This is a genomic window from Pseudomonas sp. S3_B08 (assembly GCF_054667725.1).
Window position 1 is genome coordinate 1189431 of the sequence record NZ_CP162750.1, and the last position, 56166, is coordinate 1245596.

Consider the following 56166-nt stretch of genomic DNA (forward strand, 5'->3'; position numbering starts at 1 on the left):
ACCGTGTTCCCTCAGGAGAAATGCAATTTCCTGTGGGAGCGAGCCTGCTCGCGAAGACGGCGGCACAGTCACCCGAGCAATTCACTGATCCACTGCATCTCTTGCTTCAGCGCAAGAATTTTGTCCTCCGGCAGCGCTTGTTGCGCTCGCGTAAACTGCCCCAACGTCTTCTGCCGCTGCTTCAGCCTGCGTTGCCATTTGTGCAGAAATGCCGGGCAGCGCGCCTGCATATGCAGCGGTCCGAAAAACAGTTCCCTGGCATCGTAAGTCACCGGATCAGAACCGCGCTCGGCAACGATAATTTCGTAGTCGAAGCGATTCTCGTGCAGCACCTCTTCACAGACGATGCGGTAGCCGTTATCCATCAACCACTGGCGCAGCGCTTGCTCGCCGCCGTTGGGTTGCAGGATCAGCCGTTCGTCGCCATTGAGGTGAGCTTTGCCGTTCTGGAAAATATCGCGAATAGTTTCGCCGCCCATGCCGCACAGGGTGATGGCGCTGATGCCGTCGTCAGGCCTGATCGCCGCCAGACCATCGGCCAGACGCACGCTGATCTGGCCGTGCAGGTCGTTGTCATTGACGGTGCGTTGCGCCGCGTGGAACGGCGTGCGCGCGACCTCGCCAGCCACCGCCGCTGTAATCAGGCCTCGGCGCATCAGGGCAACCGGCAAATAGGCGTGATCCGAGCCGATATCCGCCAGCCGCGCGCCGACCGGCACGTGGGCAGCGACGCGCTCCAGGCGCATGGACAATGTCTGTTGGTTCAATGGCGACCCCGTTCACCCAGCGGTGGAAAAAGGGGTGCGACTCTGGCGAGCAACGCTGACGCTGTCAATTGTGCAGGTGAAATCCCCGAACCATCGGCAGCATTGCGCTGCCGATGGGCGCTTGCGCTTAGCCGGCGAGCGTTGCGTTGTCGATGACGAAGCGGTATTTCACGTCGCCCTTGAGCATGCGCTCGTAGGACTCGTTGATCTGGTCGGCGCGGATCAACTCGATGTCGGAAACGATGCCGTGCTCGGCGCAGAAATCAAGCATTTCCTGAGTCTCGGGAATGCCGCCGATCATTGAACCGGCAATGGTGCGGCGCTTGGTGATCAGGTTGAACACGTTCGGCGACGGATGCGGCGATGCGGGCGCTCCGACCAGGGTCAACGCGCCATCGCGCTTGAGCAGGACGAGGAAGGCGTCGAGATCGTGCGGCGCTGCGACGGTATTGAGGATGAAGTCGAAACTCTTGGTGTGTGCCGCCATTTCTTCGGCATTGCGCGACACCACCACTTCGTCCGCACCCAGCGCCTTGGCCGCTTCGCGCTTGGATTCGGAGGTGGTGAAGGCGACGACATGGGCGCCCATGGCGTGGGCCAGTTTGATGCCCATGTGGCCCAGGCCACCGATGCCGACCACACCGACTTTCTTGCCGGGGCCAGCGTTCCAGTGGCGCAGCGGCGAGTAGGTGGTAATGCCGGCGCAGAGCAGCGGCGCGACGGCGGCCAATTGCGCCTCGGGATGACGGATGCGCAACACATAGCGCTCGTGTACGACGATGTTTTGCGAATAGCCGCCGAGGGTCCAGCCCGGTGCGTCCGGGGTCGGGAAATTGTAGGTGCCGATCATGCCGTCGCAGTAATTTTCCAGACCGGATTCGCAGTCATCGCAGTGCTGGCAGCTGTCGACGATGCAGCCGACACCGACCAGATCGCCGACCTTGTAGTTTTTGACGTGATCGCCAACCGCCGAGACGCGGCCGACGATTTCATGGCCGGGCACGCAGGGGAATTGCGTGCCAGCCCATTCGGCGCGCACCTGATGCAGGTCGGAATGGCAGATGCCACAGAAGGCGATATCGATCTGTACGTCGTGCGCCGCCGGGGCACGGCGGTTGATCTGCATCGGCTCAAGAGGTTTGTCGCCAGCGTGGGCGCCGTAGGCTTGTACGAGCATGTGAGCATCCTCCATGGGGTTGTCGGACGCCCATTGTTGCGCCTGGGTCGGAGCGCGAGGTAGTGCATTTCTGTGAAATGCTTGCCTGATTCTGCTGTTGATTGCGCAACCGAAAGGCAGCCGTATGGCTGCCGTTTCAGGCTCAACGCGGATTGGGCTGGTCGTCCATCTCGGCGTTATCGGTTTCCTGACGTACCCGCTCCGGATCCAGACCGGTGTCGTCATCATCCAGCGGGATTTCGCCTTCGTTGTCGGGTAGCTCATCGATGCCGCGTTCCTTCATCGGATCGACCTCGGTACGCCCCGGACTCAGCGGGTCGGGCGTGGTTGGGAGCGGATCGTCACCTTGCTTGCCTTGATCGTTATTCATCTCACACCTCGTCATGGCCGTTTTCTACGGCTTGTGCAGGTTGGAGGTGCGGGTGATTTTCGCCGTTCGATTTTTTTGCCTGCCTTCGGTCGCCTCGCAAAAAAGCGGAATTTCTCCGACGCGCGCGGCTCCATAAACCAACAGCCAGAGGCGAGGACGCAATGATGAGCAGTTCATTCAAAGTCGGCGAAGCGGTGCGCTGGAATTCCGAGGCCGGCGAGATCCACGGCAAAGTGGTCAAGGTGCACACTCGCGATACCGAGTTCATGGGCCGCCACCGGCCGGCTTCGAAAGACGCGCCGCAATACGAGGTCAAGAGCGACAAGACCGGCCACCTGGCCATGCATCACGGCGACGCGCTGAAGCACGCTTAGAAACGTGCCAGTCGGTAGGCATCGACATTTGGCAACGCGAGAGCGGCGCCTGAGACCATCTGCCCGATCAATTCCGCCGTCACCACCGCCTGCGTCAGGCCCAGATGCTGATGACCGAAGGCAAGCAAGACCTTGCCGGCGCAAACCTGATCAATCACTGGCAGCGAATCCGGCAGCGACGGGCGAAAGCCCATCCACGGTGTGGCGCCATCAGCGTTCAGGTCCTTGCGAAACAGGCCTTGGCTCAGGCGCTGCAACTGCCAGGCGCGCGCCATGTTCGCTGGCCGCTCCAATCCGGCGAATTCGACCGTGCCGGCCAGGCGCAGCCCATCGCGCATCGGCGTCATGATGAATTTGCGTTCCAGCGAGGTGACGGGGAAGGGCAGGCGATCATGATCGTTGGGCAGCATCAGGTGATAGCCACGTTCGGTGTCCAACGGTACTTGCTTGCCAGTCAGAGCGGCGGTGAGTTTCGCCGAATGCGCACCGCAGGCCAGTAACACGCGGCCGGCCGTTACGCCGCCATTACCGGTGACTAATAGCACACCGTTTTCCTGCACGTAGCCGCCCTGAACCTGCTGTTTGAGAAAACTCACGCCGCTGCTGCGCGCCGCCTCGACCAGTGCACGAACCACCCGATAGGGGTCAAGGAAATGCCCGGTTCGCGGGAAAAACAGTCCGCCCTGAATCTGTTCGCTGAGCTGCGGCGCCGTTTCGCGAATCGGCCCCGCCTGCCAATAGTCCACCGGCACCTGCTGCTGATGCAGTCGCGCCTGCAAGGCTTCGATGGCCTGCCGGGATTCAGGTTTTTCGAAGACCAGTAACGAGCCGTCAACCTTGAGCAGATCCGGGCGCTGGATATCGCTGAGCAAGCGCTGCCACGCATCCAGGCTGCTTTCATTGAGTGCGCGCAAGCCGGCGACGGTTTTCTGAAAAGGCTCAGGCCGCAGATTCAGCAGCAATCGGGTAAACCACGGCAGCGCGCGCGGCAGGTATTTCCAGTCCAGGCGTAGCGGCCCCATCGGGTCCATCAGCATGGCTGGCAAGCGCTTGAGGATCGACACGTCTGCAATCGGAAATACCTGCTCGGTGGCCAGATGCCCGGCATTACCGAACGAAGCGCCATGCCCCGGTTCCTGCTGATCGATGACCACCACGCGCAAACCCTGGCGGGCCAGGCGCAGTGCGCAAGCCACGCCAATGATCCCGGCGCCGACCACGGCGATGTCGTGCGAAGGATTATTCGCCATGGCGTGTCGCTTCCCGTTGGCCATCGAGCAAGCGCCGAAGGTTGAGCGGATTGGTCTGTTGCAGCGCCGTCGGCAGCAAGCTGTCGGGGAAATCCTGATAGCACACCGGCCGCAGGAAACGCAGGATCGCCGCAGTGCCGACCGAGGTGCTGCGCGCATCCGAGGTTGCCGGGTAAGGCCCGCCATGCACCATCGCATCGCAGACTTCCACGCCGGTCGGCCAGCCATTGACCAGCAGGCGACCGGCCTTGCGCTCCAGGGTAGGCAACAACGCGCGCGCCAGTGCAAGGTCGGCGTCGTCCATGTGCAAGGTCGCGGTCAGTTGACCTTCCAGATGTTCGCAGACCTGACGAATTTCCTCGTCACTGCTGCATTGCACGATCAGCGCTGTCGCGCCGAAGACCTCGGCTTGCAAGCTTTGATCGGCAAGAAAATCCGTTGCATCGGTGCTGAAGACATGCGTCTGACACTGATTCGGGCCGCCGCCGACTTGGCCAACCGCTACCGCGCGTGCACGGGGATTGTCTTGCAAAGCCGTCGCGCCTGCTTGATAGGCGCCGAAGATGCCGGGCGTGAGCATGGTTTGCGCCGCGCTGCGCGGGATCAGTTCCGCTACCGCGCCGAGAAACCCGTCGAGCGCCGGGCCTTTGCAGGCAATCAGCAATCCCGGGTTGGTGCAGAACTGCCCGGCGCCCAGTGTCAGCGACGCGACAAATCCTTCGGCCAACGCCTGCGCCCGATTTTCCAGCGCGGCAGGAAACAGCACTACCGGGTTGATCGAGCTCATTTCCGCATACACCGGAATCGGCTCCGGCCGCACTTGCGCGGCTTTCATCAAGGCCAGACCGCCAGCGCGCGAGCCGGTGAAACCAGCGGCTTTGATGCGCCAGTCGCTGACCAATGCGATGCCGACTTCGTACCCCGAATCGAACAACAAGGAAAACACGCCTTCGGGCAGAGCGCAGGCCCTGACCGCTTGCGCGACTGCGCGGCCGACCAGTTCGCTGGTGCCGGGATGCGCGCTGTGCGCCTTGACGATCACCGGGCAACCAGCCGCCAATGCCGCAGCGGTGTCGCCACCGGCCACGGAAAATGCCAGGGGAAAGTTGCTCGCACCGAACACCGCGACCGGCCCCAAGGCAATCTGTCGTTGCCGCAGGTCGGAGCGCGGCAGCGGTTGGCGTTGCGGTTGCGCACTGTCGACGCGCACGTCCAGCCACTCACCCGCGCGCACCGTACGGGCGAACAGGCGCAATTGCTGGCACGTGCGCCCGCGTTCACCCTCGAGGCGGGCGCGCGGCAAACCGGTTTCGGCGTGGGCGCGTTCGATCAGTTCATCGCCAAGGTTTTCGATGTGCTCGGCAATGCTTTCGAGAAATGCCGCACGGCTGCTCAGGCTGGTTTCGCGATACGCGTCTTGCGCCGCCCAGGCCAGGGCGCAGGCTTGTTCCACCTGTTCGGCTGATGCCCCGGCGTACTGCGGTTCAAGTGCCTGGTTGGTCGCCGGATCAATCGCGCGAAAGGCTGGACGATTACCGGTCACGGCTTGCTGGCCGATCAGCATGTTGCCCGTCAGAGTCATGGTGTCTTCCTGTGAAATGAGCGAGGCCTGCCGCGAATCGTGATGACTCGCAGCAGGTGGTGGTCAGGCGAAGTTCTGTTCGGCAGACCAGTTCTCGTACCAGTGACGGAACAGCGAATACTGCTTCTCGGCATAGCGCCGTTGCGAGTCGCTCAGCACGTCTGTTTCGTTGAAGTGCAGGGTGTATTCCTTGTCGCCGTTGAGCACCATCAGGTGCTTGTAATACAGCACCAGATCACAGCCTTCGTCGAACGATGACAGCACTGCCAATGCCGATTCCAGCTCCCGTGCCTGACGCCGGGCCTTGGCATCGCCTTGCGCGGCCTGCTTGCTCAGCGCGACCAGTTGCAGCACTTCGCGAGGAAGGGCGTTGCCGATACCGGTGATGGCGCCGGTAGCGTTGCAGTTGACGAAACCGTGCACCACTTGCGTGTCGACACCGACCATCAGCGTCACGTCGTCATCCTTGGAGGTGATGTTCTCGGCCGCGTAGCGCAGGTCCGCGCCCCCACCAAATTCCTTGAAGCCGATCAGGTTCGGGTATTCACGGCGCAGTTCGAAAAACAGATCGGCGCGGGTGGCGAAGCCGTAGTAAGGGCTGTTGTAAATCACCGCCGGCAAGTTCGGTGCGGCTTGCAGGATCGCGGCGAAGTGGGCCTTTTGCGCGGTGGCTGAAGCGCCACGTGACAGCACGCGCGGAATGACCATCAAGCCTTGCGCGCCGACTTTCGCCGCATGCGCTGCGTGGGAAACCGCTTCACGGGTATTCACCGCACCAGTGCCGACGATGGTCGGCACCCCGGCGGCGACCAGGCGCGCCACGCCTTCCTGACGCTCGGCTTCAGTCAGCAGCGGCCAGTCGCCCATCGAGCCGCAATAGACCACGGCGCTCATGCCGATATCAATCAGCTCGCGTCCCTTGCTCACCAGCGCATCGAAGTCCGGTTTGCGCTGGGCGGTGCACGGGGTCATCAGGGCCGGCATGCAACCGGTGAAGATGTTGTCGCTCATGGTTCAACTCCTTGGCATTTCGTTTTATTCGAGGGAAAAAATCGGCGTGGCGGCTCAGATGCCCCACGCGAACGGGTCGCTGTCGTCGATCAGCAAGGTGCTGTCGGCGGTCATGTAGGCGCGGCCGGTGATGAACGGGCGAATGCGTTCACCTTCCCATTCGAAGCGGCCTTCGAACTGGCTGCCGGTGATGCTCGCCTGGATCCACGGTGCGCCCGGTTGCAGCTTGTCGTCGGCTGCCAGGCAGGCAAGTTTGGCGCTGGTGCCGGTGCCGCACGGTGAGCGGTCGTAGGCTTTGCCGGGACACATGACGAAGTTGCGGCTGTCGGCCTGATCGTCATCGGCGAACAATTCGATGTGGTCGATGACCGCACTGTCTTCGCCGAAGATGCCCTGATCTTCCAGCGCCTTGAGCATGGCCCAGGTGTACGCGGTCAGGTGTTCGACGTTGTCCATGGTCAGGGTCTGGCCATGCTCGGAAACCAGAAAAAACCAGTTGCCGCCATAGGCGATATCGCCGACCACGCGGCCAAAACCGGGTACGTCCACCGACACCTGTTTGCGATAACGGTAAGCGGGCACGTTGCCCAGAGTGACCGAGCCATCGTCGTGCAGCGTCGCGCTGACTTGCCCCACCGGTGTGTCGATCTTGTGCACGCCCGGCTGGATTTTCCCCAGATGCTGCAACGAATTGATCAGGCCAATAGTGCCGTGGCCGCACATGCCCAGGTAGCCGGCGTTGTTGAAGAAGATCACCCCGCAAGTGGCGTCCGCCGATACCGGTGGGCAATAGAGCGCGCCGACCAGCACATCGTTGCCGCGTGGCTCGAGCAGACAGGCGCGCCGCCACTGGTCATGCTGGTTGCGCAAGGCATCGCGTTTCTCGGCCATGCTGTTGCCGGACAACTCGGGGAAGCCGCTCATCACCAGCCGTGTCGGTTCGCCGCCGGTGTGGGAATCAATGACGTGTACTCGTTTCATGGAGAGATCCCGTTGGATGATTTCAGTAGGCGCCGGCAGGGCGGGCGGTGACGGTGGACGAGGGCGCAGGGCTTTCGCTTTCTTCGTCCTCGTCGTCCAGGCGCAGCAGATGGGCAGGCACGCCGGTTGCTGCACCCCAGTAGTAAATGCCGGTGGCGCAAGCGGCGACGACGATCGTGTCGAACGGATGGGCGAGGATGCCCAGGCCACCGAAGGTGCCGAGTTTCGACAGCACGATGGTCACCGCGTAGAAGGCGATCAGCCACGCCGATGAACGCACCTGACGCGCCAGACTCAGATGGGCGGTGGGCACAAAGCGGCCACAGAACAGGTAGATGACAAACATCAGGATCTGCAGGCCGAGCAGCCACGACACGGTGTTCCAGCCCGACCAGTAGACGATCAGCGCGGCGATGATGAACGACACCGGCCCAAGCAGGCCCATGCTCCTGACCCGAAACGGGCGCGGCATGTCCGGCGCATTGCGCCGCAACGCCGCAACCGACACCGGCGCCACCGCATAGCTCAACACCAGCGCGGCGGAGACCACGTTGATCAGCGCTTCCCACGATGGAAACGGCAAGGTCCAGAACACCGACAGGGCGAAAGTCAGCCACAGCGCCGGACGCGGGATGCCGGACTTTTCATCGATGTGGGTGAAGACCTTGAAGAAGGTGCCGGTCTGCGCCCAGCCGTAGATCACTCGCGGCGTGGCGTTCATGTAGATATTGCCGCAGCCGCTCGGCGAGATCACCGCATCGGCGACCACCAGATACGCCAGCCAGCCCACACCGAGCGCCAGGGCGATGTCGCGATAGGGCAGGGCGAATTCCTTGCTGATACCGGCCCAGCCGTTGGCGAGCATCTCCGTCGGGATGCTGCCGAGAAAAGCCATTTGCAGCAGCACGTAGATCAAGGTCGACAGCAGCACCGAGAGAATCAGCGCGATGGGAATGGTGCGCTGTGGATTTTTCACTTCGCTGGCCACGGAAATGATTGGCGTCAGGCCCAGGTAGGCAAAGATGATCCCCCCGGCAGAGACCGCCATCTCCACACCGGACAGGCCGAATGGAGCGAATCCCTGAACCTGGAAGTTCTCCGGTTTGAAGAAGGTGAACAGCACGCCGATGACCAGCAGCGGCACGATGAATTTGAACACGCTGACCAGATTGTTGGCCTTGGCGAAGGTCTTCACGCTGCGGTAGTTGAGCAGGAAAAACACGCAGAGCAGGCCGAACTGGACCAGCCAGCCGAGGATCGTCGGATCGCCACTGCCAGCCTTGGTCAGGCCGGGAAACCACGCCGCCGCGTATTGGCGCGAGGCGACCACTTCGATCGCCACCAGACTGGAAAACGCAATCAGCGTAATGAAGCCCATCAGGTAGCCGAGCAGCGGGCCGTGGGAATAAACCGGGTAGCGCACCACGCCGCCGGCACGGGGCAATGCCGCGCCCAGTTCGCAGTAGACGATGCCCAGCAGCAACACGGCAAAACCGCCCAGCAACCAGGAGAAAATCCCCGCCGGACCGGCAATCGCCGAGACATGGCTGGCGGCGAACAACCAGCCGGAGCCGAAGATCGCGCCGAGTCCGATAAAGGTGAGGTCGATCAATGAAAGCTGTTTTTTGAACTTGCCTTGGCCTGACATGGCATCGCCTTCTTGTGAGTTATTGGATAGGCAGTTGTGTCACGGGGACGAGCAGACTTTGCACCGCCCGGCAGTGGCGGCGATTGATGTTTTATGCCGGGATCGATGACGAATTCAGCACAATGGCACCGATGAATGCGCGGCCTCGACAGGGTCGCGACGTTGCTGCAATCTGCTGGCGAGTGACATTTGCGGTGGTTCAATTCGAGGGGAAGTCTTTGATGCAGTCAGCGTTTTCGATCCTGTGCCAAGGCACTGACGGCTTGCGTGCGCAGACCCTCGAAGAGATGGTCGCCGGTGCCGCGCAGCTGTTGCCGATACTCGATGTGATCCCCAATGCGGCGATCTTCATCAAGGATCTGCAAGCGCGCTATGTGCTGGCCAACCGTACGCTGGTGCAGCGCTGTGGCTTGAAGGACCTGCGCCCGTTGCTCGGCAAAACCAGTGCGCAGGTGTTCCCGGCGCAGTTGGGGCCGGGTTATACCGAGCAGGATCGCAAGGTGCTGGAGGAAGGTTTCGTGTTGGAGGATCAGCTCGAACTGCATCTGTATGGCAGTCGCGAGCCGGGCTGGTGCCTGACCCACAAGAGGCCGATCTACAACCGTGACGGGACGATCATCGGTCTGGTTGGGATCTCGGTGGATCTGCAGTCAGCCAGCGAAACCCATCCGGCTTTCGAGCGCCTGGCGGCTGTCGATGAATACATTCGCGGCAACTTCAATCGGCGGGTGACGCTGGGTGAACTGACGCGGATCGCCGGGATTTCCGTGGCGCAACTGGAGCGCTATTGCAAACGCGTTTTCCACCTGACACCACGGCAGATGATTCAGAAAGTCCGCCTGGAACACGCGCATCGATTGCTGCACAGCGACTTGCCGATTACCGAGGTTGCGCTGCAATGCGGCTACACCGATCACAGCGCTTTCACCCGTCAGTTCAAGGCCTCGACCGGGTTTACACCACGCGAATACCGGCAAGCCACCGGGCATTAGACCAACACGGCCAGCCAGGCCGAGAGCAGCAGAAGAAGGGCCAGTGCCGCGTTCATGCGCTTGAACGCCTGCGGTGAGCTGAGCAAGCGCGCGCTGCCAACGCCGAGCAGTGCCCAGAGCGTCATGCACGGCAACGACACCAGCAGAAACGCCAGCGACAACATCAACAGGCGCAACGTCTTGTTGCCGCCGCCGACGAATACGCTGACCACCGCCACGGCCATCATCCATACCTTGGGGTTGACCAGTTGCAGCAGCGCCGCGCCGAATACGCTCAAGCTTTGTTCCTGCGATTTCGGGTCCAGGGATGGCGGCGGGCTGCGAAAGATCTGCCACGCCAGCCAGCTCAACCAGAGCACGCCAGCCCAGGCCATCGCTTGCTGCACGCGCGGAAAGCGCAACAGGGTTTCGCCAGCACCGAGACCGACCACCAGCACGATCAACGCGGCCGCCGCACAGGCGCCAAAAATGATCGGCAGCGTGGCGATCAATCCGCGCCGCGAACTGTGGCTCAACACCAGAATATTGGTCGGCCCCGGCGTGATCGAGGCAACGAAAGCAAACAGCAGAAAGGGCAGTAAAGAAGCCATGGTGAAAATCCTGAAAGTCGAAACAGGGCACCATGATCGTCAGCGGGCGGGTCTCAGTCTGGAAGATTTGAGCAGCGTTTGCGGTAGTCCGCAGGGGTCAATTGATAGGCGCGGCGGAACCAGCGATCGAGATGACTTTGATCGGCAAAACCGAGCACGCTGGCGACCTGCGCTGGCGTCTCGCCGCGTGCGAGCAATTGCCGCGCCTTGGCCAGGCGCAACTGGATCAGGTAAGCGTGCGGTGCCAGACCGAACGCCGCCTTGAACGCGCGTGTCAGGCGAAAGCGATCAACGCCACAGGCTTGCGCTAGGTCGTCGAGGCCGATGTCTTCATAGGTGTGGGCATGCAGATAGTCCCGCGCAACCTGGGCAACCAGTGGCAGGCGCGGATCGAAGTCCTGACGCTTGCGCCAGTCGAGGTGGCGGGTGAGGGACGCCAGCAGGCCATCCAGCGCAGTCTGCCGGACGATGCGCAGATCGCCGTCATGTAACGCGTGGAAGGCTTGCACGATCGCAGTCGACAGGCGCGGATCGTGGCTCAGGGTGTCGGCAAAGCCTGGCTGACTGTCGGCGGGCGCCTCTTCGAACAGCGCGTGCAGTTCGCGCTCCAGCCAGTGCGGATCCAGATACAGCATCGAATAGGTAAAGCCGTCCTCGGTCGGCGCATGGCCATCGTGGATTTCTCCCGGCTCGAGCAGAAACACATGCCCCGGCGTACTGCGATGACGCACCCGGCGACAGTTGAATTGCTGGACGCCTTGCTCGGTAACGCCGACGAGAAAGCTGTCATGCCAGTGCGGATCGTAGGCATGCCCACGGAAATGCGCACGAATCGACTCGATCCCGGTATCGACATCCTGGGAGAGAGAGATCCAGTTGCGTTTGTCCATGGGACGATTCCATAGGGCGGTTGAGCAGGGGCGTTTCTAAAATACCGCGTGGGGGAGAAGAGTGTTTAGAAGATTTGTGCAGGGGCGCAGGGGGATCGAGTCAGGCAATGTGCCTTGGATGGGAGGGGGACCAGAAAACACAGACGAAAAAAAACCGCCTTCGCGGGGCGGTTTTTCAATCCTCGGTTTGGAGCCGAGGCCATGTGCTTCACTAGCCACACCAACATGTCCGCGCATGGTATTAAGTTTCTCCCGTCAGTGCAACGTAGGTTTAGCGTGATGTGGGAGGTTTTTTCGGAGCGGCCAGCGCATGCAACTGAATTCAGATCTGTCAATAAACATTGTCAGAAATACGATTTTACAAAGGTTCAGGCGTAGCCGCAGGATAACCTTGGTTACTCGGGTTTTCTCTTCTGATTTCTGCGTTAAGATGCCCACGCTCATCTTGTTGGTAGAGCAGTGAGGTTTGGCTGGGGGGCGCAAAAGGTTTCACGCCCTCTGACGCGGATTCGCACCCGCGCCGGAATGTTGTCTCGGAGGGATTTCAACCGGCCGCCTCACTAGCCACACCAGCATGTAGGCTGAAGGCACGCATGGTCCGGTAAGTTTGCTGGAGGTTTGGCCGCCAGCCCTGGAGGCCAAAACGTATGAAGCTTTTGCTGCGTACGCTGAGCCTTGTATGGAGATTGTTGAAAGCTTTGCGCTTTTACGAGTTCCTGCGAGATCACTTTGACGACTTGAAATAAGGGTCGTCTGAGTGGGAAAGACCCGTTTCGGTTTCGATCGATTCGGGTCTTTTTTTGCTTGCGTAAAGCTGTCAGAAATACGATTTTTCAGTTTTGTGCTTTAGACTTTGTAGGGCGTTTCGTCTGGACGCGTAAGCACCAGCTTAACGGTTAGGTAAGCAGCTGCTTTTACTCAACTCATCATTGATTGCGTCAATAACAACCATTAAGTCAATGAAGTTCTCATATCCACGGTGCGGCGTAAGATCGGTTCCATACCCAACCACTGCAACTCGGAGCACATCATCATGAAACGCCAGACTATCCTCGGTATCGCTTTCTCGGTTTTTGCACTGAACGCCTTCGCCGCCACCGAAACCGACCCACTGTTCAGCGACGCGGTGGCCGCTACTCAAACTGATCGTCTGTTCAGCGACGCAGTAGCCGCCACCGAAACCGACCCGCTATTCAGCGACGCAGTTGCCGCCACCGAAACCGATCCACTGTTCAGCGATGCAGTAGCCTCTGATGGCTCCGATCATCTGCAAGGCAATCGGGTTGCCGAAGGTGGCGCAGACCGTCTGCTCGAACGTCGCACCGCTTGAGCGCAACCATGAGCATCGATAGCGAATGCCGCCTAAACCACAGGCGGCATTCGTTCTGTTCATGCATTAGAACTCTGCTCTAAACCGCAGTCGGCAACACAGCCTTGTCCCGATCGCGGCCCTTGAACGTCGCCCAGAAACACAGCAGCACCGCCACGGAAAAACCGGCTGGAAATAGCCAGATACTTCTCCAGTCATGGCCCGCACTCGAAGTGAAGTGGTCAGTAATCCGTCCCGCAATCCAGAAGCCAATCAACATGCCCAACCCGTACGTGGCCAAAGTGATCAGACCTTGCGCCGAACTGCGGAAGCGTTCCGGTGCTTTTGCATCGGTGTAGATCTGCCCGGACACGAAGAAGAAGTCATAGCACACGCCGTGCAGGGCAATGCCGATCAGCAGCATGAATGCCTGATCGTCGTTATTGCCGAAGGCAAACAGCACGTAACGCAACGCCCAGGCAGCCATGCCGACCAGCAGGGCGATCTTGATGCCGAAACGATGGATGAACAGCGGCAACAGCAACATGAACAGCACTTCCGACACCTGACCGATGGCCATCTTCGCTGTCGGGTTGGTCACGCCGATCTCCGCGAGAAACGGGTTGGCGTTCTGGTAATAGAAGGCCAGCGGAATGCAGATCAGGATCGAGGCGAGAAAGAACACCAGATAGCTGCGATCCTTGAGCAAACCCCACGCATCGACGCCGAGCATCTGCTTGAGGCTTGATGAGCCCGCTGCGCTTTTCAGCGGCGCAGTGTTCGGCAGACTGAAGCTGTAAAGCCCCAACAACAGCGACGCGACGGCGGACATCAGGAACGTATTGCGCAAGCCTCCCGCCGCGATGCTTTGCTGCGAGTCCCAGGCGAACACGAAGCTGATCACCACGCCGGCGACAATCCAGCCCACTGTGCCCCATACGCGAATGCGCGAGAACTCCAGCGCCGGGTCTTTGATCTGGCGGAACGCCACGGCGTTCACCAGCGCCAATGTCGGCATGTAGACCATCATGTAGGCGAGCACATAGGGATAAAACGCGCTGAAGTCTGCCGCGCGATAGAGCTGATAGAGCAGCACCGCGCCCAGCAGATGGAGCGCCGCCAGAATGCGTTCGGCATTGAAAAACCGGTCGGCAATCAAGCCAATGACAAACGGCGCCAGAATCGCACCCCATGATTGCGTGGCGAAGGCCATGCCGACCTGGCCGCCGCTGGCAGCGAGCGTGGTGGCCAGAAAAGTGCCGAGGGTGACGAACCAGCCGCCCCAGATAAAGAACTGCAAAAACATCATCACGCTCAGTCGCGCATTCATTACGTTCATTTCAGATCACCGTATTGTTTTTATGTCGGTAACGCGGATGAATCAGTCGTCGGTCAGGCCGAGCAGGCGCCGGTTGGAAGCGGCATCGGCGCTGACCCCGGCGAAATCGTCGAAGGCCTTGGCGGTCTTGCGGATCATGTGTCGCTCGATGAACGCCGCGCCTTCCGCCGCGCCCTGTGCAGAGTCTTTCAGGCAGCATTCCCACTCCAGCACGGCCCAGCCGTTGAAGTCGTATTGGCACAATTTGCTGAAGATCGATTTGAAATCGATCTGGCCGTCGCCCAGCGAGCGGAAGCGCCCGGGACGCTCGACCCAGCCCTGATAGCCGCCGTAGACGCCGGAGCGCGCATCGGGGCGGAACTCGGCATCCTTGACGTGGAACATGCGGATGCGTTGGTGGTAACGGTCGATGAAGCCGAGGTAATCCATTTGCTGCAGCAGCAGGTGGCTCGGGTCATAGAGAATTGCGGCGCGGGGGTGATGATTCACCGCCTCAAGAAACTGCTCGAACGACGCGCCGTCATGCAAGTCTTCGCCGGGATGGATTTCGTAGCACAGATCAACGCCGGCCTCTTCGAAGCAATCGAGGATCGGCAGCCAGCGCTTGCCCAGTTCGGCGAAACCTTGCTCGACCAAACCGGCCGGACGTTGCGGCCATGGATAGACGTAGGGCCAGAGCAGTGCGCCGGAGAAGGTCGCATGGGCCTTGAGTCCGAGACGCTGGCTGGCACGGGCCGCCAGTTTCAACTGTTCGATGGCCCACTCGGTGCGCTCCTGCGGTTTGCCGCGCAGTGCTGGCGGGGCGAAGTCGTCGAACAGACTGTCGAACGCCGGATGCACAGCGACCAATTGTCCTTGCAGGTGCGTCGACAACTCGCTGATCACTACACCCGCGCGGGCGCAGACGGCGATGAGTTCGTCGCAGTAATCCTGGCTCTCAGCGGCGCGCTGCAAATCGATGAAACGCGTGCCGAGGGTCGGTACCTGAATGGCTTTATAGCCTTGCGAGGCTGCCCACTCGGCGATGTTGGCGAGGGAGTCGAAAGGCGCTTCGTCGGCGATGAATTGCGCGAGGAAAATCCCCGGACCTTTCAGGCCAGTCAAATTTTGCTGATCACTGTTCATTGTGCTGGGCTCCTGTCAGTGGGCCGGGTATCTCGCTCCACTTTTCATTGCCAAGGTGATTGGCGATGGCGGTTTCAATGAAGGCCATGCCGCGCAGGCCGGTCTCGATGCCCGGTATGCCCGGGGCATGATGGCCTTCGACGCCTTGAACAATCGCCTCGGCGAGATCGCCGTACAGGTTGGCCATCGCTTCCAGATAACCCTCGGGATGCCCGGCGGGCAGGCGCATGCGCTGACTGGCAGCGTCACACAACCACGGCTGACCGACTCCGGATCGCAGAATACGCATCGGTTCATTCAACGGTCGATGAATCAGACTGGCCGGCTCTTCCTGACGCCATTCCAGCCCACCCTTGTCACCGTAGACGCGGATCTTCAGCGGGTTTTCCTCACCGGCGCAGACCTGGCTGGCGAGCAATACACCACTGGCGCCGTCGCTCATTTTGAACAGCATCGCCACATCGTCATCCAGTTGCCGACCCTCGACATGCGAACCGAGCATTGCGCTGATGAACTGGATCGACTGGCCGGCAACGAACTCGGCGAGGGAAAACGCATGGGTGCCGATGTCGCCAATGCAGCCGCCGATCCCGGATTGCGCCGGATCGTCGCGCCAGCCGGCCTGCTTGTTGCCTTGCCCGGCGACATCGGTGCTGAGCCAGCCTTGCGGGTACTCGACGATGACTTTGCGCACGTGCCCGAGCACGCCGCTGGCGACCATTTCGCGGGCCTGCCAGACCATCGCGTAACCGAGGTAGGTGTGCGCCAGCCCGTAAATTCGCTGGCTGTTGATCACCACCGAATGCAGCGCCTGCACCTCGGCGAGATTCAGCGCCGCGGGTTTCTCGCTGAACACGTGAAAACCGGCGCTCAATGCCTCACGGGCAATCGGTGCGTGCAGATGATTGGGGGTGACAATGACCAGCAGTTGCATGCGTTGCTCGGCGGGCAGGGCGGCCTCGCGAGCGAGCAGGGTTTGCCAGTCGCCGTAACAACGTTCGGCGGACACTCCCAGGGTCGCAGCGGTGCGCTGATTATTCTCCGAGTCGCGGCTGAACGCGCCACAGACCAGTTCGAAGCGTCCATCGAGGCCGGCGGCTTGCCGGTGGGCACGGGCAATGAATGAACCTTCACCGCCTCCGACAAAACCCATTCTTGTTTTTTTTGCGGCAGCGTACATGGCGGTCCTCTCGGTAGCTGGATGCAATGCTGATGAGTGATGTAACCGGTTACATCGTGGGCGAAATCTAGGCGTGAAATAGCCGAGTGTCAAATGCCAGCGGATGATCGACAGCGTTTCGATCGCTCGTTGCCTGCGGTAAGCTCCGCGTCTGATCGGCATGAATCAACGAGGTGTTTTTGTCCAATATTCGCGAAGTGGCTCGACTGGCCGGGGTTTCCGTGGCGACGGTTTCGAGGACTTTGAAATCGCCCGAGCGTGTGCTCGCGCCAACCCGTGAGCGCGTCATGGCGGCCGTGGAGCAGGCCGGCTATCGGCCGAACCTGATGGCCGTGCAGTTTCGTTCGCGGCGCACCGGCAATCTGGTGATTCTGGTGCCGACCATCGCCAATACCTTCTTTGCCCGGGTCATCAGCGGCGCGCAGCAAGCGGCGCAGGCAGCCGGTTATCGGCTGCTGCTGTGCGACACTCAGGGCCGGGAAGAACTGGAGCGACAATTCGCCGAGCTGGTGTACGCCTATCAGGCCGACGGGGTGATTCAGTTGCGCGCCTACGATCCTTTCGAAAACGCTCCGGCCGACGCCGATGTGCCGCCGATCATCAATGCTTGCGAAGTGCTCAAGGCCGGGCGTTATCCAACCATCAGCCTGGACAACGTTGCCGCCGCCAAAGCCATGACCGAACATCTGATCGCATCGGGGCACCGACGCATCGGCCTGATCAAGGGCTCGAAAAACAGCCCGTTGACTCTGGATCGACTGGCAGGCTACGAAGCGGCACTGCGCGAGGCCGGGATTGCCTTCGACGAAGCACTGATCTGCCATGGCAATTTCAGCCTCGAGGCCGGTTTTGCCGGCGCGCAAAAGATGCTCGCATTGGCCGAGCGGCCGAGCGCGCTGTTCTGCGAAAACGATGAAATGGCCATTGGTGCGCTCAAGCGCATCCGGCAGGCCGGGCTGCGTGTGCCCGAGGATATTTCATTGGTGGGTTTCGATGACATTCCCATGGCTGCGTTCTGCGATCCGCCGCTGACCACCATCTCGCAACCAGCCGAGGCCTTCGGGGCCAAGGCGGTCGAGATGCTGATTGCCCTGATCGAAAAGCGGCCGCTGGCAGAAAGGCATGTCGTCCTGCCGTTCGAGCTGACGCCACGCAGCAGCACGGCCCGCATCGACAACACGGGCAAGCGCTAACCTGATCACGCCGCTGGCGGTTTCGCCAGCGCAATCCCCGCTGCGCCCAACCGCTTCAACACTTCAAACAACAAATCGCTCTTGGTCAGCCCGACAATCCTCGGGCTGCCCACATAGCCGGTGACCGTGAGGGTTATGCCGTCCGGGGACAACTTGCTGAAACGCACGAATGGCGCCGGTTTATCGAGGATGGTTTCGTTCTCGTGATACGCATCCAGCAGCAGTTGTTTGACCTGCTCAGGATCGATATCCAGCGGAAACACCAGCTCCAGCGATGCCACGCCCTGAGCGCTGCCGCCGAGGGTAACGTTGCGCAGGTTCTGCGAGATCAGCTGCGAGTTGGGCACGATCACGATCGAGCGGTCGCTGAGCTGGATTTCCGTGGCGCGCACGTTGATCCGGCGGATGTCGCCCTCGACGCCGCTGATGCTGATCAGGTCGCCGACCTTGACCGGGCGCTCGGTGAGCAGAATCAGGCCGGAGACGAAGTTCTTGACGATCTCCTGCAAGCCAAAGCCGATACCGACGGATAGCGCACTGACGATCCACGCCAGATTGGTCCACTGCACGCCCAGCGACGACAGCGTCAGCAGAATCACGAAGGCGTAGCCGATATTGGAGAACAGCGTGCTCAGCGACGCGCACATGCCCGGGTCCATGTCGGTCTTGGGCAGGAATTCGTTGTCGAGCCAGCGGCTCAATGTACGGATCAGCCAGATGCCGATCAGCAGCGCCAGCAGCGCATTGAGCAGGTGCCCGGGGACGATATTCAGCTTGCGCAAACCGGCGCCGCCAAGAATCGACATGATGTTGGTGACCAGTTGGCCGAGCGTGGTGCCGATGCCGCCGACAAACAACGAAATCAGCGCCATCAGCATCAGGCCGGCGCGGCTGACGCCGGACAACAGGATCGACGTTTGCTCAAGGCGTCGATCGCTGACCCCGAGCAATTGCTTGAGCGCCTGGCCGCTCGCGTGTTTCGGTGAAAACAGGTGTTCACAGGCGTCCTTGACCAACTGAATGAGCAAATAGAAACCCGACAGCACGACGTAGCTCCACACCAGTTCATAACTGATGAACCGCGCCAGCGAAACATAGCCGGCAAGCAGGGCAATGGCCGTGACAAACATCGAGACGCTGGCGACGCTGTAGATCAGCCCGGCGAACACGCTGTTCGTCGCCGAAGCGTCGTTGGCGGCGACCAAGGCCTTGCGCACTTTGCCCACGCGCACCAGCATCGTGCCGATGATCGCCAGCACCACCATGGAAATCACGCCGCGCCCGGCCATCACGATGTGGCTGCTCATGCCTGTGGCATTGGCGACTTGCACCAGCGTCACCAACACCAGCAACGCGCAGGCGAGGATTCGCGGATAAGGCTTGAGGGCCAGCGCCACTGGATCAGCAATTGCCGGCAGGCGCCACGACGGGTGCTCGGTGGACAGCAATGCACGGCTGAGCCCGGTGATCAGCACGCAGGCATAGACGACTTTTTCGAACTCTTCGGAGAAGGTTTCCAGCACCGGCGGCAGGGCGTCGTGGCGGGTGCAGGCGTAGAACAGCAGCTTCAGGGCGATGGCGGTGGTGATGAAGGTCGCTATGGCTGAGGCGAAGGCCAAGGCACTGCGGCGCAGTCGGCCCTCCGCCACGCGATGAATGCAGAACCAGGTCAGCCCGCGCTCAGCCAGACGTCGGCCGAAGGTCCAGATCAGCAGCGCCAGCAGCACCAGTACGCAGGTGTAAAACCGCTCGCCCGGCGCCCAGACCGTGGCCCATACGTCAGCCACCTGCTCGACGAACAGTCGCAGGCGCTGGCGGTCGTCCTCGCTTGGATTGATCAGTGGCGCCCAGAACTGCGGACTCAACACACTGCGCGTGCTCAGGGTCAGTTCGCTTTCCAGTAGCGTGCGGCGGATGCCGGCGATTTGCGTGATCAGGTCGGCGGCATTCTGTTTCAGTGCGGCGAGGCTTTTCAGGGTGCCGTCGACCTTGCTTTTCTGTTCCGCCAGCGCAGCCCGTTGCGCGACGATATCGGCTTGCTCGGCAGCCACCTCAGCGTCTGGAGCGGTGCCGAGCACGCCCAGTTGCACCGCCAGTTGCGCCTGTTGCGGCAACAGCGCTGCCGACAACCGATCGACATCGAGAATGAACGCCTGCACCCGATCCTGCGGGCCTTCGAGCTGGTTGTAATTGTTTGCCGCCGAGATCTGCTGCTTGAGCCCGTCGAGGCGTTGTTGCAGGGCTTGCAGATCGCTTTGCGAAATCACAGGTAGCGGCGCTGCGCCTGAGTTCGCCGGCGCGGCAAGGTCCGCTGCCCACGGCGCAGCGCTGCCCGGCATCAGCAGCAGCAACAGAACCAAAAACAACGACTTGAATGAACAGCGCATGGGGGCGGCGGGCTCGAGTGGATCACACAGTCTATGAGGGTAGGTGATCGTGCCGAACAGGGCGGAAAACTTTCACTGGAAGAGGCGGGTATACGCTCATCCAGTCCAGCGGAATGATCCGCACAGCGAGCGGTCAACCGGCAATAACAGCTTCGAGAGCGTGCCATGTCCATCGCCAAGGAAACGATTGAATACCTGCGCCAACATTCGCTGATCATCACCACCGCCGAATCCTGCACGGCCGGGGAAATCGTCATGTTGCTGTCGGAAGTGCCCGGCAGCGGCGAGCTGATCGAATGCGGCTACGTGGTCTATTCGCCGCAAGCCAAGCAGCGCTTGCTCCACGTGAGCCCGGCGACCATGGAAACCTTCAATCTGACCAGCGTGGAAGTTGCCAGTGAAATGGCCATTGGTGCGTTGCGCGACAGCACGGCCAACGTCGCGGTCGCCACCACCGGCATTCTCGGACCCGATGATATGGACGGCATCAAGGCCGGTACGGTGTGTTTCGCCTGGGCATTCCAGTTCGATGACCAACATTTTCTGTTCAGCACCCGGCAATGGTTTCCCGGATCGCGCAGTGAAGTGCAGACCCTGGCCTGTGAGTTCGCCTTGCAGCAGTTGCCGGCCTATCACCGTCGCGCCTTGCGCGGCGAAGGAGGGTGGCGCCGATGAAGCCTGACGCTGAGCATCCCGATCTGCGCAGTCGGCAGTTCCCGGTGCAGGAGGACATGGCCTATCAACTGAAGGTCTGGCGCTTCGAGCGCATCGGTTGGTATCTGCTGGTGCTGTGCATGCTGCTGGGTCTGTTGGGGCTGTTTTCCCGGGGCGTGCTCAGTTCGCAGGACGCCCGCAGCGACGATGGCAAAGTCCAGGTCGAGTACGAGATGTTCCACCGCAACGGCTCGACCAACCCGCTGAAACTCAGCGTGCACGCGACACCTGAAGCTATCGTCGAATTGGACATCGGCGGCGAGATGCTCGATGGCTTCAGCATCGAAACCATGCAACCGGCGCCAGTGCGTATGCGCAGTTCAGCGCAGGGCATGCGTTTGTGGTTGCAGGCGGATGCGCAGGGCCAGGCAACGCTTTATCTGACCCTGCGCGGTGACGGACTGGGCCTGTTTCGCAGCCATATCGGCGCGCCGGGCTCGAGCGAAGTGAAGCTCATTCAATTCATTTATCCATAGGTGACCCATGGACTCGGTGTTGCGCGCACTCGCGATGTATCTGGCACTGATGGTGCTGTTCAAAATTGCCGGTCGGCGTTCGTTGGCCGAGCTGACGACGTTTGATTTCGTCTTGCTGATGATCATCGGTGAAGCCACCCAGCAAGCGCTGCTTGGTGATGATTTTTCCCTGACCAATGCGTTTCTGGTGATCATCACCCTGATCGCCATCGACGTTGGGTTCTCTTTGCTCAAGCAGCGTTCCAGCTGGATCTCGCGGCTGATCGATGGTGAACCAACGATCATTGTCGAGAACGGCAAGCTGTTGCAGCGGCGTCTGCGCCATGCGCGGCTGGTCGAGGCGGATGTCATGGAGGCGGCGCGCTCCAGTCAGGGCATTGAAACCATCGACCAGATCAAGTTCGCGATCATCGAGCGCAACGGCAAGATTTCCGTGATCCGCCAGGATGCGGAAGGCGGCTGAGCCTTTGGCGCCGCGCACGCGCAATTTTTTTGAACGCTGAAAAAGCCCCGCAGCCCAATGCTTACAAGTCATCGGAGGATTGCGAAATGAACGAGGCAGCGAGTTACTTCTCCATCGCCGTGGCGGTGATCATTCTGCTGGTCGACCTGTGGGCGATTGTCAGCGTGTTTCGCAGCAACAAGAGCGTCGGCGTCAAAGCCGCCTGGGCGATCGGCTTGATCGTCTTCCCGGTGCTCGGCCTGATCGTGTGGGGCATCGCCGGCCCGCGCGGCGTCAAGGAAGGGCCTTCGTCGCCGGAGCACAGTAAGGGCTGAGAGCCCGATGCAGTCCTGCAATGAATTTGCGCACATCCCGGAAGAAGGTAAACGATGCTAGGTCAAGCTTGAACCGGGTAGCAATACCACTGCTGAAAGGAGATTGTCATGAAGAAAATCTGCGTATGTCTGGGGTTCTGCTCAATGTTTCTGTTGAGCGGCTGCTTCGATTCCAACGATGCACCCAACAAGGACGGTGACAAAAGCAAACCGTCGGTGCAGATGCAGACCGAGAAGCCCGAGGACGGCAAGTAGCTGCTGGCGAGTAATCCCTGTGGGAGCGAGCCTGCTCGCGAAGGCGTCAGGTCAGACAACTCTGTGCTGACTGATGCTCCGTCTTCGCGAGCAGGCTCGCTCCCACATTGGTTCAGTCGTGTGAATAAACGTACTCCAGCCACACCCAATACATCAGCGCCACAGCACTGATCCCTCCTCCGAGAAAACACACCGCCACCCAGCCAGAGTGCGCATAGGTATACGTCGCCGCGATGGCGCCCAAACCACTGCCCACCGAGTAAAAACACATATACGCACCGACCAGTCGGCTCTGCGCATCGGGCCGTGCGGCGAAGATCAGGCTTTGGTTGGTGACGTGCACCGCTTGCACGGCGAAGTCGAGGAGGATCACTCCGACGGCCATCGCCAGCAGCGAACTGTCGACAAATGCGATGGGTAGCCAGGACAGCGTCAACAGCGCTAGGGTGATGCCGGTGGTGCGATTGCCCAAGCCGCGATCGGCCAGGCGCCCAGCCCGTGCGGCGGCGAGCGCGCCCGCCACTCCGGCCAGTCCGAACAGGCCGATCTGCGTGTGGGACAACGACAGGGGCGGGGCGCTGAGCGGCAGCACCATCGACGTCCACAACACACTGAACGCGGCGAAGATCAGCAGGGCGAAGATACCTCTGATGCGCAATACCCGCTCAGTCAAAAAAAGTTGGAACATCGAGCGCAGCAATTGCCGATAGCTGCCCTGTGCGGGCGGTTTTGCCGAGGCGGGCAGGGTGCGCCATAACAGCAGAGCCATGCCGATCATCATGACTGCCGAGACAAAATACACGCCGCGCCAACCGGCCAGATCAGCCACTACGCCGGAAACGAAACGCGCCAGCAAAATGCCCAGCACCACGCCACTGGTGACGGTGCCTACGGCGGCGCCGCGCTGTTCCGGACGAGCAAGGCTGGCGGTGCAGGCGACCACCACTTGCACCACCACCGCCAGCAATCCCACCAGCATCATGGCGCCGAGCAACACTCCCCAGCTCTCGGACAGGCCCACGGCACACAGCGCCGTTGCAGACAAAAGCAGTTGGCTGACGATGAGTTTCTTTCGATCGAGCAGATCACCCAGCGGCACAATGAACAGCAGCCCGACCGCATACCCGGCTTGCGTGGCCGTGACCACAACGCCGATTGCACCGGGTGAAACCCCGAGGCTGGCGGCCATCGATTCCAACAATGGCTGTGCGAAATAAACATTGGCCACTGCTATCGCGCAGGTGATTGCAAAGAGAAAAGTCTGCAAACGACTCAGCCCGGTCGTTGCGCTGTCAGCTGCGGCTTGCGCATTGATCAGGTTTTGCGTCTGACACGGCATCCTTGCTTCCTCGTAGTGTGGTTTTGAATTGAAACCGATACGTTGATCTTTATTCATTCGGGTTGTTAAATGCAACCACATTCAATAGCCGATCCATCAGGAATCACATGGCCCGACAACAAACATTGGCGCAGAGCGAATGCCCGGTGGCCCGAACCCTCGAAGCCATTGGCGATCGCTGGGCCTTGATGATCATTCGCGATGCGTTCGATGACGTGCGCCGTTTCAGTGAATTCCAGAAACGTCTGGGCTTGGCCAAGAACATCCTCACGGTCAAACTGAAAATGCTCGTCGAGCTCGGCGTGTTGCAGATTCAGCCCGCGTCCGATGGCAGCGCCTACAAGGAATACGTGCTCACCGACATGGGCCGGGCGGTGTTCCCCATCGTCGTCAGCCTGCGGCAGTGGGGCGAGCGTTTTCTGTTTGTCGAGGGGGAGGAGCACTCGATCCTGCTCGACAACGAACGGGCCGAGCCCGTCGAAACTATCGTCGTGCGCTCCAGCGCCGGCGCGGTGCTGGCCCCGGCAGACTGTCACCGAAAAGTGGTGACGCGCCGGTAAAGAAGCCGAGCAGATAGTCGTGGCGCGTATTCACAGACGCACTATCTCAGGGCATGGAACGTCGGGTCGGCATCTGGCGAGTTTCTGATCTAGGCTGTTTCCAACCTCGAGCAGCAGCGGTGCGCCGTTGCCAGATTGGTTTAACCAACGCGATTGCCGGAGTGCCTGATGAGTCTTTCACCTTTCCACCTCGCCATCCCGGTCTACGATCTTGCCGCTTGCCGCCGTTTTTACGGTGAAGTGTTCGGCCTGGACGAGGGCCGGTCCAGCGCGCAATGGGTCGACTTCAACTTCTACGGCCACCAGTTGGTCATCCACGAACAGCCGAAAACGGCTGCCCAGGAAAGCGTTCACAGCAACCCGGTCGACGGTCACGACGTACCGGTCCCGCACTTCGGCATCATTTTAGAGTGGCAGCAATGGGAAGCACTGGCCGAGCGACTGAAGTCATTCGGCACGCAATTCGTGATCGAGCCCTACATTCGATTCAAGGGTCAGGTCGGCGAACAGGCGACCATGTTTCTGCTCGACCCCTGCGATAATGCGCTGGAATTCAAGGCGTTCAAGGACATGGGCCAGGTGTTCGCCAAGTAATCACAGCGTAGTGGTCTGACCGTTGCGATCGCGTTCATAAACCTTGTTGGCCTGGAGCTTTTCCTTAAGCCAGCGCTCGGCCGTCCCTAGTGGCCGTTGGCGTGCCCATAACAGGTCGACGCCGATTTGCCAGTCTGTATGCGGGTACGCCGACAGCTGCAACTCGACCAGTTCGCCATTGCCCAGTTCACGCTGGATCAGCTGGCGCGGCAGGGTCGCCCAGCCGAGGCCGGCGCGGACCATTTCGAGCAGGGCCAGATAGCTTTCCGCTTGCCACAGCTGCGTCGAACGCAGGTATTCACTGCTCGGCAGTTTGCTGGCGTGCGCACTGAACGCCAGGCGCCGATGCACGTGCAAATCGTCGAACGTGACGATGTCCAGTTGCGCCAGCGGATGATCGGGATGACAGACGTGCAGCATGATCAGTTTGCCCAGTTGCTGGAACGCCAGTTCCCGGGGATAGCCCGGCTGCGAAAACGCCACGCCCAGCACCGCCTCGCCACTGCTGACCAGTTCGCTGACATCGCCGTAGACCGGGTGGCGAATGATCAGATCGACAAACGGAAAGGCCTGCTCGAACGCTTGCAGCACCGGCATGATCGGGCCGTACGGCGTTTCAATCGCCAGGGTCAGGCTCGGTTCGACGCTATCGGAAAGGCAATCAGCGTGGGCCTCGAAGGTCATGCAGCGCTCCAGTACCGCCTCTGCCTGGACCAGCAATTTATGCCCGCTGGCGGTGAGGGCAGGGCTGCGATTGCTGCGGTCGAACAACTCGACGCCAAGGTCGGTTTCCAGATTGGCGATCGCCGCGCTGATGGTCGATTGCGTCTTGCCCAGCTTGCGCCCGGCGGCGGAGAACGAGCCGCTTTTCACCACTTGGACGAACATCAGCAACTGATCGAGTGAGAAGCGCACGCGGTGTACTCCGAGCTTGAGCGAGACGGCGATTGTGCCGCGTCTTTGCCATCGAAAAAAGCGATGGTTGCCAATTTGTTTCATCGTTAAAAACATTCAAGGATGACCCCGCGTCTTCGAACGCCGGGGCCGATTCTGTTTGTGCGTCTGTCCCTGAGCGCCCGCGATTACAACCAACGCTGCCCCTTCAGGAGCTTGTGCCATGACTACACAACGCGTTCACCCGGTCGACGAGGTGTTGCCCCTGCGGCAGCTTTTCACCTTCGGTCTGCAGCATGTTCTGGTGATGTATGCGGGAGCGGTGGCGGTGCCGCTGATTCTCGGCAGTGCGATGGGGCTGACGTCGGCTCAGGTGGTTTTACTGATCAACGCCAACCTGCTGACGTCCGGTGTGGCGACGTTGATTCAGACCCTCGGCTTCTGGAAGTTCGGCGCGCGTTTACCATTGATTCAGGGCTGCTCGTTCATTGCGCTGGCGCCGATGATCATGATCGGCAAAGAATTTGGCCTCAGCCAGATCTTCGGGGCGGTGATCGCCGCCGGCTTCCTGACCATCGCACTGGCGCCGGTGTTCAGCCGCTTGCTGCGATTCTTTCCGCCCGTGGTGATTGGCAGCCTGATCACCATCATCGGTATTTCACTGATGCCGGCGGCGGCAATCTGGCTGGGTGGTGGCAATCCTGATTCGCCTGACTTCGGTCGCCCGGCCAATCTGCTGCTGGGTCTGGCCACGGTCAGTGTGACGCTGGTGATTTATGCGAAATTCAGCGGCTTCATCGGTAACCTCAGTGTGCTCATCGGCTTGTTTGTCGGCAGCCTGATCGCTGCCGCATTCGGCATGACGCACTTCAGTCGGGTCAGCGAGGCGGCGTGGTTCGAGTTGAGCGCGCCAATGGCGTTCGGTGCGCCGGAATTTTCTCTGGTACCGATTCTGATCATGACCCTGGCGATGCTGGTGATCATGGCCGAGACCACTGGCAACTGCCTGGCCATCGGCAAACTGGTCGGCAAACCGACTACGCAGCAGACCCTCGGTAACGCCTTCCGCGCCGACGGCTTGTCGACCATGCTCGGTGGTCTGTTCAACAGCTTTCCCTATAACGCCTTCACGCAAAACACCGGCCTGATTGCGCTTTCCAGCATCAAGAGCCGCTTCGTCGTTGCGACCGCTGGCGCGATCATGGTGTTGATGGGCTTGTTCCCCAAGCTCGGCGCGCTGATTGCGGCGGTGCCGACGCCGGTGCTGGGCGGCTGCGCGATCGTCATGTTCGGCATGACCACGGTGGCGGGCATTCAGGAACTGTCACGGGTGCAGTTCGAGGGCACACGCAACGCCATCATTGTTGCGGTGTCGGTCAGCGTCGGCGTCTTGCCAATGTCGTTTCCGGCCCTGTTCGAACATGTCGGCCCGACGCTGAAACTGGTGCTCGACAGCGGCATTTTCCTCGGTGCGATCACCGCCATTCTGCTCAACCTCTTGCTCAACAAACAAAAACCATCGACCGACGCCGTCGGCGCTTCCACGGCCAAACTGGCCGACTGACTTTTGTCTTTTCTCACTGCCCAGGAGTTACCCATGAATCAATTCACTCAGCTTGTTCCGGCCGGCGTCAGCGATCTGGACCTGGCATTGCTGCGCCAGACCATCGCCCTGTCGCAGGCGTCGAAACAACGTGGCCGGCACCCGTTTGCGGCGCTGGTGGCGGACCGCGACGGCAAGGTCATTGCCGAAGCGGGCAACAATTCGATGCCGCCGGAAGGTGATCCCACTCAGCACGCCGAACTGGTCGCGGTGGCTGCGGCGGCGAAGCGTTTGTCACCCACGGAGCTGGAGGCGTGCACGCTGTACACCAGCGCCGAACCTTGCTGCATGTGCGCGGGCGCGGTGTATTGGACCGGTGTCGGGCGAGTGGTGTACGCGTTATCGGAACATGCTTTGCTCGGGCTGACTGGCGATCATCCCGAGAACCCGACATTCTCGTTGCCGTGTCGCGAGGTGTTTGCCAGAGGGCAGCGCACGGTGAGCGTTTTCGGGCCGATGCTGGAGGAAGAGGCGGCTGAGCCGCATAAAGGGTTCTGGTCTTAGTTGTTATTGATCGTTCCCACGCGGAGCGTGAGGAACGATCAGTTTCGCGCGGTCAGGTACTGGTCACTTCACCGGGACGATAACCGCACATTCCCCAGCGGAATGCCCTCCATGGTCTGTTGTGGGTCGCCTGGCTGACGTGCAAGCTCAGCCAGGCGACCCGATTTGCCTAAGCCTCCGTCCAGTCCAGCGCTGCCGTCTCGCGCCACTTCACCTCCGTAATCCCATAGCGCTCGGCCTGGGGTTTGGAAACCACTTTCAACGGTGGTTTACCCGGTTTCGGAATCGGCGCAATACCGGCGTCACAGCTCGCCCAATGCCAAGCGTCGGCGTTGCGCATACTCTTGGCGCGGATGACGAATGATTTTGGCTGGTCGTGATGTTTGTATTCGATGACGAAAATATCGGTGCTACGCATGAGTTCCTCCTTACGCTCATACGTAAATGATTTTGTCCGACAAGAAAAATTCAAAGGATTTTCTGGCCAGATGATCAGCGTCACTCAGCGCTCTGAAACGCGGTTCTTCATGAAGCCGCGCAGGTTCATCAGGAACAGGCAAAGCTGCAGAACGATCAGCGCGTAAGCCCCGGCATGGACGCCCCAGATCACCCACAGCAAATTGCTCAGACTGAAACAAACGAAGCCGCTCATTCGCCGTTGCGGTCGTTGCGAACCAATCAGCCACGCGGCCAGAACGGTGACCAGCATCGCCGGCCATTGCACCCAATCCAGATATGCCAACACTCCATCCTCTGCTCAGATTTGCTTGATGCAGAAAGGGTACACAGCAACCGAAGTATGGTCACCGCCCGCACGGTTCTGCGTAGCAATGGCGGTGAAAAAGGTTTCGCCCGGCAGAAGCCGGGCGAAGATTTCAGGCGCGCAATCAGTAATCCCAAATCGCAGGTATCCAACGGAAAGCAGCACCATTGATCGCGACCCTACCCACCGAAGGGAAGGCCAGATGCGTGGCGATAAACAGCTCGCCGCTGGCGGCGGCTTCCTTGAGCATGCGCACGCGCACTTCCACCGATTTGGCCGGATCGTGTTCGAAACCGTTGTGCCAGTCAGGGTGATCGAACGCCACCGGGAACAACGCGTCACCGGCAAAGGTCAGGCGCTCGCCACCGGAGTTGACGTAGACCACGCAGTGCCCTGGCGTATGACCACCGGTGAGTTTTGCAACTACGCCCGGTGCAACCTGACATTCGTCTTCGAATATGTGCAACTTGCTTTCATAGTGGTTGATGAACGCGTTGGCGGTGCTGCGCAGGACGTCTGGTACTGGTGCGGGCATGTCGGTGCTGGTGAAGTCTGGCGTGGACCAGAAATTCACTTCGGCAGCGGTGACGTGGATGCGCACGTCGTGGCGCAGACGGCTCTTCACCGAGTCGACCAGTAGGCCGCCGATATGGTCCATGTGCATGTGCGTGATGACGATATCAGTGATGTCGGCGAGGTCCACCCCGGCAGCGGCCAGGCGCTTGGGGAACTGCCCGGCGCGCGGGAAACCGGGGAATTGGCCACCGAGGCCGGCGTCGACGAGGATGACTTGTTCGCCGCTACGCACCACCAGCACGTTGAGCGCCCAGTCGAAGGCGTCAGGGCCCAGATACATTTCCTTGAACCAGGCGGCACGGTCGGCGGGGTCGGCATTGGTTGACATGGTCTGGGTCGGCAACGGCAACACGCCGTCGCTGATCACCATCACGTCAATGTCGCCCAGGCGCAGGGCGTAGCGCGACGGCACCAGTTCTTCGCTTTGCGTTTGCAGGGCCACCGCGCGGTTGGCGGTGAAGGAATCCAGATGCAGGGTCATGGTGTTCTCCTTGTTCTCAGGGCTAAAGCGGAGGGTGAAATCAGGCTACAGGGATCAGCGGATCGGCGGCCGCGAGGGCGGCGCGACGTTCGGCGGCGGGCGGGTAGATCCACACCGTGTTGATCTGCGTCTTCAGCTCTTTGGCTTCGGCCTTCACCAGTTTCAGCTGACGATCCCAGCCTTCGGTGTACACCGCGCCCCAGGCGCCCAGATCCAGGCAAGTCACGTACTTGGGCTGGCGATACATTGTCGGAGCGACGCCGAGGATATCGGCGGCGGCGTTGTTGCCGGCGTAGCGACCCAGGCTGATCGCATGCTGGCAAGACATCGCGGCATAGTTGCCGAGGTCGTCAGTGGCGGCGCGAGCGACATCACCGGCGGCAAAGACGTGATCGATGCCGTGCACCTTGAGGTTGCCATCGACATGCAAGCGGCCCTGGCCATCGCGTTCGGCGTCGAGTTGTTCGGTGAGCGGGCTGGCGCGGAAACCTACGGTCCAGATCACGGTGTGGCTTTCGATGTGGCGGCCATCGGCGAGGGTGACGCCATTGGCATCCACAGCGGCAACGCTGGCATCGACGATCCATTCGATACCCAGGTCATTGGACGCCTCGATGATCGACGGGCGAATGCCATCGCCCATGGTCGCAGCGATGTCCTTGCTGCGATCGACAATGATCACGCGCAGGTCTTGATCCTCACCGAGAATCGCGCGCAGGCGCGCCGGCATTTCCGTCGCAGTTTCAATCCCGGTGAAACCGCCACCGGCGACCACCACGGTGTTGCGCGCAACGCTGGGCGGTTGGTTGCCGAGGGCGATGAGATGGCGTTCCAGACGCGCCGAGGATTCGATCTGATCGACATCGAACGCATGCTCCTTGAGGCCAACCACCGGAGGCCGAGCGAGCTGGCTGCCGCTGGCGAGAACCAGTCGATCGTAGGCCAGTTCACCCGGACGCCCGGCCTCGTCGCGGTAACCGATTCGGCGCGCCCGGGCGTCGATGCTTTCAGCGGTGCCTTTGACGAAGCGCACACCCACCGCATCGAACAGCGCGTCGAGCGGCGCGTACATGCTGTGCACGTCCGGCTCGTAGAAGCGCGGGCGAATACGCAATTCCGCTTGCGGGGCGAGCAGCGTGATCTCGACATCCTGACGGGCATGCATATCCAGCAAACGCGCAGCGCTCAGCGCACTCCACAGCCCGCCGAACCCTGCACCGATCACCAATAATTGCTGTTTCATAATGTGCTCCCTGACGCTGATGGATGGATGACACCCGAGTCCGATGCGGACTCTGGCGTGACGATCACTGGCCGCCGTAACTGCTTGCCGTACTGCCTGGCGCTCAATCGCCCGCTGTGTAGAGCCATGCTAGGGCGGGGAGGCTACGAGCGCAGTTGTCCATCGGTGTGCGTGGGGTACGCATGGGTGGAAGGGGGGTATACGAAGGTATGGGGAAAAAGGATCAACCCAGCGCCTTTTCCAGGCAGGCGAGCAAACGTTCAGCCTGAAATGGCTTGGCCAGACACGCGATGACCCCGGGTACGCTGTTGGGCATTTTGCCCGCATGCGCCGACACAAAAATCACCGGCATCCGCCAGCCTTGCGCCCGCAGTGCATCCAGCATCTGCAAACCACCCATGCCCGGCATCTGAATATCGGAAATCAAACAATCAGTCTGCGCCGGCCCGTCCGAGTCAAGGTAGTCCGCTGGCGCCGCATAGCAGAACACCTGATACCCCGACGCTCGCAGCAGGCTGCTCAGCGATGTGCGCATTGCCTCGTCGTCGTCCACTACCGCAATGACATGCGTCTTGTACATAAAGCTCCCGGGCCGGGCGGCCGAGCTGGTGACTCCTGTCGTTCTTGCACCATACGCTGATGGCCAGCGGGCAAAACTATACGTAGGTATAGCGGTTCAGCCATCGCGGCTGAAGCGACTGCGGTAGTCGCGCGGGGAGATCGACAGGTGGCGCTGGAAGCAGGCGCGCAGGCGTTCTTCATCGTTGAAGCCGCAGAGGCGGGCGATTCGTTCGATTTTGTGCGGGGAGTTTTCCAGCAGGCGTTTGGCCGCTTCGAGCCGGAACAGCTCGAGCGCTTTCGACGGTGTGCGCCCGGTGCGCGCTTTATAGACCCGCGTGAAGTTGCGCAGGCTCATTGCGGCTTGCTCGGCGAGGCGCTCCACCGTCAGATTCGGGTCGCCGAGGCGCTCCATGAGCCAAAGGTGCAGATCATCGAACATCGCAGCGTCCTGCGCCTGCGATTGCAGCAGCGTGCTGTATTGCGCCTGGCCGCCGGGGCGTTTGATGTACACCACCAATTCCCGCGCGACTTGCAACGTCACTTCACGGCCGTAATCGGCCTCTACCAGCGCCAGCGCCAGATCGATCCCGGCGGTGACTCCGGCCGAGGTCCAGACCTTGCCTTGCTGAATGAAGATCGCGTCGGCATCTACCTCGACCGCTGGAAAGCGATCGCGCAAAGCGTCGCACATCGCCCAGTGAGTGGCAGCGCGGCGGGCGTCGAGCAATCCGGCCTGAGCCAGCAGAAACGCACCACTGCACACCGAGACCACGCGGCGGGCGAGGTGAGCATGGTCCTGCAGCCAGTCGCTCAGTTCGCGGTGCTCCTCAAGGGTCTGGCAGATGTCAGGGGCGCCGGGCACGACCAGCGTGTCCAGCGCGGTGGTGTCGAGCGTGGTTAACGCTTGGGTGTCGATGGCCAGCCCTTCGACGGTCGGGATCAAGCCGCCGCTGAGGCTGGCGGTGTGCAGTTGATAACCGGGCTGCCCGCGCTCGACCAAGGCTTTGCTCGCCGCCCAGAACACGGTCTGCGCACCGCTGAGATCGAGCAGGCTCAGCCGTGGGTAGGCGATAAACACCACGTCGCGCGGGGCCGTTGTAAAAGCGGGATGAGTGGACATCGCGGGCCTGCCTGTTTGCAGCGCTAGAGGCGGGACTGCCTCAGCCTGGCCGATTTTCAGGGGTTTCTGGCCGGCCGGCAATGGTGCTGACTGTTAGCCTGATTGCTGACCGTCCGGCCGGTGTCTGGCTGCGGTGGCCATCCTGAACTAGATTTATTGACCAGCCCAATGCGTGCTGCGATCTCGCCGAGGAGACACAATGACCTTGTGGTCGCATTCCAGCCCTGCGCAAAGTCCCGATGTGCTCGGCGAACCAGTGGTGTACGTGGTCGATGACGATGCCTCGATGCGCCAGGCGCTCGACAGCTTGCTGCGCTCGATCGGCTTGCAGGTGCGAACCTTCGACAGCGCCGGAGATTTTCTCGCGCAAGCGCAACGTGAGGTACCCGGTTGCCTGGTGCTCGACGTGCGCCTGCGCGGCGAAAGTGGCCTGACGTTTCAGGAACAGATGGAAAAAAATGGCTTGCGCATCCCTGTGGTGTTCATGACCGGCCACGGCGACATCGCCATGAGCGTCAAGGCGATGAAGGCCGGCGCGGTGGATTTTCTGGCCAAGCCGTTCCGTGATCAGGACATGCTCGACGCCGTGGCCAGTGCGTTGGCTCGCGACCGTGCGCGGCTAGCAGCCGAACACTCCGGCGCCGTTTTGTGTCGGGCTTACCAAACCCTGACCGCACGTGAGCGCGAAGTGCTCGGCTTCGTCATTGCCGGGCTGATGAACAAACAGATTGCCGGACAGCTCAACCTCAGCGAGGTCACGGTCAAGGTCCACCGTGGCCAGGTCATGCGCAAAATGGCCGCACGTTCAGTGGCCGATCTGGTGCGTATCGCAGAAGCGCTGGGCATCGAGCCTGTCCAGCGCAACCCCTGAGCGCTGGCGACGTGCAACTCACCGTGCGGCAAAAAACCTGAGCAGTGTTGACGCAGATGGCCAGCAGAAAACAGATTTTGTGGGACGACGGCGAGCGGGTGCTGTCCCGTGAGCGCGGTTCGAATGATGGCAGCCTACTGGCGGTGCGTCCGGCGATGGGCCAGCCATTGCCGAGCACCCTGGAGCGTCTGGCGCATGAATACAGCCTCAGGGACGACCTCAATCCTGCCTGGGCGTTGCAGCCGACAGCTTTCGAGCGTACGGGCACCCGAGTTCGTCTGCTGTTCGACGATCCGGGTGGCGAGCCGTTGTCGCGATTGCTGGTCGCTCCGCTGGATATCGAAACCTGTCTGGAATTGGCCACGAACATCGCCAAGGCACTGGGCCATATGCATCAGTGTGGTCTGGTGCACAAAGACCTGAAACCGCAGCATGTCTTTGTCCATTGCCATGACGGGCAGGCGCGGCTGACCGGCTTCGGCCTGGCCACGCGCTTGCCACGGGAACGGCAAGCGCCCACGCCACCGGAATCTATCGCCGGCACGCTGGCTTACATGGCGCCGGAGCAAACCGGGCGGATGAATCGTTCGATCGATTCGCGTAGTGATCTGTATGCCTTTGGCGTGACGCTGTACCAGATGCTCACCGGCTCGCTGCCGTTCAGTGCCAGTGAACCGATGGAGTGGGTGCATTGCCATATCGCGCGGCTGCCAATGCCCGTGTGTGAACGGGTGGCGACGGTGCCGCCGATGTTCTCGCGAGTGGTCATGAAACTGCTGGCGAAAACTGCCGAGGAGCGCTATCAGAGCGCAGTCGGTGTCGAGCATGACTTGCGCCGTTGCCTCGATGACTGGCGCCGTATGCGGCAGATCGAGACGTTCACGTTGGACGAGCAGGGCGCCTGCGAGCGCTTGCTGATTCCGGAAAAACTCTACGGCCGCGAACACGAAGTGCAAACGTTGATCGATGCCTTCGCCAATGTGGTGCAGACAGGCGCGCCGACACTGGTGCTGGTATCCGGCTATTCCGGCATCGGCAAATCGTCGGTGGTCAGTGAACTGCACAAGGTGCTGGTGCCGTCGCGTGGCTTGTTCGCCGCCGGCAAGTTCGACCAGTACCAGCGCGACGTGCCTTATTCGACTCTGGTTCAGGCCTTTCAGGGGCTGGTGCGGACGCTGTTGGGCAAGCGCACCGACGTACTGGCGGGCTGGCGCGAAGCACTGTTGCGGGCACTGGAAGCGAATGCGCGGTTGATCACCGATCTGATCCCCGAACTCAAGCTGATCATCGGCGAGCCGCCGCCCGTGCCTGAGTTGGAGCCGCAACAGGCGCAGCAGCGGTTCCTTCAGGTCTTGCAGCGTTTTATCGGCGTGTTCGCTCAGTCCGAGCATCCGTTGGCGCTGTTCCTTGACGACCTGCAATGGCTCGACGCGGCCACCCTTGATCTGCTCGAAGATTTGCTCAGTCGCGCAGAGACCCCTCATCTGCTGCTGGTCGGTGCTTATCGCGACAACGAGGTAGATGGCGATCACCCACTCAGCCGCACACTCAAGACCCTGCATCACGCCGGCGTACACATTGACGAAATTCGTCTGGCGCCACTGGCTGGCGCGCACATCGAACAACTGATCAGCGAGTCACTGCGCTGCCCGCCGGCGAGCATTGTCGCGCTGGCGCGGCTGGTGCTGGACAAGACCGCTGGCAATCCGTTCTTCGTCATCCAGTTTCTGCACGCCCTGGCCGAGGAGAAGCTGCTGACATACGAGCCTGCGTGCCAGCGCTGGCGGTGGGATGTGCACCTGATCAACGGCAAGGGCTACACCGACAATGTCGTCGATTTGATGGTCGGCAAACTGGCGCGGCTGCCCCAGGAAACCCGCCAGGCGCTGCAACAACTGGCCTGCCTGGGCAACGTCGCGCGTCTCGACACGCTGGCCACAGTCCTTGATGTGCCGGTGCCTCACGTTCACTCCGCATTGTGGCCGGCGGTGCGGCTTGAGTTGGTCGAGCGTCAGGACGGTGCCTACAGGTTTGTGCATGATCGCATCCATGAGGCGGCGTATTCGCTGATCGCTGAAACCGAACGGGCGCAAATGCACCTGCGCATCGGCCGGCTGCTGGCACTGCAAACCCAGGGTGAGCGGCGCGAGGAGGCGATCTTCGAGATTGTCGGCCAGCTCAATCGCGGTGCGCATCTGATCAGCCTGCGTGCCGAGCGCGAGCAACTGGCCGAGTTCAACCTGCTCGCCGGCCAGCGAGCGAAGGCCTCGACCGCTTATACCTCAGCACTGACCTATCTGGGCGCCGGCGCAGAACTGTTGGGCGAGCAGGGTTATGACAGTCGGCATGAACTGGGTTTCGCTCTGGAGCTGAACCGTGCCGAGTGCGAATTTCTCACCGGCCAACTGCAGCTTGCCGACTCGCGCCTGGCGACATTGGCCGAGCGCGCCGTGACCACCGTCGAGCGCGCGGCGGTGGCGTGCCTGCAGATGGATGTCTACTTGCTGCTTGATCGCAGTGACCGGGCGGTGACGGTGTGTCTGGCCTTTCTGCGTCAGGTCGGCATCGATTGGCCAGCGCGTCCGGACGATATTCAGGTGCGCGACGAATATCAGCAGGTCTGGACCAGCCTGCGCGGGCGCAGTATCGAGCAGATGATCGACTTGCCGCTGATGGAGGATCCTGCCGCGCGGGCCACCCTCGATGCGCTGGGCAAACTCTTCGCGCCGGCGGTGCAGTCGGATCTGAACCTCGCCAGCCTGACCATTTGCAAAGCGATCAGCCTGAGCCTGCAATATGGCAACTGCGACGCCTCCTGCCTGCTCTATGCCAACTTCGGGCGCGTGTCGGGGCCGCGTTTTGGCGACTATGCCGCTGGTTATCGATTTGGCCGTCTGGGCTGCGATCTGGTTGATCGGCGCGGGCTCACGCGTTATGAGGCGAGCACCTGGTTGTGCTTCTCGATCTTCGTGGTGCGCTGGATGCGGCCAGTGCGCGAGTGCCGCGAACTGTTGCGCCGTGCGCTCAACGCGGCCCATCGCAGCGGCGATCTGCCGTATGCCGCGTTCGCCGGAAACAGCCTGATTTCCGATCTGTTGTTTATCGGCGAGCCGCTGGCCGAGGTGCAGGCGCAAGCGGAATCAGGGCTGGTCTATGCACAAAAGGTCGGTTTCGGTCTGGTGGCGGATTTCATGCGCTGCCAGTTGACGCTGATCCGCATGCTGCGCGGGCAGACGCCGACGTTCGGCTGTTTCGACGATGACGGGTTCGATGAAACAGCTGTCGAGGCGCATCTGGCCGGTTCGGCGGATCTGGCGCTGGCGCGCGGCAAGTACTGGGTACGCAAGTTGCAGGCGCGCTATCTGGCCGGGGATTACGCGGCGGCCGCTGAGTGCGCGGCCCAGGCGCAGGGACTTTTGTGGGTGGTTTCGGCGTTTTTCGAGGAGGCCGAATACCATTTCTACGCGGCGTTGACCTTGGCGGCCCACGGCGAAACTGACGCCGGTGCTTTGCAGCGTCTGGGTCAACATCATGAACAGTTGCAGACGTGGGCGCGCTTGTGTGCAGAGACCTTCGCCAGTCAGGTGGCGCTGGTCGGCGCGGAAATGGCGCGCGTCACCGGACAGTTGCTCGAAGCCGAATTGCAGTACGAGCAAGCCATTCAATTGGCTCAGGACAATGGTTTGCTCCATATCGAAGCGCTGGCCAACGAACTGGCCGCACGGTTCTACGGCGCTCGCGGGCTGGTCAGGATATCCCGGGTTTACCTGCGCGACGCACGCTACGCCTATCTGCGTTGGGGGGCTGCTGGCAAGGTGCGGGAGCTGGAGCGACGTCATCGTTTTCTGCGTGCCGAAGAGGCGCAACCGAATCCGGTCACCACGCTCATTACGCCAGTTGAACATCTCGACCTGGCAACGGTGCTCAAGGTCTCTCAAGCAGTCTCCGGCGAGATCGTCCTGGACCGTTTGATCGAAACGGTGATGCGCACCGCGATCGAACAGGCCGGGGCCGAGCATGGCCTGCTCATTTTGTTGAACGCCGACATTCCCTATGTCGCTGCGCGAACCCGTATCGGCGACGGTGCCACGCAGCTGTGCAACGCGCCGCTGCACACGGTGGCGCTGGCAGAGTCAGTGCTCTACCAGACGCTGCGCACCGGCGAAAACCTGTGCCTGGACGACGCGGTTGCCGATCCGCTGTTCGCCGCTGATCCATACGTTCAGCAACGAGGCGCGCGCTCGATCCTGTGCCTGGCATTGATGAATCAGGCGCGGGTCGCAGGGGCGCTGTATCTGGAAAACAACCTGTCCGCCGGGGTGTTCAGCCCGACGCGTCTCGCCGTGTTGCGCCTGGTGGCGTCGCAGGCAGCGATCTCGCTGGACAACGCGCGCCTGTACCGCGACCTCGCCGAGCGAGAAGCGAAGATCCGTCGGCTGGTCGACGCCAACATCATCGGCATCATCGTCTGGGGCGTGGAAGGGGAAATCATCGAGGCCAATGACGCGTTCCTGCGCATGGTCGGTTACACCCGTGATGAGTTGCTTTCGGGCAGTGTCCATTGGCGTGACATGACCCCGCCGGCGATGCGCGCTAACAGCGATATTGCACTGGCAACGGCGATCCACACTGGCCGGGCCCAGCCATTCGAAAAGGAGTACATCCGCAAGGACGGCAGTCGGCTGCCGGTGATTGTCGGTCTGGCTGCCTTCGAAGCGAGTCAGCAACAGGGCCTGGCCTTTGTGCTGGATATCAGCGAACGCAAGCTGGCTGAAGAGCAAGTGCGCGAAGGCGAGCGTCGTTATCGTCAGGTGCAAACGGAACTGGCCCACGCCAATCGTGTGGCAACCATGGGTCAGTTGGCCGCATCGATTGCCCACGAAGTCAATCAGCCGATCGCCGCCACGGTGACCCATGCTAATGCCGCGTTGCGCTGGCTCGGTGCAAAGCCACCAAATATCAACGAGGTCGAGCAGGGCCTGCGGCATATCATTCTCGACGGCAACCGCGCCGCCGACGTACTCGGGCGCATCCGCGCGCTGATTCACAAAACGCCACCGCAGCGTCAGCCTGTCAGCCTCAATCTGCTGATTGAAGAAATGGTCGGTTTCAGCCGGGGCGAAGCGCTCAAGCACGGCGCCGAAGTCAGCGTTGAGCTGGCGGCAGATTTGCCTTTCGTAGTGGCGGACCGGGTCGAACTGCAACAGGTGTTGCTCAACCTGATCATCAACAGCCTCGAAGCCATGACGATCATGGCAGAGGGGCAGCGACGTCTGCTGATTCGCAGTGAGGCGCTGGGCGATAACGTGCACATCAGCGTCAGCGATTCGGGGCCGGGCTTTGCCTGCGAGCGGGCGGAGCAAGTGTTCACGGCGTTCTTCACAACCAAATCCACCGGGCTGGGCATGGGCCTGTCGATTTGCCGCACGATCATTGAAGGACATGGCGGCAAATTGTGGGCCGAGCGCAATGAGCCGAGGGGGGCGCGGGTGGTGTTTGGCTTGCCGCGTTGTGAATGAACATGATCAACAGCCAGGCTACCCGGGCATTGAGCCCGGATGTTTCTGTCGGTGAGTTCAGGCCACCGGAATAGGATTTTCCAGCAGCGACAGGTTGAACTGCTCGATCAACCCGTGCTCGTTCGCGCCCTGGTTGGCCCGCAGCGGCAACACTCGGTCGACCAGCACTTCGGTGGTGGCGGTTTCCAGCTTGATCAGGGTTTCCTCGATAAACTCGCCCAGCGGCATGGCGCGCTCGTCGCCGCTCTTGTGAATCAGGTCGGTATCGACCCAAGGTGGCGCGATTTCCAGGACCTTGACGCTGGTGTCGCGCAGCATGAAACGTTGCGACAGCGAGTAGGAATGGATCGCCGCTTTGGTCGCCGAATACAGCGCCGTGGTCGCCAGCGGCAGGTAGGCCAGCACCGAGCTGTTGTTGATGATGTAGGCCTCGGGCTGGCGCTTGAGGTGTTCGACGAACGCCGCGCTGACGCGCACCGGGCCGAGCAGGTTGGTCTGCAACAGACCTACTGCCTGCTCATCGTCGTAGGCGCCGGAACCCGCGTTGTCGAAGGGCATGATCCCGGCGTTGTTGATGATCACGTTCAACGACGGATGGCGGCGGATGACTTCGGCGGCGACGTCCTTGATCTGCTGCGCATCGTTGATGTCCAGCTGCACGGTGTCGATGCCCGGATTCGCCTGGGCAATCTCTGCCAGCAGGGTCTGGCGACGACCAGCGATGATGACCTTGTTGCCGCGCTGATGCAGGGCCTCGGCCAGTGCGCGGCCGATGCCGGAAGTGCCGCCGGTGATGAAGATCGTGTTGGCTTCAAGTTTCATGAGCTGCGTCCCGCGAGTGGATTGATTGGAATGCAAGCCATGATGGAGAAAACCTGCTCCGACCTGAATGACGTATGTGGTAGTGTTTCAGGACATTCAACAAACGGAGCGCGACCATGCATCGAGTCGGCTATCTGCTCACGGAAGGTTTTCAGGTGATGGCGCTGGCGACCCAGTCGGTGTTCGAGTTCGCCAACATCGTCACGGGCAAAGCCGTGTACAAGGTGCAGAACTTTTCCCAGGCCGGCGGCATCGTCAGCTCCTCGCTGGGCTTGCACGTCGATACGTTGCCGCTGACGCAAGCGGGGCTGGCCGACAGTTGGCTGGTGGCGGGAACGCTGACACCGCTGACGCCGCCCGATGCTGACGTGCTGCACAGCGTGCGCGGGCTCGCCGACGGCGCACGCCGCGTGGCCGGCATCTGCACCGGCTCGTTCGTACTGGCGCAGGCGGGCGTGCTGGACAACCGCCGCGTGACCACGCACTGGGCGTTCGCCCCGGCGCTGCGCAGGATGCATCCGTCGGTGAATGTCGAGGACGACCGGATCTTTATTATCGACGGCCCGGTGTGGACGTCGGCGGGCATGACCGCTGGTGTCGACATGGCGTTGGGCATGGTCGAAAAAGATCTGGGCAGCGAAATTGCGCGCTCGGTGGCACATCGGCTGGTGATGCATCAGCGCCGCTCGGGCGGGCAGTCGCAGCATTCGGAATTGCTGTCGCTGTCACCCAAATCCGATCGCATTCAGAGTGCACTGGATTACGCGCGCAAGCACCTCAATCGCCCGCTGAGTGTCGAAGAACTGGCCGAAGTGGTGCACCTGAGTCCGCGGCAATTCACCCGCGTGTTCACCGCCGAAACCGGCCAGTCTCCGGCCAGGGCGATAGAGAGCCTGCGCCTGGAAGCGGCGCGTTTGCTGATCGAGCAGAGCAATCACAGTCTGGATATTGTTGCCAGAGAAACCGGGTTTCGTGACCGTCGGCATATGCGCGAGGTGTTCATGCGCGGCTTTGGCGTGCCGCCGCAGGCGGTACGGCGGGATTCGCGGCGGAGGGTATGACGTGACCAGGGTCTACGAAAAAATGTTGATCCCCATTCTGCCGATCAGGAATACGAGCAGAATCAGGAAGAAAACTCTGATGAAACTGCTTCCATACCGTAATGCCAAAAAGACACCGGTCAGTGCACCGGCCATATTGCATAAAGCAACTATGCCGCCAATCGCCCACAAGACATTACCGGAGGGGATAAAAAATATGAGCGCAGCGCTGAACGTCCCCAGGTTGACCAGTTTTGCAGAGGCTGATGCATTGAGGAAATCAAAGCCAAAGACCTTGACGAAGATAAACAGCAGCAGGCTGCCACTGCCCGGGCCGAAGACACCATCGTAGAAACCGATCAGGCTGCCAAAGAAAACTCCAAGGCAAATGTCTTTCTTTCCGAAGTGGCGGTCGGTGCCTGCCAAACCAAGTTTTTTTTCCATAAACGTGTAGATAGCCATGACTATCAATATGAAAAAGACGACGATCTCCATCAATCTTTTAGGAACAAGGGATACCGAGAGAGCTCCGAGAAAAGAAAATAAAAAAGCGGCGAGCATGGTCGGAAGCATTAAATTCCAGCGAATTTTTATGCGCTTCAGGTAACCCGATATTGATGAAATATTGCCTGCCAGAACGGCCAGTTTGTTGGTGCCGAAAATGGTGGCAAGGCTGTACTGGGGTAGAGCATGTAGAAGTGCCGGCACCTGTACCAGGCCCCCGCCACCGACCGCAGCGTCTATCAGGCCACCACAAAACGCGAAGAAACCCAATGCAAGAACAGCGTGTTCAACATCCATGCGATAGATCCCTGCGGAACGTCATTTGGCCGGAAGGTTCATGAGTCGCTCGTGGTTTGGTTTAAATATCGTCAAAACATGCCGATCATTCTCCAAGCTCACATTATGAGAGTTCATCGGCATGCTTCGTTAATCCATAGAGATCAACAGGTCATAATCCGATGCATGGCGGAGAATGCATTGCCGACTCTTTCATTGTAATTGAGCATGATGCCCTTCAGTCGCGCAGGCTTGAATTCCAGACCTACCGTCTGACCGTAAGCTTGCGCGGCCGCCAAGGCATGCAATCCGTGTTTGTTCTCAACTTCTCCGGAGTGCCCCATTACGTAGCCTTTGGCGTTACGCAGGTTTTGCGTGTTTGTCCTCAAGAACGGATTGGCCGCGAGGAGCTTTGCTTCAATATATTGAGCGATGAAATTGTATTCACGACCGTTCCAGAGTTCAGATGAGATTGAAACCATCATCGCATCCATAATTGAAGATTTGTGTTCCTGCGAGTTTAGTGCCGTTTTATGCTTGGCGACCCCGGTGTTGTATAGGAAGTCCGCGAAGTCATTGCATTCAGCAATTTTGAATTGTTCTTCAACCCAGGCTGACGCACCAAAAGCTGCAGTCATGTAGTTGTACATTCCGTCATGGCCCTGATGTCCAAGACCGAAATCATCTTTCGCCACTTCATGCATATGCGCCATGACATTGTGGTAACCCTCACGTCTGTCGGCAGATACCGATATCGCATCCGCCGACAGGCGCATGATGATTTTTGCCGAGACAAGGCTGGTGGTTTTATGGGTTTCATTCCACCCATTGAAAAAGCTCAATACCGACGAGTCTATTACTGGCTTTTCGAGGAACGCCCTGAATGCGCTTTCAGCCGCCAGTTGCGCGTCTTGCGTGATGGAATGATTGAGTACCTCAAGCATGGCGTCCTGTATCTCAGCAACGTTGCCGACGCAGGCCAGCAACGGTTGACGCCGTTGGTTTTCTTCTAAGGTACGTCCGGGAATTTTCAAGTTGCGTATGTGCTTGGGCAGGGCCTGGATAAATGTCTCGCCAAATTCTTGCATGGATTTATGTTCAAGCGGTTCCAAACGACTCTGTGGCGATGCTGAGCTCATGATGTGTCCTTCTCCCTAAAGACCTATGAAATGTTTGGTTTTAACGCACTTTCTTGCCTTGCAGCGGCGAAATTAGCCCGATTTGTTGACCTGCGACAAGTGACTTATACTGACGCAATCATTCATTTTTAATGAGCGTTTACATGGAGTTTTCACAACTGGTCATGTTCAAGGCAGTAGCCGATCTGGGCAGTATCGTCCGTGCCTCGGAGCGATTACACTGCGTGCCGTCCAACATCACCAACCGCATCAAGCTTCTGGAACGTGAGCTTGGAGTTGACCTGTTTATAAGGAAAGGCAGAGGATTGATCATCAGCCCTTCAGGTCGGCTTTTTCTCGGCTATACCAACAAAATCCTGTCTTTGTGCGAAGAATCGCAACGAGCGCTTGATCCGTCGTCAGCTCCTTCGGGAGAACTCAGGATTGGTGCCATAGAATCATCCGCTACCGGCCGGTTACCCAAAGTGCTATCCAGGTTTCATCAACTTTATCCGGCTGTACAAATGCAATTCAGCACTGGCGATTGGTCACAATTATCCGCAGAAGTGGTCAACTACATGTTGGACGGGGCAATAATTGCCGTCAGGCCAGAACATCCGGACATCGAGAGTCTGGAGATCTATGAAGAGGATCTAGTGGTGATTGCCTCGCCGTCCGCGGGGGTGATAAACCAGCCAGAGGACCTGCGCGGTGTGGATTTATTCATGTGGCCTGAAGGATGTCCCTACAGAAAAGCTTTGTTAACCTGGCTGGAGCGGTACAAAGTTTTCAATCCGATAACAAGCATAGCCAGTTATGGCACCATCCTTGGCTGCGTAAGTTCAGGCGCCGGGATATCGTTGGTGCCCAGAGGCATGTTTGAACAGTTCCGCCAGCTCGGCGGTATTCAAGGATTCTTCTTCAATGACTTAAAGCCTGTGCAGAATTATTTTATCTGGAACAGGCACGTTGAATCTAATCGCGCAAAAGACAAGTTTGCCGATTTGCTTAAGGAAGAGTTCAAGGTTTGAGAAGTGGTCGGCAGTTGGCCCTATCCTGCAAAGTTCGCCTGCACTCGTCATTCAGCACAAGGGACCGAGCGCTTACAGAGATCACTGATAGGCTCTCGCAACCATGGTCATTGGATTGAAATAAATGAATCTGGAAGCGCAACTGCGGGATCTGATTGCTGAAGATCCCGTCCGCATGCACATCTTGCGCATAGTCAGGGATCTCAACTTGCCGGACTGCTGGGTTGCCGCAGGTTTTGTGCGCAGCCTGGTTTGGGATCATCTGCATCAGCGCCAACCTTCGCCGTTGCCCGAGGACATTGATGTCATATGGTTTGACAGAACACGTCCCGGTGATCAAACGGATTTGGCCTTGGAGGTCGAGCTTGCAGCACTGTGCAGTGACTTGAAGTGGTCGGTGAAAAACCAGGCACGCATGCACCAGCGAAATGCCGATGCGCCTTATGGGGCGGCTGCGGATGCAATGACGTTCTGGCCGGAAACTGCTACGGCAGTAGGTGTCAGGCTTGATCGGCATGGTGCGATAGAGGTTTCGGCGCCGTTGGGGCTGGAGGATTTGTTTGCGCTGAAAGTGCGGCCAACCGCCCGATTTGAAAGTGATAAATACGTGGTGTTTCTGGAGCGCCTGCAGTCGAAGAGATGGCTCGAGATCTGGCCGAAATTGACGCTCGTAACGCAGGGTTGATGCCGCCCCGATTGATCGTTTAAACCGATAAGGAAATCTTTATGCATCCCGACCTTTCGTAGAGCGCTCGGGTTTTTGATTGAGGCTTTGAAGTACCAGGGACAACTAGCGGCACACGACCGAGGAGCAAAATGGAGATTGACCCGCTGCTTAAGAAGCGACAGTTGAATGTGCAGGAGCAGAATGCTGTGACTGCCCATCGCCTGATCCCCTTGTAAGAGTGAGCCTGTTCGCGATGACGCCAGCCCATTCACCGCCACATAAACAGAAAACCCTTAGCCCGTTTAAACAGTAAATCAAGCATTAAGCAAACGGCTACAACGCCTTGCGCCATTCCCTACGACTACGCCAGAATCCGCCGGCTTGTGCGTCTAGGTCGCGGGTTCTATCGTCTGTCGGTCGCTGAAAAACAGTGATCGGGTTTGGTAGCCCGCCATAACTAGTCGCATCGCGCACCGTTCGCAGACCGGCTTCAGGTCGCTGCTCAATGGTGGCCATGCGCAGGACACCTTCGGGTGTGCCGGTTCCTAGTTACCGGTCTACCAACCCGCGTATGGCCGCCACCTTCGTTTGGTAGCGAATGTGAAGGCTCCTTTTAGCTAACTAGGAGTTTCACCATGTTCAAAGTCACACCCAATCCCCCAACCACCGACCCCGCATCCCCCTACGAATCAAGTGCATCGAAAAAACTACACGAAGCCGCCGAACGCGCCCTCGATCACTACCTCGGCCCGGCAGACATCCTGGCCAGCACCAACACCCCGGAACAGATGTTCCTCGCCAACCCGAAATACGACACCGAATCCCTGCTGGCCAACGCCAGCGAATCCCTCGGCTCGGCCACCACCATGCTCTACGACTTCGCCGCGCTGCTCGACAACCCGCGCCGCAAAACCCTGCTAGGCATCGCCCAGGTCGTCATGCTCGGCGAAATCGCGGTCAATCAGGCTTTGGACAAAGTCGAAATAGCCAAATAACCCGCAATGCGACGAGCGCAAAACCTCGTCGCAACACCCGGGCGCACCACGGCTGGCACACGGCCACGGCTTGCACCACCCGGGCTCGACTGTCACCCTTCGGGCCGTTCTTCAAGGATCAGAACAAGGAATCAAGGATTGAGTGGTTACGTTCCAAACCCGCCGAAAAACTACCGCTACGAACAAGCCAAACCCGTCGACCTGCACGCCCAGCACTGGGCCGAATATGAGAAGCACGGGAAAGAGCCCGCGCGCGAGCCTGAGAAGATAGGCATTGCGTTGAGGATCGGGGTTTTCTTTGATGGCACTGGCAACAATGCGAACAACTCTGCTGCGGGGTTGTTGTGTGGTGCTCAGCATCCGATTGCGCCTGAGGATATTCCTCCCAGTTGTCAGCCCTATATGGGAGATCCGGACAGCAGTTATGGCTCTGGCGCGACGAATATCAAAAAACTTGCCGATCTGTATTACGAGGCTCCGATTGCTGATGGAGAAGGGCCTATAAAACAGGTGTCACGCCCGTTATATATCGAAGGCATCGGTACTCAATCCAACGAGAAAGACAGTATCGTCGGTCAAAGCACGGGACGTGGAGAGACGGGAGTAGCCGGTAGGGTGCAGACTTCGTTTACGTTCATCAAACAGGTTGTTGAAGACGCCCTGCAAGAAAATCCGAACAGTGAAATTGCCTCGCTAACTTTTGACACTTTTGGATTCAGTCGAGGTGCAGCGGCGGCACGTCATTTCTGCAATGAAATTGTACGAGGCAAGCAGGGGCCGTTAAGGGATCTGCTTAGCACTTACGCCCATAATTTCAGCCGCACCTTTCTAGATCAATATGGCAGCAGTATCCGAATGGGCTTCATCGGTCTATTCGACACCGTGCCGTCTATTGCCGGTTTCACTAATTTCGGTAGAGTGCAAAGCCCCATTGCTCCGGGCATTAAACTGTATCTCGACCCTCGCTTCTTCAAGGATGTTGTCCACTTGGTGGCGCGCGATGAATGTCGTGCCAATTTCGCCCTCAGCAATGTCAATCCCGATTATCCAGAATATGTTTTTCCGGGCGTGCATTCGGATATCGGTGGTAGCTATCTCGACGAAGTCGAGGAATGCGTATTGGTCAGTCCCATGCAGAGACTTCATGTATGGAGCAACACTGACGTTCAATCAACTTCGATCTATCAGGACGCCGCGATGGTGAAAAAACAATGGGTCGCCAAAGGATGGCCTGCCGATCTGTTGGAAATCGTAACGCCCCCCGCGCTTGCTTTGCCGCCCGATCCGCAAGATCGTTTCGGGCCTAAACACAAACGTGTATACGCTGGGCTTCAGCTCAAACGCCCGGTCAGTGGCAAACTCTCAAGGGTTTATTTGAGAGTCATGTATCAATTGGCCAAAGAAAAAGGTGTTCCTCTCCACGATATTCCCGAACGACCCGAGTACGCCGTTCCCCAGGAGCTGCAACCGCTTTGTGAAAGATTCATCGCCGGTGACTTCAGCACCACAGCTGAAGAGGAGAAATTGCTGCAATTGAAATACATCCACACATCTGCCAACTGGAATCACCCGCAAGGAAGGCGGGACGGCAGCGGCCTGAAAGCTGTTTATATCAATTCACCAACGGAAAATGGCATTCGCATGCAGCATCCTCATGTAGCTGACTGGAAGCTTTGGTAATGAGAATATTCTTGGCTCTACTGGGCGTTTTGGCCTTTACCGGCTGTCACGCGACAGGCTCCAATTCAGGTGAAAACGATCCCAAATATCCTTGGTGGGAACTGGCGTTTATCAAGCCCAATTTCATGAACGTTTGGGTCGAAGACAGCTCAGTGGAAGACATCAACGGTCGAACGTTTCTGCGAGCCGGGGGAGGAAACGCCAGCGGCGCTGAACCAAATGACGACAAAGAATCCGCGCGCGGTTGGGTAGGTGTGGGAGGTACGGGGAAACCGGTTATTGGCGCAGATCTGCCCAAGCGAATTTTCGTCCGTTGGCAGTCTATACCCGAGCAAAAAACCTACCGGGCTTGGGTGGATTTTCCTGAGGAAGCCAGACGAGTAATGGTGACATCTACCCATCAGCGCTGCGCCGAAACTCCCGACAGGACAGCGCGCTTCATGGCTTCTGTGTATTTGGGACTCGCACCAGGTGGCATAGTCCAGGTCTGGGTCAGAGATCAGTGTCGACGCCCGATCAAAGTCGCCCGCACCCAAGCAGAGTTGGAACCGCTGGGGCCGGAGTTGGGCAAGAACGGTGGTCAGTATGCCTATCCCGTGAGTGAAAAGGCCAAACGATACATTGATAAGTTCGGCATCCCGTACGGTAGCTGGTAAATGACGTGGATGGAGCAGCATCTACTTTTCAGGCGCCAGACTGTTTCAATTTCGCTGGGTCGAATTAGCGGGACGGCGTCTTGAGAATAGAAAAGGCCGACCGTTTCGATGATGTCGACTACGGCGCAGGCTATGAGTATCGAGGTTTCAATTACCTGATTCTGGATGGTGTCGATGAGTTTCTCGTCAGAATTTACGATGACCAACCCGGTGGCGCGACGGTTGTGCGCCCTGCCATGACCACAAGCACCAGACTCAGGAGGCTGGCGGAATTCTTACGAACGGAGCTGGAGGTAACTGCGATTTATCTCTACAAGGGTGAAATAGGAAGCTATGTCCAGGTAGACCTCGAGAGCCTGCAATTCTGCTGATCCGGTATCGAGCCGGGGGCGATAAGCAGGACTCGCCAACCAAGAGTCCCGCCACCACACCCCCTCAAACCTCAGCCTTCACCCCAACCTTCACCGCCGCTTTGCGATACGTCAGCAAAACAATCCCACTCACTACAATTACTCCACCCACGATCTGCCCTCTGCTGAGCATTTGATCCAGCACAATCCAGCCCATCAACAACGTCGCCAATGGCTCAATGTTCATCACCGGTGCGTTGCGTGGCATGTCCAGCCTGGGTACGGAAATGAACAACACAATGAAGCCGGTCCCATAGAGCACGACGAGCGTGGCAAGGGCCAGCCAGCCGGTTGAGGTGGCGGGGAGGTTGAGTCCGCCGGGGAGGGCGCCGGTCAGGCCGGCCAGGTTGACGCTGCTGAAGACGATGAAGATGGTCAGCAGGCTGCGCACCGAGCCGCGCACTTGCGACAGTTTGTGATCGGTGATCCACAGCGCGCAGGCGAATACGCTGGCGGCGCAGAAGGCGAGTGCAACTCCCAGTAGCCATTCCGGACCGACGCTGGCGCTGTCTGACAGACGTCCGGGGACGTCCAGTACGAACACCAATCCCACGAGAATCAAGCCCATCAACATCGCGGTGCGCGCGCTTGGTCGTGGGCCGCCCAGCGCCCAGGTCAGCAAGGCGAGCAGGATCGGAAACACGTTGGCCACCAGCAGCGCCAAAGCGACCGGGACCCGCGCGACAGCGGAGTACAGACACAGGCTCTGCGCAGTAATCAGCAGGCCCAACAACAGTTGCCAACGCCACGCGCCCGCCGGCACACGCAGACTTTGCCGCTGCCACAGAACGAGAATGGCAAGCACCAGCAAGGTCCCGCCCGAGCGCATCAGAATCGCCAGCAACACGCCCGCGCCATCATCAAAAGCGACCCGTGCCGCGACGTGGTTGCCGGCGAACGCACAACCCATGCACAACAGAATGATCACGGCGAGATAACGGGGGAAGGGCGGCGGTACGGTTGGCGCAAACTCAGGACGGGACATGGCAGATCTCAAAAATGATAGCCACTCGGGGTGGCTCAGGTTTTTATTATGTTGTCGTACAACTGCCAGATTTGTACCGTAATCGAGCGGGGCCGGCAAGCTTGAAAGGCTTGTAAAATCGCTTGGTTGTGGTGCTGCTTAGATCTTAGAGGTCGTATAACTTGCTCGTTAAACCCGAGCATCGAGTCGAGTTGCCCACCCATCCTCTCGAGCCAGACCGACCAGGAAATCCACAAAAGCCCGGGTTTTTGCTGGCAATAGTTTCTGGCTGGAAAAGTACAAGTAGATCTGCCCTGCATCGACATACCAATCGGGCAAAACCCTTTCCAGCGTACCGTCCTGCAGATAAGGCAAAACATCCGGAACCGCCAACAGCGCAACCCCCAACCCCAGTCGCGCGCACTGACACAGCGCTTGCGGATCGTTGACCAACAGGCGCGGCGTCAACTCCAGGGGCGCTCGTTGCCCGGCGGGCCCTTGCAACATCCAGCTGCGCACCTTGCCGGTCTGCACCGAGCGCATGGCCAGGTGATTCAGCGTCGACAGCTCTTCAATGCGCTGGACGCGCGGGCGCCCCGACAGATACTCCCGCGAGGCCACCAGAATCAGATGCGCCGGGGCGATGGCTCTGGCGACCACACCTTGCGCGAGTTCGATGCCGCCGCCGATAGCCGCATCAAAGCCGTCCGCGATGAGATCGACCTGGCGATTGTCGACATGCCATTCGGGGATCACGGCGGGATATCGATTGAGAAATTCCGGCATCAGCGGCAGCAGGAAATCCCTGGCAAAACCCGGTGCCGCACTTAGACGCAGGGTGCCGGAAGGCTCTCCGGCATTGCCGGCCACATCGGCGATCGCCGCCTGAACACTTTCCAATCCCGAACCGACGTTGGCCAGAAAACGTTCTCCCGCTTCGGTCAGCGTGAGTTTGCGCGTGCTGCGCTGAAACAAGCGTACGCCGAGGTTGGCCTCCAGTTGCGCGACATTGCGGCTGACCGCCGCGGGTGTCAGGCCCAGGCGCCGCGCCGCTGCAGAGAAGCTTCCCGCCTCGGCGCTGCGCACGAATGAGAGCAAATTGCCTAACGTTTCCATCCGTGCACCTTCAACTAATGATTGAAAGTGATTCTAGGTGTCTTCCACTACTGGTGGAAGATCAGAAAGCGTCTCATAGCCTCATCAACTTCAACCACCCAGAGGCTCGACCATGAACACATCCACGCTTCCACTGACCGGCAAAATCGCTATCGTTACCGGTGGTTCACGCAGCATCGGCGCAGCCATCGCCAAACGGCTCGCGGCAGATGGCGCAACCGTCGCTATCACCTACAACGCATCGCCAGATCGCGCCGCAGCGGTCGTGCAGGAAATCGTTGCGGCGGGCGGCCAGGCTGTGGCGCTGGCGGCCGATGCGGGCAATCCCGAGGCTGTACGTGCAGCGATTGCCGAGGTTGCACAGCGTTTTGGCAAGATCGACATTCTGGTGAACAACGCTGGTATCAGCCTGCTCGGTGCCCCCGAGGACATCGTCTTTGAGGACTTTCAACGCATCCTTGCGGTGAACGTGACCGGCGTCTTCGTAGCCACTCAGCAAGCGCTCAAACACATGGGGCAGGGCGGCCGCATCATTCACATCGGCAGCTCGATGGTGCAATACGCTGCGTTCGCTACCGCCTCCGTCTACACCCTGAGCAAAGGTGCGCTGACCGGTTTCAGTCGTGGACTGGTGCGCGACCTGGGGCCGCGCGGCATCACTGTGAACACCGTCCATCCCGGCCCGACCGACAGCGACATGAACCCGGCCGACGGGCCTATTGCGGACTTCCTACGCCCGAACATCGCCATGGGGCGGTACGGCGAGGGCAAGGATGTTGCCAGCGCGGTGGCGTACCTGGCGAGTGCAGAGGCAGGGTTTGTCACCGGCGCAGAATTAATCGTCGACGGCGGCTTCACAGCGTAAGGAGAGCATCATGACTATCAGCATCATTGGTACTGGCTCCATCGGCACCGCCATCGCTCGGTTGCTCGTCAACGCAGGCCTGCCGGTCAGCCTGGCCAACAGCCGTGGGCCGCAGAGCCTTGCCGCTTTGGTCGACGAATTGGGTCCACTCGCACAAGCGGTGACGGCTCGGCAAGCCAGCCAGGCGGACATCGTTTTTCTGGCGGTGAACTGGTCGAAGATCCCCGACGCGGTACGCGATCTCGGGCCTTGGGATGGGCGCATCGTGATCGATGCCAACAACCCGATCGAGGCACCACTGTTCAAGCCGTTCGATCTGGGCGGCCAGCCGTCTTCGCAAGTGGTGGCGCAGATGCTGCCCGGTGCGCACGTGGTCAAGGCCTTCAACCATTTGCTCGCGGCTCTGCTGAGCGATCCCACCGCCGAGGGCGGCAAGCGGGTGCTGTTTTATTCCGGTGAAGATGCCACGAGCAAAACCAAGGTTGCAGAGCTGATTACTCAACTGGGTTTTTACGGCATCGATCTGGGCGGTGTGCAGCAAGGAATGCTTGCGCAGTTTCCGGGCGGACCGCTGCCAGCCTTGAACCTGGTCAAACATGGTTAATCGCTGAGCCCGGGCAACCGGGCTTCACACACAAATCGAGGAATCAAAAATGGCTGGCTCAGATTCGCGAAATACTGATGAAGTTGAAAACTACGACGCCTTGCTACGGGCCAATCTGCAGCGGGTGTTCAACCAACGCGATGCACAAAGGCGCTTGGCGGCGGTGCAGGAGCTTTTTGCAGACGCACCGACGATGTATGAACCGGCTGGCATCGTCACCGGGCAAGCGGCGATTTCGGCAGTGGCCGGTGCGTTGCTGGATCAGTTCGGGCCGGACTTCGCTTTTGTTGCGGAGGGCACTGCAGTTGGGCATCACGGCTTGGGTTATCTGCGCTGGCACGCAGGCCCGGGCGATGGGCCGGTCATCGTCAGCGGCGTCGATGTGGCAGAAATCAGCGAAGGGAAAATCGTGCGACTGTGGGTGTTGCTGGATGCGCCCCAAGGCTGAGCCGCACGGCAGGGTGGCAAATCGGATCCCGTTGCCGCCTGTCGCCGACTGCCGATCAGATTAATATCGCGCATTGACATATCGAAAAATCTCGATATCCTCGGCGCATGGAACTGATCGAAATCTTCAAAGCCCTCTCGAACCCGACGCGCCTCAAGATCCTTGAAGGCCTGAAGGATCCCGTGAAGAACTTCCCCCCGCAGGATGAGGGTGACGTTCTTGTTGAGGGTGTCTGCGTCAGCAGTATCCAGGAAGGTATCGGCCTGTCGCAGTCGACGGTGTCGAGTTATCTGGCCACTTTGCAGCGGGTGGGGCTGGTGGAAGTGCGGCGCATCGGTCAATGGACCTACTACAAACGCAATGAGGCAGCAATCAGCGCGCTTGCAGAGATCATAGGGAAAGAGCTGTAAATTTTTTTACTCTAGGATATCGAGAAATCTCGATATCCCTCTTTATCGATACGAGGTTTTGCCATGAAAGCGATGATTCTGAAATCCTTCGGCGGTCCTGATTCGTTCGAACTCAGCGAAGTGCCCAAACCGGTTCCGCAAGCGGGCCAAGTGCTGGTCCGAGTGCACGCTACTTCCATCAATCCGCTGGATTATCAGGTTCGGCGCGGTGACTATCCCGACCTGGTGCCGCTGCCAGCCATTACCGGTCACGACGTGTCGGGCGTGGTTGAAGCCATCGGGCCGGGCGTCAGCGCTTTCGCGCCGGGCGACGAGGTCTGGTACACCCCGCAGATATTCGACGGGCAGGGCAGTTATGCCGAGTACCACGTCGCAGCCGAAAGCATCATCGCCAGAAAGCCTGCCTCGCTGAGCCACCTTGAGGCGGCCAGTCTGAGTCTGGTCGGCGGTACGGTTTGGGAAGCGCTCACCGTGCGCGCTGTGCTCCGCGTTGGCGAAAGCATTCTGATCCACGGCGGCGCGGGCGGCGTCGGCCATGTGGCGATTCAGGTGGCCAAAGCCATGGGCGCCGGGGTCTTTACGACCGTGCGCGAGGCCAACGCCGATTTCGTCCGCAGCCTGGGCGCTGACGTGGTGATCGATTACACCCAAGAGGACTACGTCGAAGCGATCATGCGCGAAACCGCCGGGCATGGCGTTGATGTGGTGTTCGACACCATCGGCGGCGATACCCTGTCTCGCAGCGCCGACGTGCTCGCTCAGCTTGGCCGCGTAGTCTCGATCGTCGACATCGCGCAGCCACAAAACCTCGTTCAGGCCTGGGGCAAGAACGCCAGCTACCACTTCGTCTTCACCCGGCAGAATCGCGGCAAGCTCGATGAATTGAGCGCGTTGGTCGAGCGCGGCCAGTTGCGGCCACATGTGGGCGCCGTCTATTCGCTCGCCGACATCCCGCTCGCCCACGCTCGACTGGAGAGCGCCAACAACGGTCTGCTGGGAAAAATCGCCATCGCCGTCGAGCCTACGCTCATCGTCTGAATCCGCTCACTGATTTTGGAGAAGCATCATGGTTTATGAAATCGCAGTCCTGCCCGTTCACCCGCAACAGACTGAAGCCTTTCGACGGGCATTTGCCGAAGTCGAACCGTTGCTGACCCGCGCCAAGGGATACGGCGGCCACTTGCTGGCGCAAGGTATTGAAACCCCCGAGCAATTCAATTTGATCGTGCGCTGGCAGTCACTTGAGGACCACTCACCGGGGTTTGAAGAGAGTGACGACCACCAGCGGTTCATGCTGGGGTTGGAGGATTATTTTTCGGCGGAACCGATGGTGTACCACATTGAGGGTGGTGCTTTTCCGGGTGGCGACTTGAGCGTTCCGGACAGTGGCTCAAGTACAGGTAGCTGAGTGTTCTGATGGCTTTCGTCACAAGTGGCTGTTGCCGATTTTCCTCCCGCGTTGAACCAATGCAATGATGTTAGGCTGCACGAGGTCAGCCGTACCTTCTGTACTCCTGAGTTTGTTCTTTTACTGTCTGCGCCGGCGCGCCTGTCGGCGCAGATGGATTTCCTCTATGGACTACAGCCATGCGCCTGCCAGATTTCATTCTCGAAAACCTAGAGCCGATACTGCAGGCCTGGGAAGATTTCGCCCGCACCATCGAGACACCAGGTGCGGAACTCGATAACGCTGCGCTGCGCGATCACGCCGAGCAGATGTTGCACGCCATCGTTATCGATCTGCGGAGTAAGCAGACCATCAGCGAGCAAATTGCCAAGGCCCAGGGTCATGCGCCGCGCGACGATGAAGAAACGGCTGCGGAAACCCACGCGGTGACGCGGCTGATGGCCGGTTTCACCATCGATCAGATGGTTTCCGAATACCGCGCGCTGCGCACCAGTGTGCTGAGCCAGTGGCTGCGTCAGGTCAAGGATGGCAAATCGGTGAATGTCGACGACATGACGCGTTTTCACGAAGCCATCGACCAGGCGCTGGCCGAGTCGATTGCCAGCTACTCGCGCGCCGTCGAGGCGTCGCGCACCGTGTTTCTGGGGATTCTCGGCCATGACTTGCGCACGCCACTGGGGGCGATTCTGCTTGGTGCGGATATGTTGCGTCGTACCGAAGCCACCGACCCGCGCACCAGAAAAGTGGCCGGGCAGATCTACGCCAGCGTGCAGCGCGCCAGCCAGATCGTCGGCGACCTGCTGGATCTGACGCGCTGCCAGATGGGGCCGGGTATTCCGGTGAAAAAATCCCTGATCGATCTCAGCCCTGTGTGCGAACGGGTGATCGAGGAAATCCGCGCCTTTCATCCGCAGGCCAACGTGCGGTTCGATGCAAAGGAAGCGGTGATGGGAGCGTTCGATGGCGCGAGGATGGAACAGGTCTTTTCCAACATCATCAGCAATGCGGTGACCCACGGCGACAATAAGTTTCCGGTCTCGGTCCAGTTGCAGGTCCGCGAGGATTGCGCGGTGTTCACCGTACATAACGGCGGTGAACCGATCCCGGGGGATGTATTGCCGTTCATCTTCAACCCGATGGGGCGGTTCTCGCAGCGCTCCGTGGTTGATCACGGGCCGGTTGCCGGGCTCGGTCTGGGCCTGTTCATCGCCTCGGAAATCGTCGCCTCGCATGCCGGCTCGATCGAGGTCAGCTCTGACCTGGAAGGCGGAACCGTGTTTCGCGTAAAGCTTCCGGTTAATGCAGAAAGCCCCGTCACCATCTAGGCCAATCGATGGAGGGCCGGCCCCGGCCCTCCAGCCTGATCACTCCTCCATCACCTCAACCAAACCGCGATCCTCACCGAGGAACCCGCCGCTCTGGTGTTGCCACAGCCGCGCATAGGTGCCGTTCTTCTCGAGCAATTGCGCGTGGGTGCCTTGCTCGATGATGCGGCCTTCGTCCATGACGATCAGCCGGTCCATGGCCGCAATGGTCGACAAGCGGTGGGCGATGGCGATCACGGTTTTGCCCTGCATCATTTCATCGAGGCTTTCCTGGATCGCGACTTCGACTTCCGAGTCCAGTGCGCTGGTGGCTTCGTCGAGCAGCAGGATCGGCGCGTTCTTCAGCATTACCCGGGCGATGGCGATGCGCTGGCGCTGGCCGCCGGAGAGCTTGATGCCGCGTTCGCCGACCAGCGTGTCGTAACCGCTGTGGCCCTGCTTGTCGCTCAACTGGCTGATGAAATCATCGGCTTGGGCGTTCACCGCAGCGCGGTGGATGTCTTCGTCGGTGGCGTCCGGGCGTCCGTAGGCGATGTTGTCGCGGATCGAGCGGTGCAGCAGTGACGTGTCCTGGGTGACCATGCCGATCACGCTGCGCAAGCTGTCCTGGGTGACCTCGGCGATGTTCTGCCCATCGATGCGGATCTCGCCGCGATCAACGTCATAGAAGCGCAGCAGCAGGTTGATCAGCGTCGACTTGCCTGCACCGGAGCGGCCGACCAGGCCGATTTTTTCGCCGGGGCGAATGTGCAGGGTCAAGCCGTCGAGCACTTGGCGTTCGCCGTTGTAGTTGAAGCTGACATTGTCGAAAA

General features: G+C 59.9%; 57 protein-coding genes (1 of these 57 cut by a window edge). 29 read left to right on the forward strand and 28 right to left on the reverse strand.

Features of this window, described 5'->3' with window-relative positions:
* Window positions 1-68: 68 nt before the first annotated feature.
* From AB4N73_RS05455 to AB4N73_RS05465, 3 genes are all read right to left on the reverse strand, one after another.
* Complete coding sequence (locus tag AB4N73_RS05455; RefSeq protein ID WP_315435612.1) at window positions 69-767, reverse strand: tRNA (adenine(22)-N(1))-methyltransferase; 699 nt, start codon at window positions 765-767, stop codon at window positions 69-71.
* A 127-nt stretch (window positions 768-894) separates the two neighbouring features.
* Window positions 895-1944 carry an NAD(P)-dependent alcohol dehydrogenase gene (locus AB4N73_RS05460; RefSeq protein WP_071171871.1) on the reverse strand — a complete coding sequence of 350 codons (1050 nt, stop codon included), beginning with the start codon at window positions 1942-1944 and terminating at the stop codon, window positions 895-897.
* 142 nt (window positions 1945-2086) lie between these two features.
* The gene (locus AB4N73_RS05465) at window positions 2087-2314 is read right to left on the reverse strand and encodes a hypothetical protein (RefSeq protein WP_110645810.1); all 228 of its coding nucleotides are present in this window, start codon (window positions 2312-2314) and stop codon (window positions 2087-2089) included.
* Between the two features lie 164 nt (window positions 2315-2478).
* Between AB4N73_RS05465 and AB4N73_RS05470 the strand changes: the two genes are divergently transcribed.
* Window positions 2479-2688, forward strand: coding sequence for a hypervirulence associated TUDOR domain-containing protein (locus tag AB4N73_RS05470; protein WP_122507430.1), 210 nt, complete (start codon window positions 2479-2481; stop codon window positions 2686-2688).
* Here AB4N73_RS05470 and AB4N73_RS05475 read toward each other — a convergent pair.
* From AB4N73_RS05475 to AB4N73_RS05495, 5 genes are all read right to left on the reverse strand, one after another.
* Entirely contained in the window at window positions 2685-3938 is a 1254-nt protein-coding gene (locus tag AB4N73_RS05475; protein ID WP_460143022.1) for an NAD(P)/FAD-dependent oxidoreductase, read from the reverse strand. The two genes, AB4N73_RS05470 and AB4N73_RS05475, sit on opposite strands and share 4 nt — an antisense overlap.
* Entirely contained in the window at window positions 3928-5520 is a 1593-nt protein-coding gene (locus tag AB4N73_RS05480) for an aldehyde dehydrogenase (NADP(+)) (RefSeq protein ID WP_460143023.1), read from the reverse strand. The genes AB4N73_RS05475 and AB4N73_RS05480 overlap by 11 nt, the downstream gene beginning before the upstream one ends.
* Window positions 5521-5583: 63 nt before the next feature.
* Window positions 5584-6531, reverse strand: coding sequence for a dihydrodipicolinate synthase family protein (locus tag AB4N73_RS05485; protein WP_116657459.1), 948 nt, complete (start codon window positions 6529-6531; stop codon window positions 5584-5586).
* A gap of 54 nt (window positions 6532-6585) precedes the next feature.
* The gene (locus tag AB4N73_RS05490) at window positions 6586-7512 is read right to left on the reverse strand and encodes a 4-hydroxyproline epimerase (protein WP_310220387.1); all 927 of its coding nucleotides are present in this window, start codon (window positions 7510-7512) and stop codon (window positions 6586-6588) included.
* A gap of 22 nt (window positions 7513-7534) precedes the next feature.
* On the reverse strand, window positions 7535-9160 hold the full coding sequence (locus AB4N73_RS05495) for an APC family permease (RefSeq protein WP_305382690.1): 1626 nt from the start codon (window positions 9158-9160) through the stop codon (window positions 7535-7537).
* A gap of 221 nt (window positions 9161-9381) precedes the next feature.
* Between AB4N73_RS05495 and AB4N73_RS05500 the strand changes: the two genes are divergently transcribed.
* A complete protein-coding gene (locus AB4N73_RS05500; RefSeq protein WP_110599539.1) occupies window positions 9382-10152 on the forward strand; it encodes an AraC family transcriptional regulator in 771 nt (256 codons plus the stop codon).
* Here AB4N73_RS05500 and AB4N73_RS05505 read toward each other — a convergent pair.
* Together AB4N73_RS05505 and AB4N73_RS05510 are read right to left on the reverse strand one after the other, a co-directional pair.
* A complete protein-coding gene (locus AB4N73_RS05505; RefSeq protein WP_460143024.1) occupies window positions 10149-10742 on the reverse strand; it encodes a LysE family translocator in 594 nt (197 codons plus the stop codon). The genes AB4N73_RS05500 and AB4N73_RS05505 overlap by 4 nt on opposite strands.
* A 53-nt stretch (window positions 10743-10795) precedes the next feature.
* Entirely contained in the window at window positions 10796-11632 is an 837-nt protein-coding gene (locus tag AB4N73_RS05510) for an AraC family transcriptional regulator (RefSeq protein WP_460143025.1), read from the reverse strand.
* A 1033-nt stretch (window positions 11633-12665) separates the two neighbouring features.
* Between AB4N73_RS05510 and AB4N73_RS05515 the strand changes: the two genes are divergently transcribed.
* A complete protein-coding gene (locus tag AB4N73_RS05515; RefSeq protein WP_042609596.1) occupies window positions 12666-12962 on the forward strand; it encodes a hypothetical protein in 297 nt (98 codons plus the stop codon).
* A gap of 79 nt (window positions 12963-13041) precedes the next feature.
* On the opposite strand, the gene AB4N73_RS05520 is transcribed toward AB4N73_RS05515, so the two are convergent.
* Genes AB4N73_RS05520 through AB4N73_RS05530 form a run of 3 tightly spaced genes read right to left on the reverse strand, consistent with a single transcriptional unit; the run spans window position 13042 to window position 16558 of the window.
* Entirely contained in the window at window positions 13042-14280 is a 1239-nt protein-coding gene (locus AB4N73_RS05520; RefSeq protein ID WP_460143026.1) for a nucleoside permease, read from the reverse strand.
* A gap of 42 nt (window positions 14281-14322) precedes the next feature.
* Entirely contained in the window at window positions 14323-15405 is a 1083-nt protein-coding gene (locus tag AB4N73_RS05525) for a sugar phosphate isomerase/epimerase family protein (RefSeq protein ID WP_056784758.1), read from the reverse strand.
* Window positions 15395-16558 (reverse strand): Gfo/Idh/MocA family protein, encoded by a 1164-nt coding sequence (locus AB4N73_RS05530; protein WP_236169560.1) that lies wholly within the window; start codon window positions 16556-16558, stop codon window positions 15395-15397. Before AB4N73_RS05530 ends, AB4N73_RS05525 begins: the two co-directional genes overlap by 11 nt.
* Window positions 16559-16764: 206 nt before the next feature.
* On the opposite strand from AB4N73_RS05530, the gene AB4N73_RS05535 reads away from it, so the two are divergent.
* Window positions 16765-17778: a LacI family DNA-binding transcriptional regulator gene (locus AB4N73_RS05535; RefSeq protein WP_095180279.1), complete on the forward strand. Its 1014-nt coding sequence runs from the start codon at window positions 16765-16767 to the stop codon at window positions 17776-17778.
* A 5-nt stretch (window positions 17779-17783) separates the two neighbouring features.
* Here AB4N73_RS05535 and AB4N73_RS05540 read toward each other — a convergent pair whose 3' ends face one another.
* Complete coding sequence (locus tag AB4N73_RS05540) at window positions 17784-20165, reverse strand: DUF3772 domain-containing protein (protein ID WP_236169561.1); 2382 nt, start codon at window positions 20163-20165, stop codon at window positions 17784-17786.
* A 165-nt stretch (window positions 20166-20330) separates the two neighbouring features.
* On the opposite strand from AB4N73_RS05540, the gene AB4N73_RS05545 reads away from it, so the two are divergent.
* The 5 genes from AB4N73_RS05545 to AB4N73_RS05565 all read left to right on the forward strand — a co-directional run bounded on the left by AB4N73_RS05545 (window position 20331) and on the right by AB4N73_RS05565 (window position 22387).
* Window positions 20331-20840: a CinA family protein gene (locus AB4N73_RS05545; protein ID WP_150635663.1), complete on the forward strand. Its 510-nt coding sequence runs from the start codon at window positions 20331-20333 to the stop codon at window positions 20838-20840.
* A complete protein-coding gene (locus AB4N73_RS05550; protein WP_252869229.1) occupies window positions 20837-21355 on the forward strand; it encodes a hypothetical protein in 519 nt (172 codons plus the stop codon). Before AB4N73_RS05545 ends, AB4N73_RS05550 begins: the two co-directional genes overlap by 4 nt.
* Before the next feature lie 7 nt (window positions 21356-21362).
* Complete coding sequence (locus tag AB4N73_RS05555; protein WP_236169562.1) at window positions 21363-21818, forward strand: DUF421 domain-containing protein; 456 nt, start codon at window positions 21363-21365, stop codon at window positions 21816-21818.
* Window positions 21819-21904: 86 nt separating this feature from the next.
* Window positions 21905-22132 (forward strand): PLD nuclease N-terminal domain-containing protein, encoded by a 228-nt coding sequence (locus AB4N73_RS05560; RefSeq protein WP_024012535.1) that lies wholly within the window; start codon window positions 21905-21907, stop codon window positions 22130-22132.
* A gap of 108 nt (window positions 22133-22240) precedes the next feature.
* The gene (locus AB4N73_RS05565; RefSeq protein ID WP_177434183.1) at window positions 22241-22387 is read left to right on the forward strand and encodes a hypothetical protein; all 147 of its coding nucleotides are present in this window, start codon (window positions 22241-22243) and stop codon (window positions 22385-22387) included.
* Window positions 22388-22499: 112 nt separating this feature from the next.
* Here AB4N73_RS05565 and AB4N73_RS05570 read toward each other — a convergent pair whose 3' ends face one another.
* Window positions 22500-23726: an MFS transporter gene (locus AB4N73_RS05570; RefSeq protein WP_460143027.1), complete on the reverse strand. Its 1227-nt coding sequence runs from the start codon at window positions 23724-23726 to the stop codon at window positions 22500-22502.
* A gap of 107 nt (window positions 23727-23833) precedes the next feature.
* On the opposite strand from AB4N73_RS05570, the gene AB4N73_RS05575 reads away from it, so the two are divergent.
* Window positions 23834-24286 (forward strand): winged helix-turn-helix transcriptional regulator, encoded by a 453-nt coding sequence (locus AB4N73_RS05575; protein WP_056784779.1) that lies wholly within the window; start codon window positions 23834-23836, stop codon window positions 24284-24286.
* 168 nt (window positions 24287-24454) lie between these two features.
* Window positions 24455-24880 (forward strand): VOC family protein, encoded by a 426-nt coding sequence (locus tag AB4N73_RS05580; RefSeq protein ID WP_460143028.1) that lies wholly within the window; start codon window positions 24455-24457, stop codon window positions 24878-24880.
* Here the strand turns inward: AB4N73_RS05580 and AB4N73_RS05585 are convergent, their stop codons facing one another.
* The gene (locus AB4N73_RS05585) at window positions 24881-25795 is read right to left on the reverse strand and encodes a LysR family transcriptional regulator (RefSeq protein WP_236169564.1); all 915 of its coding nucleotides are present in this window, start codon (window positions 25793-25795) and stop codon (window positions 24881-24883) included. It abuts the gene before it with no gap.
* A 202-nt stretch (window positions 25796-25997) separates the two neighbouring features.
* Between AB4N73_RS05585 and AB4N73_RS05590 the strand changes: the two genes are divergently transcribed.
* Window positions 25998-27338: a nucleobase:cation symporter-2 family protein gene (locus AB4N73_RS05590; RefSeq protein WP_315435622.1), complete on the forward strand. Its 1341-nt coding sequence runs from the start codon at window positions 25998-26000 to the stop codon at window positions 27336-27338.
* Between the two features lie 33 nt (window positions 27339-27371).
* Entirely contained in the window at window positions 27372-27881 is a 510-nt protein-coding gene (locus AB4N73_RS05595) for a nucleoside deaminase (protein WP_041480581.1), read from the forward strand.
* A gap of 169 nt (window positions 27882-28050) precedes the next feature.
* Here the strand turns inward: AB4N73_RS05595 and AB4N73_RS05600 are convergent, their stop codons facing one another.
* The 6 genes from AB4N73_RS05600 to AB4N73_RS05625 all read right to left on the reverse strand — a co-directional run bounded on the left by AB4N73_RS05600 (window position 28051) and on the right by AB4N73_RS05625 (window position 32625).
* Complete coding sequence (locus tag AB4N73_RS05600) at window positions 28051-28299, reverse strand: DUF6555 family protein (protein WP_041480580.1); 249 nt, start codon at window positions 28297-28299, stop codon at window positions 28051-28053.
* A gap of 84 nt (window positions 28300-28383) precedes the next feature.
* Window positions 28384-28590, reverse strand: coding sequence for a hypothetical protein (locus tag AB4N73_RS05605; RefSeq protein ID WP_370593551.1), 207 nt, complete (start codon window positions 28588-28590; stop codon window positions 28384-28386).
* 178 nt (window positions 28591-28768) lie between these two features.
* Entirely contained in the window at window positions 28769-29701 is a 933-nt protein-coding gene (locus AB4N73_RS05610) for an MBL fold metallo-hydrolase (RefSeq protein ID WP_460143029.1), read from the reverse strand.
* A 40-nt stretch (window positions 29702-29741) separates the two neighbouring features.
* Entirely contained in the window at window positions 29742-30944 is a 1203-nt protein-coding gene (locus AB4N73_RS05615) for an NAD(P)/FAD-dependent oxidoreductase (protein WP_095179611.1), read from the reverse strand.
* A gap of 223 nt (window positions 30945-31167) precedes the next feature.
* Window positions 31168-31524, reverse strand: coding sequence for a response regulator transcription factor (locus tag AB4N73_RS05620; RefSeq protein ID WP_056784799.1), 357 nt, complete (start codon window positions 31522-31524; stop codon window positions 31168-31170).
* Window positions 31525-31620: 96 nt separating this feature from the next.
* Window positions 31621-32625 carry a GlxA family transcriptional regulator gene (locus AB4N73_RS05625; RefSeq protein WP_056784802.1) on the reverse strand — a complete coding sequence of 335 codons (1005 nt, stop codon included), beginning with the start codon at window positions 32623-32625 and terminating at the stop codon, window positions 31621-31623.
* Between the two features lie 199 nt (window positions 32626-32824).
* Here AB4N73_RS05625 and AB4N73_RS05630 point away from each other — a divergent pair, with 199 nt between their 5' ends.
* Window positions 32825-33496: a response regulator transcription factor gene (locus AB4N73_RS05630; RefSeq protein ID WP_056784803.1), complete on the forward strand. Its 672-nt coding sequence runs from the start codon at window positions 32825-32827 to the stop codon at window positions 33494-33496.
* A gap of 56 nt (window positions 33497-33552) precedes the next feature.
* A complete protein-coding gene (locus tag AB4N73_RS05635; RefSeq protein ID WP_056784805.1) occupies window positions 33553-39015 on the forward strand; it encodes a trifunctional serine/threonine-protein kinase/ATP-binding protein/sensor histidine kinase in 5463 nt (1820 codons plus the stop codon).
* A 57-nt stretch (window positions 39016-39072) separates the two neighbouring features.
* On the opposite strand, the gene AB4N73_RS05640 is transcribed toward AB4N73_RS05635, so the two are convergent.
* Window positions 39073-39837, reverse strand: coding sequence for an SDR family oxidoreductase (locus AB4N73_RS05640; RefSeq protein WP_460143030.1), 765 nt, complete (start codon window positions 39835-39837; stop codon window positions 39073-39075).
* 116 nt (window positions 39838-39953) lie between these two features.
* Here AB4N73_RS05640 and AB4N73_RS05645 point away from each other — a divergent pair, with 116 nt between their 5' ends.
* On the forward strand, window positions 39954-40898 hold the full coding sequence (locus tag AB4N73_RS05645; protein WP_460143031.1) for a GlxA family transcriptional regulator: 945 nt from the start codon (window positions 39954-39956) through the stop codon (window positions 40896-40898).
* Window positions 40899-40910: 12 nt separating this feature from the next.
* Here the strand turns inward: AB4N73_RS05645 and AB4N73_RS05650 are convergent, their stop codons facing one another.
* Both AB4N73_RS05650 and AB4N73_RS05655 read right to left on the reverse strand, forming a co-directional pair.
* On the reverse strand, window positions 40911-41678 hold the full coding sequence (locus AB4N73_RS05650) for a sulfite exporter TauE/SafE family protein (RefSeq protein WP_457263509.1): 768 nt from the start codon (window positions 41676-41678) through the stop codon (window positions 40911-40913).
* A gap of 143 nt (window positions 41679-41821) precedes the next feature.
* Complete coding sequence (locus AB4N73_RS05655) at window positions 41822-42796, reverse strand: hypothetical protein (RefSeq protein ID WP_095179614.1); 975 nt, start codon at window positions 42794-42796, stop codon at window positions 41822-41824.
* A gap of 143 nt (window positions 42797-42939) precedes the next feature.
* Here AB4N73_RS05655 and AB4N73_RS05660 point away from each other — a divergent pair, with 143 nt between their 5' ends.
* From AB4N73_RS05660 to AB4N73_RS05685, 6 genes are all read left to right on the forward strand, one after another.
* Window positions 42940-43806: a LysR family transcriptional regulator gene (locus AB4N73_RS05660; RefSeq protein ID WP_460143032.1), complete on the forward strand. Its 867-nt coding sequence runs from the start codon at window positions 42940-42942 to the stop codon at window positions 43804-43806.
* 124 nt (window positions 43807-43930) lie between these two features.
* A complete protein-coding gene (locus tag AB4N73_RS05665; protein WP_310220425.1) occupies window positions 43931-44491 on the forward strand; it encodes a nucleotidyltransferase family protein in 561 nt (186 codons plus the stop codon).
* 617 nt (window positions 44492-45108) lie between these two features.
* Window positions 45109-45468 carry a DUF6124 family protein gene (locus AB4N73_RS05670; protein ID WP_024012551.1) on the forward strand — a complete coding sequence of 120 codons (360 nt, stop codon included), beginning with the start codon at window positions 45109-45111 and terminating at the stop codon, window positions 45466-45468.
* Window positions 45469-45606: 138 nt separating this feature from the next.
* A complete protein-coding gene (locus AB4N73_RS05675; RefSeq protein ID WP_460143033.1) occupies window positions 45607-47148 on the forward strand; it encodes a phospholipase effector Tle1 domain-containing protein in 1542 nt (513 codons plus the stop codon).
* Window positions 47148-47804, forward strand: coding sequence for a DUF2931 family protein (locus AB4N73_RS05680; protein WP_150635657.1), 657 nt, complete (start codon window positions 47148-47150; stop codon window positions 47802-47804). The genes AB4N73_RS05675 and AB4N73_RS05680 overlap by 1 nt, the downstream gene beginning before the upstream one ends.
* A gap of 80 nt (window positions 47805-47884) precedes the next feature.
* Entirely contained in the window at window positions 47885-48175 is a 291-nt protein-coding gene (locus AB4N73_RS05685) for a hypothetical protein (protein ID WP_056784826.1), read from the forward strand.
* Window positions 48176-48239: 64 nt separating this feature from the next.
* Here AB4N73_RS05685 and AB4N73_RS05690 read toward each other — a convergent pair whose 3' ends face one another.
* Window positions 48240-49199, reverse strand: coding sequence for a DMT family transporter (locus AB4N73_RS05690; RefSeq protein ID WP_315435633.1), 960 nt, complete (start codon window positions 49197-49199; stop codon window positions 48240-48242).
* A gap of 168 nt (window positions 49200-49367) precedes the next feature.
* On the reverse strand, window positions 49368-50294 hold the full coding sequence (locus AB4N73_RS05695) for a LysR family transcriptional regulator (RefSeq protein WP_460143034.1): 927 nt from the start codon (window positions 50292-50294) through the stop codon (window positions 49368-49370).
* 112 nt (window positions 50295-50406) lie between these two features.
* On the opposite strand from AB4N73_RS05695, the gene AB4N73_RS05700 reads away from it, so the two are divergent.
* From AB4N73_RS05700 to AB4N73_RS05730, 7 genes are all read left to right on the forward strand, one after another.
* A complete protein-coding gene (locus AB4N73_RS05700; protein ID WP_236169174.1) occupies window positions 50407-51159 on the forward strand; it encodes a 3-oxoacyl-ACP reductase family protein in 753 nt (250 codons plus the stop codon).
* 7 nt (window positions 51160-51166) lie between these two features.
* A complete protein-coding gene (locus tag AB4N73_RS05705; protein ID WP_460143575.1) occupies window positions 51167-51763 on the forward strand; it encodes an NADPH-dependent F420 reductase in 597 nt (198 codons plus the stop codon).
* Window positions 51764-51812: 49 nt separating this feature from the next.
* On the forward strand, window positions 51813-52211 hold the full coding sequence (locus AB4N73_RS05710) for a nuclear transport factor 2 family protein (protein WP_252883597.1): 399 nt from the start codon (window positions 51813-51815) through the stop codon (window positions 52209-52211).
* 107 nt (window positions 52212-52318) lie between these two features.
* Window positions 52319-52621, forward strand: coding sequence for an ArsR/SmtB family transcription factor (locus AB4N73_RS05715; RefSeq protein WP_024012559.1), 303 nt, complete (start codon window positions 52319-52321; stop codon window positions 52619-52621).
* Between the two features lie 63 nt (window positions 52622-52684).
* Window positions 52685-53659, forward strand: a complete 975-nt coding sequence (locus tag AB4N73_RS05720) for a zinc-dependent alcohol dehydrogenase family protein (protein ID WP_460143035.1) — start codon at window positions 52685-52687, stop codon at window positions 53657-53659.
* A 28-nt stretch (window positions 53660-53687) separates the two neighbouring features.
* A complete protein-coding gene (locus tag AB4N73_RS05725; RefSeq protein ID WP_460143036.1) occupies window positions 53688-54029 on the forward strand; it encodes an antibiotic biosynthesis monooxygenase family protein in 342 nt (113 codons plus the stop codon).
* 179 nt (window positions 54030-54208) lie between these two features.
* Window positions 54209-55354, forward strand: a complete 1146-nt coding sequence (locus tag AB4N73_RS05730; RefSeq protein ID WP_460143037.1) for an ATP-binding protein — start codon at window positions 54209-54211, stop codon at window positions 55352-55354.
* 39 nt (window positions 55355-55393) lie between these two features.
* Here AB4N73_RS05730 and AB4N73_RS05735 read toward each other — a convergent pair whose 3' ends face one another.
* Window positions 55394-56166, reverse strand: partial view of an ABC transporter ATP-binding protein gene (locus tag AB4N73_RS05735; RefSeq protein ID WP_256808792.1) — the 3' portion only. It continues 1084 nt past the right edge of the window; 773 of the gene's 1857 nt are visible here — the last part of the coding sequence; its start codon lies off the right edge, out of view; the stop codon is at window positions 55394-55396.

Coding starts and splice junctions, on each gene's coding strand:
- AB4N73_RS05460 (WP_071171871.1), bottom strand. CDS start 1,944: ATGCTCGTACAAGCCTACGGCGCCCACGCTGGCGACAAACCTCTTGAG.
- AB4N73_RS05465 (WP_110645810.1), bottom strand. CDS start 2,314: ATGAATAACGATCAAGGCAAGCAAGGTGACGATCCGCTCCCAACCACG.
- AB4N73_RS05470 (WP_122507430.1), top strand. CDS start 2,479: ATGAGCAGTTCATTCAAAGTCGGCGAAGCGGTGCGCTGGAATTCCGAG.
- AB4N73_RS05475 (WP_460143022.1), bottom strand. CDS start 3,938: ATGGCGAATAATCCTTCGCACGACATCGCCGTGGTCGGCGCCGGGATC.
- AB4N73_RS05480 (WP_460143023.1), bottom strand. CDS start 5,520: ATGACTCTGACGGGCAACATGCTGATCGGCCAGCAAGCCGTGACCGGT.
- AB4N73_RS05485 (WP_116657459.1), bottom strand. CDS start 6,531: ATGAGCGACAACATCTTCACCGGTTGCATGCCGGCCCTGATGACCCCG.
- AB4N73_RS05490 (WP_310220387.1), bottom strand. CDS start 7,512: ATGAAACGAGTACACGTCATTGATTCCCACACCGGCGGCGAACCGACA.
- AB4N73_RS05495 (WP_305382690.1), bottom strand. CDS start 9,160: ATGTCAGGCCAAGGCAAGTTCAAAAAACAGCTTTCATTGATCGACCTC.
- AB4N73_RS05500 (WP_110599539.1), top strand. CDS start 9,382: ATGCAGTCAGCGTTTTCGATCCTGTGCCAAGGCACTGACGGCTTGCGT.
- AB4N73_RS05505 (WP_460143024.1), bottom strand. CDS start 10,742: ATGGCTTCTTTACTGCCCTTTCTGCTGTTTGCTTTCGTTGCCTCGATC.
- AB4N73_RS05510 (WP_460143025.1), bottom strand. CDS start 11,632: ATGGACAAACGCAACTGGATCTCTCTCTCCCAGGATGTCGATACCGGG.
- AB4N73_RS05515 (WP_042609596.1), top strand. CDS start 12,666: ATGAAACGCCAGACTATCCTCGGTATCGCTTTCTCGGTTTTTGCACTG.
- AB4N73_RS05520 (WP_460143026.1), bottom strand. CDS start 14,280: ATGAACGTAATGAATGCGCGACTGAGCGTGATGATGTTTTTGCAGTTC.
- AB4N73_RS05525 (WP_056784758.1), bottom strand. CDS start 15,405: ATGAACAGTGATCAGCAAAATTTGACTGGCCTGAAAGGTCCGGGGATT.
- AB4N73_RS05530 (WP_236169560.1), bottom strand. CDS start 16,558: ATGGGTTTTGTCGGAGGCGGTGAAGGTTCATTCATTGCCCGTGCCCAC.
- AB4N73_RS05540 (WP_236169561.1), bottom strand. CDS start 20,165: ATGCGCTGTTCATTCAAGTCGTTGTTTTTGGTTCTGTTGCTGCTGCTG.
- AB4N73_RS05545 (WP_150635663.1), top strand. CDS start 20,331: ATGTCCATCGCCAAGGAAACGATTGAATACCTGCGCCAACATTCGCTG.
- AB4N73_RS05550 (WP_252869229.1), top strand. CDS start 20,837: ATGAAGCCTGACGCTGAGCATCCCGATCTGCGCAGTCGGCAGTTCCCG.
- AB4N73_RS05555 (WP_236169562.1), top strand. CDS start 21,363: ATGGACTCGGTGTTGCGCGCACTCGCGATGTATCTGGCACTGATGGTG.
- AB4N73_RS05560 (WP_024012535.1), top strand. CDS start 21,905: ATGAACGAGGCAGCGAGTTACTTCTCCATCGCCGTGGCGGTGATCATT.
- AB4N73_RS05565 (WP_177434183.1), top strand. CDS start 22,241: ATGAAGAAAATCTGCGTATGTCTGGGGTTCTGCTCAATGTTTCTGTTG.
- AB4N73_RS05570 (WP_460143027.1), bottom strand. CDS start 23,726: ATGCCGTGTCAGACGCAAAACCTGATCAATGCGCAAGCCGCAGCTGAC.
- AB4N73_RS05575 (WP_056784779.1), top strand. CDS start 23,834: ATGGCCCGACAACAAACATTGGCGCAGAGCGAATGCCCGGTGGCCCGA.
- AB4N73_RS05580 (WP_460143028.1), top strand. CDS start 24,455: ATGAGTCTTTCACCTTTCCACCTCGCCATCCCGGTCTACGATCTTGCC.
- AB4N73_RS05590 (WP_315435622.1), top strand. CDS start 25,998: ATGACTACACAACGCGTTCACCCGGTCGACGAGGTGTTGCCCCTGCGG.
- AB4N73_RS05595 (WP_041480581.1), top strand. CDS start 27,372: ATGAATCAATTCACTCAGCTTGTTCCGGCCGGCGTCAGCGATCTGGAC.
- AB4N73_RS05600 (WP_041480580.1), bottom strand. CDS start 28,299: ATGCGTAGCACCGATATTTTCGTCATCGAATACAAACATCACGACCAG.
- AB4N73_RS05605 (WP_370593551.1), bottom strand. CDS start 28,590: ATGCTGGTCACCGTTCTGGCCGCGTGGCTGATTGGTTCGCAACGACCG.
- AB4N73_RS05610 (WP_460143029.1), bottom strand. CDS start 29,701: ATGACCCTGCATCTGGATTCCTTCACCGCCAACCGCGCGGTGGCCCTG.
- AB4N73_RS05615 (WP_095179611.1), bottom strand. CDS start 30,944: ATGAAACAGCAATTATTGGTGATCGGTGCAGGGTTCGGCGGGCTGTGG.
- AB4N73_RS05620 (WP_056784799.1), bottom strand. CDS start 31,524: ATGTACAAGACGCATGTCATTGCGGTAGTGGACGACGACGAGGCAATG.
- AB4N73_RS05625 (WP_056784802.1), bottom strand. CDS start 32,625: ATGTCCACTCATCCCGCTTTTACAACGGCCCCGCGCGACGTGGTGTTT.
- AB4N73_RS05630 (WP_056784803.1), top strand. CDS start 32,825: ATGACCTTGTGGTCGCATTCCAGCCCTGCGCAAAGTCCCGATGTGCTC.
- AB4N73_RS05635 (WP_056784805.1), top strand. CDS start 33,553: ATGGCCAGCAGAAAACAGATTTTGTGGGACGACGGCGAGCGGGTGCTG.
- AB4N73_RS05640 (WP_460143030.1), bottom strand. CDS start 39,837: ATGAAACTTGAAGCCAACACGATCTTCATCACCGGCGGCACTTCCGGC.
- AB4N73_RS05645 (WP_460143031.1), top strand. CDS start 39,954: ATGCATCGAGTCGGCTATCTGCTCACGGAAGGTTTTCAGGTGATGGCG.
- AB4N73_RS05650 (WP_457263509.1), bottom strand. CDS start 41,678: ATGGATGTTGAACACGCTGTTCTTGCATTGGGTTTCTTCGCGTTTTGT.
- AB4N73_RS05655 (WP_095179614.1), bottom strand. CDS start 42,796: ATGAGCTCAGCATCGCCACAGAGTCGTTTGGAACCGCTTGAACATAAA.
- AB4N73_RS05660 (WP_460143032.1), top strand. CDS start 42,940: ATGGAGTTTTCACAACTGGTCATGTTCAAGGCAGTAGCCGATCTGGGC.
- AB4N73_RS05665 (WP_310220425.1), top strand. CDS start 43,931: ATGAATCTGGAAGCGCAACTGCGGGATCTGATTGCTGAAGATCCCGTC.
- AB4N73_RS05670 (WP_024012551.1), top strand. CDS start 45,109: ATGTTCAAAGTCACACCCAATCCCCCAACCACCGACCCCGCATCCCCC.
- AB4N73_RS05680 (WP_150635657.1), top strand. CDS start 47,148: ATGAGAATATTCTTGGCTCTACTGGGCGTTTTGGCCTTTACCGGCTGT.
- AB4N73_RS05690 (WP_315435633.1), bottom strand. CDS start 49,199: ATGTCCCGTCCTGAGTTTGCGCCAACCGTACCGCCGCCCTTCCCCCGT.
- AB4N73_RS05695 (WP_460143034.1), bottom strand. CDS start 50,294: ATGGAAACGTTAGGCAATTTGCTCTCATTCGTGCGCAGCGCCGAGGCG.
- AB4N73_RS05700 (WP_236169174.1), top strand. CDS start 50,407: ATGAACACATCCACGCTTCCACTGACCGGCAAAATCGCTATCGTTACC.
- AB4N73_RS05710 (WP_252883597.1), top strand. CDS start 51,813: ATGGCTGGCTCAGATTCGCGAAATACTGATGAAGTTGAAAACTACGAC.
- AB4N73_RS05715 (WP_024012559.1), top strand. CDS start 52,319: ATGGAACTGATCGAAATCTTCAAAGCCCTCTCGAACCCGACGCGCCTC.
- AB4N73_RS05720 (WP_460143035.1), top strand. CDS start 52,685: ATGAAAGCGATGATTCTGAAATCCTTCGGCGGTCCTGATTCGTTCGAA.
- AB4N73_RS05725 (WP_460143036.1), top strand. CDS start 53,688: ATGGTTTATGAAATCGCAGTCCTGCCCGTTCACCCGCAACAGACTGAA.
- AB4N73_RS05730 (WP_460143037.1), top strand. CDS start 54,209: ATGCGCCTGCCAGATTTCATTCTCGAAAACCTAGAGCCGATACTGCAG.